Source organism: Streptococcus mitis (genome assembly GCF_946190065.1).
Classification (GTDB): domain Bacteria; phylum Bacillota; class Bacilli; order Lactobacillales; family Streptococcaceae; genus Streptococcus; species Streptococcus mitis_DE.
Genome location: NZ_CAMHZD010000009.1, coordinates 1 through 57,671, shown reverse-complemented (window position 1 = coordinate 57,671; position 57,671 = coordinate 1). Strand labels below are relative to the sequence as shown.

The window sequence follows — 57,671 nt, the reverse complement described above, 5'->3', positions numbered from 1 at the left end:
CAAATCGTAGAAAAAGTACCAGCCCCAACGGGTGATGTGACGGCGCCACTTAAGGCCTTGATTTTCGACTCAGTTTATGATGCTTACCGTGGGGTTATTCTTCAAGTGCGTGTCATGGATGGGGTGGTCAAACCTGGCGATAAGATTCAGCTTATGAGCAATGGCAAGACCTTTGATGTGACCGAAGTCGGTATATTTACACCAAAAGCAGTTGGTCGTGATTTCCTTGCGACTGGTGACGTTGGATATATTGCAGCTTCTATCAAGACGGTTCAGGACACTCGTGTGGGTGATACTGTTACTTTGGCAACCAATCCTGCTGCTGAGCCATTACATGGTTACAAGCAGATGAATCCTATGGTTTTTGCAGGTCTCTACCCAATTGAGTCAAACAAGTATAACGACCTACGTGAAGCCCTTGAAAAATTGCAACTGAATGATGCTAGTCTCCAATTTGAACCAGAAACATCTCAGGCACTTGGATTTGGTTTCCGTTGTGGTTTCCTTGGACTTCTCCATATGGATGTTATCCAAGAACGTTTGGAACGCGAGTTCAACATCGACCTCATCATGACAGCGCCATCTGTTATTTATAAAGTTAATTTGACCGATGGTGAATCAATGGATGTGTCTAACCCATCTGAGTTTCCAGACCCAACTAAGATTGCGACCATTGAAGAGCCTTATGTTAAGGCGCAAATCATGGTACCGCAAGAGTTTGTTGGAGCAGTGATGGAATTGGCTCAGCGCAAGCGTGGAGACTTCGTGACTATGGATTATATCGATGATAACCGTGTCAATGTTATCTATCAAATTCCGCTTGCTGAAATTGTCTTTGATTTCTTTGATAAGCTTAAGTCTTCGACACGTGGTTATGCAAGCTTTGACTACGAATTGTCAGAGTACCGTCCATCTAAGCTGGTCAAAATGGACATCCTTCTCAATGGAGACAAGGTTGATGCCCTTAGCTTTATCGTTCATAAGGATTTTGCTTACGAACGTGGGAAACTTATCGTTGATAAGCTCAAGAAAATTATCCCTCGCCAACAATTTGAAGTTCCAATCCAAGCAGCTATTGGACACAAAATTGTGGCTCGTACTGATATCAAGGCCCTTCGTAAGAACGTACTTGCTAAGTGTTATGGTGGTGACGTTTCTCGTAAACGTAAACTCCTTGAAAAACAAAAAGCTGGTAAGAAACGTATGAAAGCCATCGGATCAGTAGAAGTTCCACAAGAAGCCTTTCTTAGCGTCTTGAGCATGGATGAGGAATAAGTTATCATAATTGTTTTTCTTGTTCACAGGAAATTTACATAAGAATCAATAGTAAAACAGGCTTAAATAGGCCTGTTTTTTGCATTTATAATAGGATTAAATCGTTTAAAGTGTTTGTTTACATGTTCGTTTTTATATAACAAACTATAAAAACAACAAAAATATAAAAAAAGAGACAAAAAACAACAGAAAAACGTTGACAACGGTTTCATATAGTGTTATACTTATAGCATAAAGTTAATGGAAAGAAGGGAAAACCTTATGGGATTAGATCATTTCTTTGACAAAAACCTTGTGTTTTGCTTAGAAGCGGATAATCAAGAACATCTCTTTGATCAGGTTGCAACTTTATTGGAAGAACGAGAAATCGTAACTCCGACTTATCGTGAAGCCCTGATCACGCGTGAAAAGTCATTTCCAACTGGCTTAGATATGGAATTTTTGGGTAAGGATTTGCCGAATGTGGCTATTCCTCACACAGATATTGTTCATAATCTAGCTGAAAAAGTTGTGGTCGTTCGATTAGATAAGCCGGTGACTTTCCACAATATGATTGCACCAGATAAGGAAGTAGAGGTATCCTTGCTCTTCTTTATCATTAATAACTCAAGTTCAAGTCAAACAAACATTCTTGCTCAGTTGATGGACTTCTTTACTGGAAATGGTCATCTTGAAGACCTATCCAAAATTTCTGAACCAGAAGCCCTCTATGCTTATATAGCTGAAGCAATCGCTTAATCTTGTCTATTAAAAATATTAAATCGGAGGAAATCCATATGATTAAAATTCTTGCTGCCTGCGGTGCAGGTGTTAACTCAAGCCACCAAATTAAAAGTGCTCTTGAAGAAGAACTTTCAAACCGTGGTTTTGATGTTCACTGTGATGCAGTCATGGTAAAAGACGTTAACGAAGATCTTATCAAAGGTTATGACATCTTCACACCAATTGCTGCAACAGATCTTGGTTTTGACCCAGGTATTCCAGTTATCGAAGCTGGACCAATCTTATTCCGTATCCCAGCAATGAGCGCTCCAGTATTTGACAATATTGAAGCAGCTATTAAAGAACACGGGTTAAGCTAATTCAAATTTGTTAACATTCATATAGCATAAAAAGGGAGGAACTGTTATGGATGCAATCTTTGGCCTAATCAAAGAATTTTTCACACCTATCTTAGATATGGGTGGACCTGTCATCATGTTAATCATTTTGACAGTATTGGCTTTACTTTTTGGAGTTAAATTCTCCAAAGCGCTTGAAGGTGGTATCAAACTTGCCATCGCTCTTACTGGTATCGGAGCTATCATCGGTATGCTAAATGGTGCTTTCTCAGCATCACTTGCAAAATTCGTTGAAAACACTGGTATCCAATTGAGTATCACTGACGTTGGTTGGGCACCACTTGCAACAATCACTTGGGGATCTGCTTGGACACTTTACTTCTTGCTTATCATGTTGATTGTCAACGTAGTAATGCTTGCTATGAAGAAAACTGATACACTTGACGTCGATATCTTCGATATCTGGCACTTGTCTATCACAGGTCTTTTGATTAAATGGTATGCAGACAACAACGGTGTGAGCCAAGGGGTTTCACTCTTGATTGCTACAGCAGCTATCGTCCTTGTTGGTGTGTTGAAAATTATCAACTCTGACTTGATGAAACCTACATTTGATGACCTTCTTAACGCACCAAGTTCATCACCAATGACATCAACTCACATGAACTACATGATGAACCCAGTTATCATGGTTTTGGATAAGATTTTTGAAAAATTCTTCCCAGGTCTTGATAAATATGACTTTGATGCTGCTAAATTGAACAAAAAAATCGGTTTCTGGGGATCTAAATTCTTTATCGGTTTCATTCTTGGTATTGTTATCGGTATTATGGGAACTCCACATCCAATTGCAGGGGTTGCAGATGCAGATAAATGGCGTCTTGTTATCAGAGGATGGTTGTCTCTTGGTTTGACTGCCGGTGTATCTTTGGAACTCTTCTCACTTATCGGTTCATGGTTCATCGCAGCCGTAGAACCACTATCACAAGGTATTACAAACGTTGCTACTAAACGTCTTCAAGGACGTAAATTCAACATCGGTCTTGACTGGCCATTCATCGCTGGTCGTGCTGAAATCTGGGCTTGTGCTAACGTACTTGCACCAATCATGTTGATTGAAGCTGTGCTTCTTTCAAAAGTTGGAAATGGTATCTTGCCACTTGCAGGTATCATCGCAATGGGTGTTACTCCAGCTCTCTTGGTTGTAACACGTGGTAAATTGCTCCGTATGATTATTTTCGGAACACTCTTGTTACCACTCTTCCTTCTTTCAGGTACACTTATCGCACCATTTGCAACAGAACTTGCTAAAGGTGTAGGTGCCTTCCCAGCAGGTGTGAGCGAAACTCAATTGATCACTCACTCAACTCTTGAAGGACCAATCGAAAAACTTCTTGGTTGGACAATTGGTAACACTACAACAGGTGATATCAAAGCAATCCTTGGTGCTGTAGTCTTCCTTGTATTCTATATCGGTATCTTTGCATGGTACAGAAAACAAATGATTAAACGTAACGAAGAGTACGCAGCAAAAGCAAAATAATGCGCTCCTATAACGCTCCTATAAAATGTAAGCTCAATGAAAATCAAAGAGCAAACTAGGAAGCTAGCTGCAGGCTGTACTAAAGTACAGCAAGGCGACGCTGACGAAGTTTGAATTGGATTTTCGCAGAGTGTAAATTGTTGAAACTAGGTTGTCATACCATTAGGAGTGACAGCCTAGTTTTTTATAAACTATCAAGAAATCGGAGAAAATAATGGTAATTGAATTAAAATCAGAACAATTAAGAGTACAATTTAACAGTTTTGGTGGGGCTCTTTCTTCTATAAAAGATGCTGAGGGACTGGAGTATTTGTGGCAAGGGGATCCTACTTATTGGAGTGGACAAGCTCCTGTTCTGTTTCCCATTTGTGGTTCATTGAGAGAGGATACAGCACTTTATATAGATGAGAAGGGACAAGAAAGCAAAGGAAAGATTCCTCGTCATGGTTTGGTTCGCAAGAAAGAATTTGAATTAGTTGAACAGACAGATAATAGTGTAACTTTTGCAATCGAAGACGATGAGAATAGCTATCAAAACTATCCTTATCATTTCCGCCTAGAAATCACTTATAGCCTTTCTGGCAAAACAGTACGAACTCAATACAAGCTTTTCAATAAAGAAACTAGCAAGGTCATGCCTTACTTTATTGGTGGACATCCAGGCTTTAATTGTCCTCTACTTGATGATGAAGTCTACGAAGATTACTATATAGAGTTTGAAAAAGAAGAGACTTGCTCTGTTCCACGTCCTTTCCCAGAAACGGGTATGCTGGATTTTCAAGATAGAAGTCCATGGCTAGAAGGTCAAAAAGAATTAGACCTCAGCTATGATCTTTTCAGTACAGATGCAGTTACTTTAGATGAATTGCAATCTAGAACAATTGCTCTTCGTTCTCGTAAACATGATAAGGGATTGAAAGTGCACTTTGCAGAGTTTTCAAATCTCATTATCTGGTCAACTTTGAATAAAGGACCTTTCATTGCTTTTGAACCATGGTCTGGCTTGTCAACATCCCTTGAAGAAGGAGATCATCTAGAAGATAAGAAAAACGTTCGCCTACTAGAACCTGGTCAAGTGGATCAAATTGGTTTTGATATCGAAATTTTTTAGTTAAAAAACACAAAAACAAACATCAACTGTTGACTTTTTTAAGAAATAGGAGTATATTATGTTTGTAAGCAACAAATGATGTTTGCAACAAACAAATAATCACTTGTTATATTCTCTTTCGTGGAGAAAGATTATTTCTAGGAAACTGATTTCCTAAACTTGAATAAGGTGCAATTCATCTCATTCAATCCAATTTGTCAATAAACTGCTAGAAATCCTTTTGTAGGTAAACTGCTAACTATAAAAGTCTTTACTAGCCTAGAAAAATAAAAGGAGTATACAATATGTCTATTGTTATCGGTGCAGATGCTGCAGGTTTGAGATTGAAAGAAGTTGTGAAAGACTTCTTGGAAAAAGAAAACTTCCACGTTGTGGATGTTACAGCTGAAGGTCAAGACTTTGTTGATGTGACTCTCGCTGTTGCTGCAGAAGTAAACAAAGAAGAACAAAACCTTGGTATCGTGATTGATGCTTATGGAGCTGGTCCATTTATGGTCGCAACTAAGATCAAAGGAATGGTTGCTGCAGAAGTATCTGACGAACGTTCAGCTTATATGACTCGTGGCCACAACAACTCACGTATGATCACTATGGGTGCACAACTTGTTGGTGATGAATTGGCTAAAAACATCGCTAAAGGATTTGTTAACGGTAAATACGATGGTGGACGTCACCAAATTCGTGTCGACATGTTGAACAAAATGTGCTAATACTCTTCAAAAATCAAGATAATCTGTCGTCAGCTCACTTTAGCTAACCACAGTTATGCTTGCAGCTAGCTTCCTAAGCTAATCTTGATTTTTCTTGAGTAAGGATAAATGATATTAGATTTATATAATTAATCGGAGGGAATAACTAATGAGAATTGCAATTGGATGTGACCACATCGTAACAGATGAAAAAATGGCGGTTTCAGAATTTTTGAAATCAAAAGGATATGAAGTCATTGACTTTGGTACATATGACCATACACGTACTCACTACCCAATCTTTGGAAAAAAAGTAGGTGAAGCTGTAACTAGCGGTCAAGCTGATCTTGGGGTATGTATCTGTGGTACTGGTGTTGGTATCAACAACGCTGTAAATAAAGTCCCAGGTGTTCGTTCTGCCTTGGTTCGTGATATGACAACAGCCCTTTATGCTAAAGAGCAATTGAACGCCAACGTTATTGGTTTTGGTGGTAAGATTACTGGTGAATTACTCATGTGTGATATCATTGAAGCTTTCATCCATGCTGAATACAAACCATCTGAAGAAAACAAAAAATTGATTGCGAAAATTGAACACCTTGAAAGTCATAACGCACATCAAGCAGACGCAAACTTCTTCACTGAATTCCTTGAAAAATGGGATCGCGGAGAATACCACGACTAAGAGGTAACCTATGATTTTAACAGTCACAATGAACCCATCCATTGATATTTCCTATCCCTTGGATGAGTTGAAGATTGATACTGTCAATCGTGTGGTGGATGTAACCAAAACGGCTGGTGGTAAGGGACTCAATGTTACTCGCGTACTTTCAGAGTTTGGAGATTCTGTCCTTGCTACTGGCTTAGTTGGTGGTAAACTTGGTGAGTTTTTGGTTGAACATATCGATGATCAAGTAAAGAAAGATTTCTTCTCAATTCAGGGGGAAACTCGTAACTGTATCGCTATTCTCCATGGAGACAACCAAACAGAAGTTCTTGAAAAAGGTCCTGAAGTATTGAAACAGGAAGGTCAAGACTTTTTGGAACATTTCAAAAATCTTCTGGAGTCAGTTGAAGTAGTAGCTATCTCAGGTAGTCTGCCAGCTGGTCTTCCAGTTGATTACTATGCGAGCTTGGTAAAACTTGCTAATCAAGCTGGCAAGCCTGTTGTCTTGGATTGCTCTGGTGCAGCACTTCAGGCGGTTCTTGAATCACCACATAAACCAACAGTCATCAAACCAAATAATGAGGAATTATCCCAGCTTCTTGGAAAAGAAGTTTCTGAGGATTTGGATGAATTAAAAGAAGTACTTCAAGAACCTTTGTTTGCAGGGATTGAATGGATTATTGTTTCACTTGGTGCCAACGGTGCCTTTGCCAAACATGGTGACACTTTCTACAAGGTAGATATTCCTAGAATTCAGGTGGTAAATCCTGTCGGATCTGGAGATTCTACTGTAGCAGGAATTTCTTCAGGACTTCTTCATAAAGAATCGGATGCAGAATTACTCATCAAGGCAAATGTCCTTGGTATGCTCAATGCTCAAGAAAAAATGACTGGTCATGTCAATATGGCCAACTATCAAGCTCTATATGATCAATTAATAGTAAAAGAGGTATAAAATGGCTTTAACAGAACAAAAACGTGCACGCTTAGAAAAACTTTCTGATGAAAATGGTATCATCTCAGCTCTTGCATTTGACCAACGTGGTGCTTTGAAACGCCTCATGGCACAACACCAAACAGAAGAACCAACTGTGGCTCAAATGGAAGAACTTAAAGTCTTGGTAGCAGATGAATTGACTAAATACGCTTCATCTATGCTTCTTGACCCTGAGTATGGACTTCCAGCAACTAAAGCTCTTGATGAAAAAGCTGGTCTTCTCCTTGCTTATGAAAAAACAGGTTATGATACAACAAGTACAAAACGCTTGCCAGACTGCTTGGATGTTTGGTCTGCAAAACGTATTAAAGAAGAGGGTGCAGATGCAGTTAAATTCTTGCTTTACTATGATGTAGATAGCTCAGACGAACTCAACCAAGAAAAACAAGCCTACATCGAACGCATCGGTTCTGAGTGTGTGGCTGAAGATATCCCATTCTTCCTTGAAATTCTTGCTTACGATGAAAAAATTGCGGACGCAGGTTCTGTAGAATACGCTAAAGTAAAACCACACAAAGTTATTGGTGCTATGAAAGTCTTCTCAGACCCACGCTTTAACATTGATGTCTTGAAAGTAGAAGTTCCTGTTAACATTAAATATGTTGAAGGTTTCGCTGAAGGTGAAGTAGTTTATACACGTGAAGAAGCAGCAGCCTTCTTCAAAGCTCAAGATGAAGCAACTAACTTGCCATACATCTACTTGAGTGCTGGTGTATCAGCTAAACTTTTCCAAGATACTCTTGTATTTGCCCACGAATCAGGTGCAAACTTTAACGGAGTTCTTTGTGGCCGTGCTACATGGGCTGGATCAGTTGAAGCTTACATCAAAGATGGTGAAGCAGCAGCTCGCGAATGGCTTCGTACAACTGGCTTTGAAAACATTGACGAACTCAACAAAGTTCTTCAAACAACAGCGACTTCATGGAAAGAACGCGTGTAAGAAAGTCCTCCTAGGTTAGGAACATGAATCTAAAAAAATTTTAAAAAAAGTTTTATGTAAAGGTTTACAAAATAACTTACTTGTGCTATACTTAAATCACAAGTTAATACAAGGTGAGTGTTACTAAGTAATATTAGGCATGATCACAGGTGAATTAGAAATCGGCTGATTTTCTAGTTCATTTGTGGTCATTTTTTATACTCATATACCTTTAAGATATAAAAGGAGGTTGACATGTATCGAATTCTAAATCCAATAAATCACAATGTCTCGCTTGTCAGAAATGATAAAGGAGAAGAAGTGATTGTGATTGGTAAAGGGATTGCATTTGGAAAGAAGAAGGGAGATTTTATTGCTGAACAGCAGGTTGAGAAAATCTTTCGGATGAAGACCGAAGAGTCCAGAGAAAACTTTATGGCTCTCCTCAAAGATGTTCCGCTTGATTTTATCACGGTGACCTATGAGATCATTGATAAGCTATCAAAGAAATATCATTATCCGGTTCAAGAATATCTCTACGTGACCTTGACAGACCATATTTACTGTTCTTACCAAGCTCTAGCACAAGGAAGGTACAAGGATAGTAATCTGCCAGATATTTCCACTAAGTATCCTGTCGCTTTTCAAATCGCAAATGAAGCATTTGAAATTTACCGTCAGAAGCTAGCAGATCATTTTCCTGAGGACGAAATTATTCGGATTGCTTATCATTTCATTAATGCCGAAGGTGAAAATGAAGTGGAACTTGTGGAGTCGATTGATAAGAGGAAAGAAATTCTCAGGAATGTTGAAGAAGTTTTAACGGACTATGCAATTCAACGAACCAAAGAGAATAACCATTTCTATGATCGTTTTATGATTCATTTGAATTATTTCTTGGATTATTTAGACAGGTCTAGAGATGATAACCAATCACTTCTGGATATGGAAGACCATATCAAACAATCCTATCCAAAAGCGTTCGAGATTGGTTCCAAGATCTATGATGTGATCACGCAACATACGGGTCTTGATTTGTATAAAAGTGAACGAGTTTATCTAGTTCTACATATCCAACGTTTATTGTCATAAAAATTTATTTAAACTATATAAGGAGAATTCTATCATGAATAGAGAAGAAGTAACATTGTTAGGTTTTGAAATCGTAGCCTATGCTGGCGATGCTCGTTCAAAACTATTGGAAGCCTTGAAAGCTGCTGAAGCTGGTGATTTTGCAAAAGCGGATAGTCTGGTAGAGGAAGCTGGTAGCTGTATTGCAGAGGCTCACCACGCGCAAACAAGTCTATTGACTAAGGAAGCTTCAGGTGAGGACTTAGCCTATAGTGTAACCATGATGCATGGCCAAGACCACTTGATGACAACTATTTTGTTAAAAGATTTGATGCACCATTTAATTGAACTGTACAAGAGAGGAATTAAATAATGAACAAACTAATTGCATTTATCGAGAAAGGAAAGCCTTTCTTTGAGAAATTATCTCGTAATATCTATCTTCGTGCTATTCGTGATGGTTTCATTGCAGGTATGCCTGTTATTCTCTTCTCAAGTATTTTTATCTTGATTGCCTTTGTACCAAACTCATGGGGCTTTAAATGGTCTGATGAAGTTGTAGCCTTTCTCATGAAACCTTACAGCTATTCAATGGGGATTCTAGCTCTCTTGGTAGCTGGTACAACAGCTAAATCTTTGACCGACTCAGTAAACCGTAGCATGGAGAAAACTAATCAAATCAACTATATGTCAACACTGTTGGCAGCGATTGTTGGTTTGTTGATGTTGGCAGCTGATCCTATCGAAAATGGTCTAGCTACTGGATTCTTGGGGACAAAAGGTTTGCTTTCAGCCTTCCTTTCAGCCTTTGTTACCGTAGCAATCTATAAGGTTTGTGTTAAGAACAACGTCACTATTCGTATGCCTGACGAAGTTCCACCAAATATCTCACAAGTCTTTAAAGATGTGATTCCATTCACTCTCTCAGTTGTTTCTCTTTATGCTCTTGATTTACTAGCTCGTCATTTTGTTGGTGCTAGTGTAGCAGAATCAATCGGTAAATTCTTTGCACCACTCTTCTCTGCAGCTGATGGCTATCTAGGTATTACCATTATCTTTGGTGCCTTTGCCTTCTTCTGGTTTGTTGGCATTCATGGTCCATCTATCGTTGAACCTGCTATCGCAGCTATTACCTATGCCAATGCCGAAGTCAACTTGAATCTTCTCCAACAAGGTATGCACGCTGACAAGATTCTTACTTCTGGTACACAAATGTTTATCGTTACCATGGGTGGTACTGGTGCGACACTGGTTGTTCCATTCATGTTCATGTGGTTAACAAAATCTAAACGTAACCGTGCAATCGGTCGTGCTTCAGTAGTTCCAACATTCTTTGGTGTAAATGAACCAATCTTGTTTGGTGCACCACTTGTATTAAACCCAATCTTCTTCATTCCATTTATCTTTGCTCCAATCGCAAACGTTTGGATATTCAAATTCTTTATTGAAACACTTGGAATGAACTCATTTACTGCTAATCTACCATGGACAACTCCAGCTCCACTAGGTCTAGTTCTTGGTACGAACTTCCAAGTTCTATCATTCATTCTTGCTGCCCTTCTAATCGTGGTTGACGTAGTCATTTACTATCCATTCCTTAAAGTATATGATGAACAAATTCTTGAAGAAGAGCGTTCAGGTAAATCTAATGATGAATTGAAAGAAAAAGTTGCCGCAAACTTCAACACTGCAAAAGCAGATGCTATTCTTGAAAAAGCTGGTGTAGAAGCAGCACAAAATACAATCACTGAAGAAACAAATGTCCTCGTTCTCTGTGCAGGTGGAGGGACAAGTGGACTTCTTGCGAATGCTTTGAATAAGGCAGCTGCAGAATACAATGTTCCTGTGAAAGCAGCAGCAGGTGGCTATGGTGCTCACCGTGAAATGTTGCCAGAGTTTGATCTTGTTATCCTTGCCCCTCAAGTTGCTTCAAACTTTGAAGACATGAAAGCAGAAACAGATAAGCTCGGTATTAAACTAGCGAAAACAGAAGGCGCTCAATACATCAAATTAACTCGTGATGGAAAAGGTGCTCTTGCATTCGTACAAGCTCAATTCGATTAACGATAGGGACTGTGAAACAGTCTCCTATCGTTACGGCAATCGCTATGGCGAATTTCCTAATCGCCTTGTTAATTCGTCGGTAAAAAGCTATCGTTTTTACCTCCTCATGTCACAATTCGATTAATAATAGGGACTATGAAATAGTCTCCTATCGTTACGGCAATCGCTATGGCGAATTTCCTAATCGCCTTATTAATTCGTCGGTAAAAAGATATCGTTTTTACCTTCTCATGTCACAATTCGATTAACGATAGGGACTATGAAATAGTCTCCTATCGTTACGGCAATCGCTATGGCAAATTTCCTAATCGCCTTATTAATTCGTCGGTAAAAAGCTATCGTTTTTACCTCCTCATGTTACAATTCGGTGACTTGGTACAAGAAGTGAGATGGAGAAGGATGGCTCACTGACTCCTCTCCTCTCACTTTTACTTTATTTAAATCAAGAAATAGGTGAAAAAATGACAAAATCATTACCAAAAGACTTTATTTTCGGTGGCGCAACAGCTGCCTATCAAGCAGAAGGCGCTACGCATACTGATGGAAAAGGACCAGTTGCTTGGGATAAATATCTTGAAGATAACTACTGGTACACTGCCGAACCAGCCAGTGATTTTTACAATCGATACCCAGTTGACCTCAAGCTAGCAGAAGAGTATGGTGTCAATGGTATTCGAATTTCTATTGCCTGGTCACGTATTTTCCCGACTGGTTACGATCAAGTAAATGCTAAAGGTGTTGAATTTTATCATAATCTATTTGCAGAGTGTCACAAACGTCATGTTGAGCCTTTTGTAACTCTTCATCACTTTGATACGCCAGAAGCTCTCCACTCAAATGGAGACTTCTTAAACCGTGAAAATATTGAACACTTTGTAGACTACGCTGCCTTCTGTTTTGAAGAATTCCCAGAAGTAAACTATTGGACAACCTTTAATGAAATTGGGCCAATTGGTGATGGTCAATACTTGGTTGGAAAATTCCCTCCAGGTATTCAGTACGACCTTGCCAAAGTTTTCCAATCGCACCACAATATGATGGTTTCTCATGCGCGTGCAGTTAAGCTATATAAAGATAAAGGTTATAAAGGTGAAATTGGTGTTGTTCACGCACTGCCAACCAAGTATCCTTTAGATCCTAAAAATCCAGCAGATGTTCGTGCAGCTGAGTTGGAAGATATCATCCACAATAAATTTATCTTGGATGCAACTTATCTAGGTCACTATTCAGCTGAAACGATGGAAGGCGTCAACCATATCTTATCAGTCAATGGTGGTAGCTTGGATCTTCGTGAAGAAGATTTCACAGCATTAGAAGCTGCGAAAGACTTGAATGATTTTCTAGGCATCAACTATTATATGAGTGACTGGATGGAAGCCTTTGATGGAGAAACTGAAATTATCCATAATGGTAAGGGTGAGAAAGGAAGCTCTAAATACCAAATCAAAGGTGTTGGTCGTCGTGTAGCTCCTGACTATGTACCACGTACGGATTGGGATTGGATTATCTACCCTCAAGGTTTGTATGACCAAATCATGCGCGTGAAGAAAGATTATCCGAACTATAAGAAGATTTACATCACTGAAAATGGACTTGGTTATAAAGATGAGTTTGTAGACAATACTGTTTATGATGATGGCCGTATTGATTATGTCAAACAACACTTAGAGGTCTTATCTGATGCGATTGCTGATGGTGCAAACGTCAAAGGATACTTCATCTGGTCATTGATGGACGTCTTCTCATGGTCAAACGGTTATGAAAAACGTTACGGTCTCTTCTATGTAGACTTTGAAACTCAAGAACGTTATCCTAAGAAATCAGCTCACTGGTACAAGAAAGTAGCAGAAAGTCAGATTATAGACTAGTAGAATGAGTAATTAGATATAGAATTCTAGTGAGGCAAAAGATGTTCAAAGATTTTATCCAATCTATTTATGAAAAAGTTTATATTATCAATTTTGATAAATGTTTTCAAATACCTTGTTTGACTAATGAGGAGCTGAAAAATTTTGGGAAATGGTATGTCTCTACCGGTAAAGAATGGATTTGCCATTCAGACTATGAGCTGGAAGAATTTAAAAATATCTTTTTAAATTTTATCAGTCCTGAAGAACGGGATAATATCTCCTTTGATTCAGATTTTATGCCGTTTCAACAATCATAAATAATCTAGGAAACTCCTTGTAAAAATCTTCATCCAAAAATGCGTCATATCAAGATTCTTATTTTCTTGATATGACGCATTTTATTTTTTATCAATCCTCAGTTTTATGGTTTAGAAAGAATAATTTTTGTTTGTTTTGAAAGTTGTTCAAACGTTTCTTTGCTCAGTTTAGAATCTGAAACGATGATATCAATATCAGAGATATTGTAGAAGGTATAGAAATCAAATTTATTGAACTTACTATGGTCAGCTAGTAAGTATTTTTTATTGGAATTATTGAGGGCGATGCGTTGAGATTCACCTTCCTCTTCACTAAAGGTCGCAATCGCATTGTCCTGAATACCATTACAGCTAACGAAAGCTTTAGAAAATTGAAGATTGGCTAAGTTTTGCAAGGTTAGTGTTCCCACAAAGGCTCCAGTGATAGAGCGGTAGTTTCCACCGATTAAAATCAAATCTGTTAGTTTTCGTTCGTTTAAGATGAGAAAGACTGGTAAACTGTTTGTTACAACACGAATATTATCAATTGGAAGTTCACGGGCAAAAGATTCTAAGGTCGTACCAGGGCCGATAAAAATAGTTTCACCCTCATCAATCAAATGGCCTGCAAAACGGCTAATTTCTTGTTTTTCTGCGATTTGTAAGCTTTGTTTTTCAATATTGGAACGTTCATTATTTAAAATAGAACCTGTGCGAATTTTTTCAGCTCCCCCGTGCACCCGAACAAGTAAATCCTTGTCTGCTAACTCTTGTAAGTAGCGTCTAGCAGTCATATCCGACACATCCAAGCGAGTCATGATTTCTTTGACAGTAATAGTTCCCTTTGTATTTACCGTTTCTAGAATATTATCTAGTTTTTCCTGCTTTAACATCGTTATCACCTCTATTTCTATTACTATTTTATCATAAAGTATTCAATCAATCAATTTAAAAAACAAAAGAAAACAAAAACAAAAATATCATGGTTGTTTTAAACAAGCCATGATATTTGTTATCAGTTCTGGGATAATTGAATTAGTCCAAACCGTAGTTGTAGTCATCGTCTTGCATAGCTTCAACTTCACCAAGAAGGTAACCATTTCCGACTTGAGAGAAGAAGTCGTGGTTAGAAGTTCCTGTTGAAATACCGTTCATAACGATTGGGTTGACATCATCAGCTGAATCTGGGAAGAGTGGATCTTGTCCCAGGTTCATGAGTGCCTTGTTAGCATTGTAGCGAAGGAAGGTTTTGACTTCTTCAGTCCAACCAACACCGTCATAGAGGCTCTCTGTATAACCTTCTTCATTCTCGTAGAGAGTGTATAGCAGATCGTACATCCATTCTTTGAGTTTTTCTTGCTCTTCTTCAGGTAATTCATTGAAACCAAGTTGGAATTTATAACCAATGTAGGTTCCGTGAACAGATTCATCACGAATAATCAATTTAATGATTTCAGCGACGTTGGCCAGTTTGTTGTTACCGAGATAGTAGAGGGGAGTGAAGAAACCTGAGTAGAAGAGGAAGGTTTCAAGGAAGACACTAGCAACTTTCTTTTCAAGTGGGCTACCGTTTAGGTAGATTTCGTTGACAATCTCAGCCTTCTTTTGTAGGTAAGGATTGGTATTGGTCCATTCGAAAATTTCTTCAATCTCAGCTTTGGTATTCAAGGTAGAAAAGATTGATGAGTAAGATTTAGCGTGAACAGATTCCATAAATTGGATGTTATTGAAAACAGCTTCCTCATGTGGTGTACGGATGTCCGCGCGAAGGGCTTGAACCCCAGTTTCAGATTGCATAGTATCGAGAAGTGTTAAACCACCAAAGACTTTCCCAACCAAGTCTTTTTCTACATTTGATAGCTTTCTCCAGTCATCCAAGTCATTTGACAAAGGAATACGTGTATCGAGCCAGAATTGCTCCGTCAGTTTTTCCCAAGTTGATTTGTCGATGACATCTTCGATGGCATTCCAGTTAATGGCTTTGTAGTAAGTTTCCATTTTGAAATCTCTTTCTGTGTTTAGTATTGCGAACTCACAATTACTTCTATTTTATCATAATCCTAGAGTAGTTTCGCACAAAAAGTCGGAAGTCCGACTTTTGTGTTTTTCCATAGTATAGGTGCTTATTCCAGTTTAGTTTAGCAGGGTGAATGAATCACTAATTTGAGAAAAAGTAGTTTCCTCAAGCAAAGATTAAATCACACAGCTTTCACATTGGTTGGCACCGACTTCTCCACCATCATCTGTAAAGGTACGGACGTAGTAGATAGACTTGATACCCTTGTTAAAGGCATAGTTACGAAGGATTGACAAGTCACGTGTCGTTTGTTTGTTTTCTTTCTTCCATTCGTAAAGTCCTTTTGGAATGTCACTACGCATGAAGAGTGTGAGTGAAAGTCCTTGGTCCACGTGCTCAGTTGCAGCAGCATAGACATCAATCACTTTACGCATATCCATGTCGTAAGCAGAAGTGTAGTAAGGAATGGTTTCTGTTGACAAGCCAGCAGCAGGGTAGTAGATTTTACCGATTTTCTTTTCTTGACGTTCTTCGATACGTTGCGTAATCGGGTGGATAGAAGCAGAAACATCATTGATGTAACTGATAGAACCATTTGGCGCTACAGCAAGCCGGTTTTGGTGGTAAAGACCATCTGCTTGAACCTTGTCACGAAGTTCAGCCCAGTCAGCAGCACTTGGGATAAAGACATCTTTGAAGAGTTCTTTAACACGGTCTGATTTTGGAACAAATTCGCCAGTTACATACTTGTCGAAGTAGCTTCCGTTAGCATAGTCTGATTTTTCAAAGTTGTGGAAGGTGATACCACGTTCACGCGCAATATTGTTTGACTCAACCAAAGTCCAGTAGTTCATAAGCATGAAGTAGATGCTTGTAAATTCAACAGACTCAGGCGATCCATATTCAATCAATTGTTGGGCAAGGTAGCTGTGAAGTCCCATGGCACCAAGACCAAAGGTATGAGCTTGGCTATTTCCATGATCAATCGTAGGAACAGCTACGATGTGTGAACTATCTGTAACGAAAGTAAGGGCACGAACCATAGCACGGATAGAACGACCAAAGTCAGGTGAAGTCATCATGTTGACTACGTTGGTTGAACCAAGGTTACATGAAACGTCCGTCCCCATTTGAAGGAATTCTTGAGCATCGTTGATTAAGCTTGGTTCTTGGACTTGAAGAATCTCAGAACACAAGTTACTCATGATGATTTTTCCATCAACAGGGTTTGCACGGTTAGCTGTATCAATGTTGACGACATAAGGGTAGCCAGACTCTTGTTGCAATTTAGAGATTTCAGTTTCCAAATCACGCGCCTTGATTTTTGTCTTGCGGATATTTGGATTTGCGACTAATTCATCGTATTTTTCAGTGATGTCGATGTAGTTAAATGGCACACCGTATTCAAGCTCTACAGAGTATGGGCTGAAGAGATACATTTCTTCATTTTTACGAGCCAATTCATAGAATTTATCTGGTACTACAACACCAAGTGATAGAGTCTTGACACGAACTTTTTCATCAGCGTTTTCTTTCTTAGTTGAAAGGAAGGCGATGATATCTGGGTGGAAGACGTTGAGGTAGACAACACCGGCACCTTGACGTTGACCCAATTGGTTTGAGTAAGAGAAGCTATCTTCGAAAAGTTTCATAACTGGAACGACCCCAGAAGCTGCTCCTTCATAGCCTTTGATAGGTGCACCAGCTTCACGAAGGTTGCTGAGGGTAATTCCCACACCACCACCGATACGTGAAAGTTGAAGAGCTGAGTTGATAGAACGTCCGATAGAGTTCATATCATCAGTTACTTGGATCAGGAAACATGATACTAATTCTCCACGACGAGCACGTCCAGCATTCAAGAAGGAAGGAGTAGCTGGTTGGTAGCGTTGGTGGATGATTTCATTGGCAATATCGATGGCAATAGCTTCATTCCCATCAGCGAAATAAAGGGCGTTAAAGAAGACGCGGTCTTCCATGCTTTCAAGATAATATTCACCGTCGTTAGTTTTCAAAGCATATTGATTGTAAAATTTATAAGCTGCCATGAAAGACTTGAATTGGAAGTTTTGGTCTTTGATAAATTGAGACAATTCTTCCAAAAACTCTGGACGGTATTTCTTGATAAAGGCTGTTTCGATGTAGTTGTGTTCAATGAGGTAGTTGATTTTATCTTTGATTGAATCAAAAACCATAGTGTTTGGAACTACATTTTCTTTAAAGAAGGCATCCAAGGCTTCCTTATCTTTATGAAGCATGATTTGTCCATTGACAGGACGGTTGATTTCGTTATTGAGACGGAAGTAAGTCACGTCTTCAAGATGTTTTAATCCCATAAAATTTCCCTTATCTAATTACAAAAGAAAGGCTTCTAAGTTAGCCCTAGAAGCAGTTTCTTCTGGATGATGTACTAAGATTATGCTAATTGTTTCAGTTTTCCTGGTTGGAAACCTGAAAAGACTTCAGTTGGTGTTTGGATAACAGGAGCTGCGCTGAAACCGAGCTCTTTAACTTGATCGATGTACTCAGGTTGCTCATCAAGATTGATTTCACGATAAGCGACATTATTACTGTCCAAGAAACGTTTAGTCATCTTACATTGGACACAGTTGTTTTTAGAATAAACGGTTACCATTGTGTAACTCCTCTTTCAAAATAGATTACTTTCTTAGTATATCAGAAAATAAATTTTTGTCAATGATTTGAAACTAAATATAGTGGTCTATTTTTCTACTAAAGGTTGCAAAACACAATATGTAGTGTTTGTTTTATGAAATAGTGATAATTATCCTAGAAGTAGTTTTTTGGAAAACTATATCCTGTGTTTTGTTATCTAGAATAGAAGATTTTCAGCAAGTTATCTGAAAGGAAATCGAATAAATCCCATAAAATGCTTGAAAAAAATCCTAGAAGATGGTATAATACCAAATTGTAAGGGTTATCACATATAACTCAAAAAAGAAAGAACAAAAGGAGAGTCAAACTATGGCTTCTAAAGATTTCCACGTAGTGGCAGAAACAGGTATTCACGCACGTCCAGCAACATTGTTGGTACAAACTGCAAGCAAATTTGCTTCAGATATCACTCTTGAGTACAAAGGTAAATCAGTTAACCTTAAATCAATCATGGGTGTTATGAGTCTTGGTGTTGGCCAAGGTGCTGATGTAACTATCTCAGCTGAAGGTGCAGATGCAGATGACGCTATCGCTGCAATCTCAGAAACAATGGAAAAAGAAGGATTGGCATAAGGAAAATGACAGAAATGCTTAAAGGAATCGCAGCATCTGATGGTGTTGCAGTTGCAAAAGCATATCTACTCGTTCAACCGGATTTGTCATTCGAGACTGTTTCAGTCGAAGATACAAACGCAGAAGAGGCTCGTTTGGATGTAGCTCTTGAAGCTTCTCAAAACGAGCTTTCTCTTATCCGTGAGAAAGCTGTAGGTACGCTTGGTGAAGAAGCGGCTCAAGTTTTTGACGCTCATTTGATGGTTCTTGCTGACCCAGAATTGATTGGTCAGATTAAAGAAACAATCCGTGCTAAGAAAGTCAATGCTGAAGCAGGTCTTAAAGAAGTGACTGACATGTTCATCACTATCTTTGAAGGCATGGAAGACAACCCATATATGCAAGAACGTGCAGCGGATATCCGCGACGTGACAAAACGTGTATTGGCAAATCTTCTTGGTAAGAAATTGCCAAACCCAGCTTCTATCAATGAAGAAGTAATCGTCATTGCGCATGACTTGACACCATCTGATACAGCTCAATTGGACAAAAACTTTGTAAAAGCTTTTGTAACAAACATCGGTGGACGTACAAGCCACTCAGCTATCATGGCACGTACACTTGAAATTGCAGCTGTATTGGGAACAAACAACATCACTGAAGTAGTGAAAGACGGTGATATCCTTGCCGTTAACGGAATTACTGGTGAAGTGATTATCAACCCAACAGATGAACAAGCGGCAGAATTTAAAGCATCTGGTGAAGCTTATGCAAAACAAAAAGCTGAATGGGCACTTTTGAAAGATGCTCAAACAGTGACTGCTGACGGTAAACACTTCGAGTTGGCTGCTAACATCGGTACTCCAAAAGACGTTGAAGGTGTTAATAACAACGGTGCAGAAGCTGTTGGACTTTACCGTACAGAGTTCTTATACATGGATTCTCAAGACTTCCCAACTGAAGATGAGCAGTATGAAGCATACAAGGCTGTACTCGAGGGAATGAATGGTAAACCAGTGGTTGTTCGTACAATGGATATCGGTGGAGATAAGGAACTTCCTTACTTCGATATGCCACATGAAATGAACCCATTCCTTGGATTCCGTGCCCTTCGTATCTCTATTTCTGAAACTGGAGATGCAATGTTCCGTACACAAATCCGTGCTCTTCTTCGTGCTTCTGTTCATGGTCAATTGCGTATCATGTTCCCAATGGTTGCCCTTTTGAAAGAATTCCGTGCAGCTAAAGCAGTTTATGAAGAAGAAAAAGCAAATCTTCTTGCTGAAGGTGTTGCAGTTGCGGATGACATCCAAGTTGGTATCATGATTGAAATCCCTGCAGCAGCGATGCTTGCAGACCAATTTGCAAAAGAAGTGGACTTCATGTCAATTGGTACAAACGACTTGATCCAATACTCAATGGCAGCAGACCGTATGAACGAGCAAGTTTCATACCTTTACCAACCATATAACCCATCAATCCTTCGCTTGATCAACAACGTTATCAAGGCAGCTCACGCTGAAGGTAAATGGGCTGGTATGTGTGGTGAGATGGCTGGTGACCAAAAAGCTGTTCCACTTCTTGTCGGAATGGGCTTGGATGAGTTCTCTATGTCAGCAACATCAGTACTTCGTACACGTAGCTTGATGAAGAAATTGGATACTGCTAAGATGGAAGAGTACGCTAACCGTGCCCTTACAGAGTGTTCAACAATGGAAGAAGTTCTTGAACTTCAAAAAGAATACGTTAACTTCGATTAATGTCATTAACCTTGTAACCTAGTTGCAAGGTTTTTTGATACATTCGGGAATAGTATAGTCTTGTAAAGTCCACTTTTCAATGGTTCAGAGGCATGGTATAATAGGGGAAAGTAATTAGAATAAGAGAGAAAACATGTCTAAAGAAATTGATATTGAGTACTACCACCAGCTAGCCTTACAAAAGCAGAAGGAGCATCGAAAAGTTTTAGCCAATTTAAAGAAAAAGCCACCAAAAAATCTAGATAAGATAGCCCAGCAGATACACCAAGAAGTCTTTGCAGAGATTGATTGTACGGCCTGTGCTAACTGTTGCAAGACATTGGGACCTGACTTCAAGGAAGCAGACATCACTCGTATTGCTAAGTACTTTAAGATGAAATTACCAGCTTTTGAAGCGGAGTTTCTGCAGGTAGATGAAGATGGTGATAAGGTTTTTAAATCCATGCCTTGTCCCTTTCTAGGAGGAGATAATCTCTGTTCCATCTATGAAGTTCGTCCAAAGGCTTGTCGGGAATTTCCCCATACAGATCGCAAAAAGATCCATCAAATCAACCATTTAACGATTAAGAATACTTTGACCTGTCCAGCAGCCTATCTCTTTGTTGAGAAATTAAAGGATAAGTTATAGAGATTTAAAGGAGAAAAAATTCTCATAATAACTAGCAATATGAAGGGAAAAACTCTGTGCCTAGACCAAAAACAAAAGAGGAGCTAATGCAGGTCTCTAAGGAAAATTATGAAAAGCTTAACCTCTTCATCTCTCAATTAAGTGAAGATGAGCTACAGACTCCATTTGATTTTTCAAGAGACCCAAAGAAAAAAGAAGCTCACTGGAAAAGGGATAAAAATCTACGGGATGTCTTGATCCATCTTTATGAATGGCAGCAGTTACTTTTGACTTGGGTACATTCTAATCAAGAAGATCAAGAAAGACCTTTTCTCCCTGAATCTTATAATTGGAAAACTTATGGAGAAATGAATGTCGCTTTTTGGAAGAAGCACCAGAAAACCTCCTTAGAAGAAGCGACTAGACTCCTAGAACAATCACATAGAGAGGTTTTAGAGTTGATAGAAGTTTTTAGCAATGACGAACTCTTTAGCAAAGGTGTCTATAAGTGGACCGGCGGAACAAGTCTAGGTTCTTACTTTGTTAGTAGCACGTCAAGCCACTATGATTGGGCTATGAAAAAACTCAAAGCTCATCAGAAGAATTGTAGGGATAGATGGACTTCTTGAAATAGAAAGAATGAATTCTTTTAAACATGAGATAAGATTAAAAGGGCTATCAAGTGATGTAGCCCTTTTGAGTTATACAAGAGAATTACCATGCAAAAGCTGTCGTTGGAGCATTGAGCGCTTCTAACCATTGCTTATTCTTTACAGGGCAAAGAGTTACGGATATACCTGCCATATCTAGACTGGTCATAAATGTTCCTGATTTTATAAAGGTAATAGTGATTCCTTCAATTTCTAGGAGTTGAAGGAGATCGTTGATAAATATGCCCATTTCTAGGTTGCTAGTAGTGCCTAGATTATTTACAAGCAATATAAATTGATCACCCTTTTTCCAATGATAGTGTAATCTTAATTTACTTATAATTTCATTTGCAAGGATTTCTGAAGATTGGAATGGGACCACACGATAGCCCTCTTCGCCATGTATCCCAATACCATAGGAAATATTTCCTTCTTCCAAGTTAAATAGTGGAAGGATGGCTTGGGGGAGACTAGCAGCTTTCGTTGCAAAGCCAATTGTTGCGATTTCGGGAGCAAGTTCATGACCTAAATCAGTTAGTTGCTCTATTTCGGCACCATTTTGAGCTGCATATCCTAGAATTTTATGAAGTAAAATAGTCCCTGCGAGCCCTCTTCCTCTAATTTGAAATCTATTGTGAGGTTCAATGGAAATATCGTCGTGTGCTAGACTATAGCCGACTTTAATCCCTTCTTTTCTAGCAGTATTAATGGCCGAGCTAAATTCTTTGATATCTGCTTCGAAATTTTTTACAATGATGAAGACACCGTGACCATTGTTTAAAAAACGAATGGACTCTAAGATTTCAGTTCTTGTAGGAGGAGTAAATAATTGGCCATAGATAGCAGCAGTAAGCATTCCTTCTCCCACATATCCAATATGAGCAGGTTCGTGTCCTGAACCTCCACCCGACAATATTGGAACCTGATGAGGATTGCGATTTTTTTGATAGACTAAAGGTAAGGTAGGGTGTTTTTCTAATTCAGGATGACTGCTAACAGTTGCTGAAATGTAACTTGAAATAATTTTTTGTTTATGATTTGAAATAAATGTCATTGTGGTCTCTTTCCAATAATTGTCATGATTAGAAAGTCTGGTTGTGGAACTGGACTTTTTTTATTGACGTAAGCCTTCACGATCTCTGCTAGAGCATGTGAATGATAGTCTAACAAAAAGCAAGTATAAGCAGATGAATCGATATCAATCTGACCGTATTCTCTTAAAATTTTTGATACAAGCAAGCGACAGTAGCTGATAAATTGGTCATAGAAGTTATTTTGCCCTTGAATATCAAAAAGTTGAATATAAAAGTCACGCTCTTGTTCGAAATAAAAAAATAATTCTTGTAATAGTTTTTGGCCTGAAATGAAGTCCAAGTTATTGGTGATATACTCGGTTAAGTCATTTTCAAATATCCAGTCTAGCAGTTCATATTTGTCAAGAAAGTGATTGTAAAAGGTCTGTCTACGAATGCCAGCTGATTCCATGATATCTACAATAGAGATTTTATCAAATTCTCTAGTAGCTAATAGGTCTCTAAATGCCTTGGCAATCCGTTTTTTTGTAATAAGTGATGATGCCATAGGAAGCCTTTCTGTTACTTCCTTCATTTTACCAAAAAAATGTTTTAAATGGGTTTAAAAGGGGACAAATAATAGAATCTGTCCCTTATCATCTAGCAATAAAAAATATATAATGAAAGCGAAAACAAAGATACATGCCGAAAGGAGTTTCTCATGAAAAAAATTATAAATGAACCGACACAAGTTGTTGATGAAATGTTGCAGGGGTTGTCATTCATGCATGATGACTTGGTAGAACGCTTAGATGGTTTTGATGTCATTGTTAGAAAGGCGGAAAAGACAGGAAAAGTTGGACTCATTTCAGGTGGAGGTTCAGGACATGAACCAAGTCATGCTGGATTTGTAGGAGATGGAATGTTGTCTGCTGCCATTTGTGGAGCAGTCTTCACTTCACCTACTCCGGACCAAATTTTAGAAGCCATAAAGGCGGCTGATGAAGGTGCTGGAGTTTTCATGGTCATCAAGAACTATTCTGGGGACATCATGAACTTTGAAATTGCACAAGAACTTGCTGAAATGGAAGGTATTGATGTAGCAAGCGTTGTGGTTGATGATGATATCGCTGTTGAAAATAGTCTCTATACCCAAGGTCGTCGAGGTGTCGCAGGTACTATATTAGTCCATAAAATTTTGGGTGATGCGGCTCGTTCTGGTAAAACATTATCTGAAATGAAGGACTTGGCCGACAAACTTGTCTTAGAAATTAAAACAATTGGCTTAGCTCTATCTGGCGCTACTGTTCCAGAAGTTGGCAAACCAGGTTTTGTTCTAGAAGATGATGAATTTGAATACGGAGTTGGTATCCACGGTGAACCGGGATATAAGAAAGAGAAGATGCAACCCTCAGCACAATTGGCCTCAGAATTGGTTGAAAAGTTATCTGAAGGTTTCCAACTTAAAGCTGGAGAACGCTATGGCCTTCTCATCAATGGTTTAGGAAGCACTCCTCTTATGGAGCAATACGTATTTGCAAATGATGTGGCTAAATTACTCCATGAAAAAAGTGTTGACTTGGCATTTAAGAAAATTGGAAACTATATGACATCAATCGATATGGCTGGATTATCATTAACATTGATTCGATTGGCAGATGATGAGTGGTTGGATGCTCTAAATACACCTGTTACTACCCCAGCTTGGTAAAACTCAAGGAGGATATGTCGCATGAATGTTGAACAAGCTCTTGAATGGATGAAGCTTTTTAATGAAAAGATTCAAGAACAGAAAGATTACCTTAGTGAGCTAGACACCCCTATAGGAGATGGAGACCACGGTGGAAATATGGCGCGTGGAATGGCTGCAGTTATGGAAAACTTAGAAGGAAAGCAATTTGAAACAAGCAGTGATGTGTTTAAACTTGTCTCAATGCAATTACTGAGCAAGGTAGGCGGTGCTTCTGGTCCCTTGTATGGCTCTGCTTTTATGGGCATGGCCAAGGCTGATTCAAATTCGAAAATAGAGGAAATCTTACAAAGCGGTTTGGATATGATTGTCAAACGTGGGAAAGCAGAAGTTGGAGAAAAGACAATGGTTGATGTTTGGACTCCTGTTATTGCTGCTTTGTCTGCAGGCCAATTGACTCAAGAGGTTATTGATAAGCTAGTGAATGCTACCAAAGATTTACTTGCAACTAAAGGAAGGGCATCTTATGTAGGAGAACGTTCTCTTGGACATATTGATCCTGGATCATTTTCATCAGGATTACTCTTTACTGCTCTTTTAGAAACTGGGGTGGTTTAATGGGAAGTATTGGTCTTGTTATCGTTTCACATTCTAAACACATTGCACAAGGTGTCGTTGAACTGATTAGTGAAGTAGCTAAAGATATTCCGATTACTTATGTAGGAGGAACCGAAGATGGAGGAATTGGAACGAGTTTTGATCAAGTAGATAGGGTTGTTTCCGAAAATCCAGCAGATACTTTATTAGCTTTTTTTGACCTAGGTTCTGCTAAAATGAACTTAGAAATGGTGGCTGATTTCAGTGATAAAAGTATCATCATCAATAGGGTTCCAATTGTAGAAGGTGCCTATACTGCAGCTGCTCTTCTTCAGGCTGGTGCAGAACTGTCAGTTATTCAAACACAGTTGTCGGAGCTTGAAATCAATAAATAAGAAATTTTACTATAACTCTTTTTATAGGTGAGCTATTGATTATCTCAACTATCAAAGTTTAATACTCAATGAAAATTAAAGAGCAAACTAGGAAGCTAGCCGCAGGCTGTACTTGAGTACGGCAAGGTGAAGCTGACGTGGTTTGAATTTGATTTTCGAAGAGTATAAGTAAATGATTTCAAAATCAGAAAAGGATTGCTTTATGCAGTCCCTTTTTGTTTAAAAGGAGTAGAATCATAGAGTTTCTAAATTGTGAATCAATCAAAACTGATTGGGATGGGACTATTCTAGCTTTAGAATTCTTTAAAAATTAAAATTTAAAGCAATCAATGGCTTAGAATAGTGCGAAAACATTTAGTTTATAGAATTCTAGGTTTAGGATTGCATGGATATTTATGAGGTTGAGGTATTCGATAGTTAGGATTGTTCTATTCTGAAAGATTTGGGCTGTCAATTGTATAGGATAGTAGTTTGCCAATGAATTTTGAAAATTAGAGGGGATAAAAAGAATCTTGACATTATTAGTTTCTTGCATTATAATGAGATTACATACCGTTAGTATGTTGAAAAGGAGTTATAATGGCAAGGAATAGAAACTCACATGAAACTAGAAAAAAAATATTAGAAGTTTCGAAAGATTTATTTTTAGAAAAAGGATTCGATAATACCTCAATACAAGATATAATCGATGGGTTAGGTGGATTGACGAAAGGTGTTATTTATCATCATTTTGAGTCTAAAGATGAAATATTGCAATCAATCATTAGTGAAAATAATCAAGAAATTCTAAATTATAATTGGAGAGGAGATACTGCATTAGAAAAAATACAAAATTCTTTGATGGATGCGTTCTCTAATTTAGAACAACAAAGATTAGTGTACTCTGTCTCAATTATGTTAAGAAGTCCACGTTTGTTAGGAGAGCAGTATTTAAGTTTATTTTCTGATTTTTTACCAGGGATTAGAGAAAAAGTTTTCGAAGGTGTTAAAGATAAATCAATTAAAACAGAATATCCTGAAGAGCTAGCTGATTTGATTGTGTTAACTTTGAATATTTGGATTGGATTCCAAATTTCTGTTTTTTCAGTAGAAGAATTAAAACGAAAAATGAATTTCATTAAACTTACTTTTGAAGGTTTGGGAGTGCAGTTGATTACTGATGAAATGATGGAAGTAATTTTCCAATTATTTGATCATTTAAAAGGTGTTAAATAAATTTTAAGTTTTGATATTTTAAAAAATACCATACTCTAGATATGGTATTAAAAATTTCATTATACATACCTTTAGTATGTTTATTTTTAAAATTTTAACATACCAGAAGTATGTAAGGTACTTTTTGAATAGCGTCATTAATATTAACAAAATTTTTTGGAGGAAAAATCTATGTTGTCGCTTATTAAAATTGAATTAAATAAAGTTTCTAAATCTAAATTATTTTTAGCCTGGTCGTGTACTATATTGATAGTGTTAGGTATTACAGGAATTATAATCATGGGGTTAGGGACTGATAATAAACTAGGAGAGTTTGTTGGACAAAATACTAAAGATTTTAGAATTACTAGTAAATGGGAAGGTTGGGCAATTGTAGCTTCATTGTTTTCATCTTTATTTACAAAAGCAGCATTTTTGATTTTTGAATCTTATTTATTGTCTACGATTATTATTGATGAATTTAAACGAAGAACAATTTTTCAGTTGTTTTCGTACCCTGTTTCTAAAATAAAATTATTATGGGGAAAAGTGCTTACAGTAATTCTGATATCATTTATTGCTCATTTTACTGCACATTTAGTTATTCAATTATTAATTAAATTAGTAGCAGTTTTAACCGAATCAAATTATATCCCAGTAGCGAATCAAATGATTAACTTAGCTGGAATTACGGTTGGAACAGTATTAATCGGAATACTACCTTTTGTTTTAGGTATGATTAGGCATTCAATAGCTATAACAATGCTTTCAGGACTTGGTTTAGCAGCGTTACTTTCGAATGTAAGTCCAGGAGGTTTATCTAATAATATTGCTGATAACTTATTCTTTTTGATATTTGCAAGTTTCATAAGTTTAATGATTACTTCATTTTCAATTTATACTATTTCAAGAAAAGATATTAATATCAAGTAGTATAGCTAAATTTAATGGAAGGAAAGTGCTAATTTTGTGATGATTTATTTAAACGAAGAGACTGTATAAGTTAGTATTTATGCTCCTGAAGAAAAATTCTTGCATTTAAAGCTAGATATAGAAAGAGAGATAGAAATGAAAAATATTGTTGAAGTAAAAGAAGTTTTTAAAACAATTGATAAAGAAGAAATTTTAAGTGGTATCAACCTTCAAATTGCTGAAGGAGAAATCTATGGATTTTTAGGACCAAATGGCGCAGGGAAAACAACTTTAATGAAATGCATGTTATCCTTATCAACTGTTACATCTGGTAGTATTGAAATCTTTGGAAAAAATTTACAAGATCACAGAGAGGAGATTCTAAGTCAAGTTGGAAGTGTTATTGAAACACCAATTTTTTATGAAAACCTCACAGCAAAAGAAATTTTGGAAATTCACGCGCAATATATGAGGAAAAATATTACCGAATCAGATATAATAAGAGCCTTAAGGATGGTCGGATTAAAAAATACGACTAAAAAAGTAAAAGATTTTTCGTTAGGAATGAGGCAAAGGCTTGGTTTAGCTCGTGCGTTTCTAACAAAACCTAAATTGTTAATTTTAGATGAGCCAATCAATGGTTTAGATCCAATAGGAATTCAAGAAATTCGAAATCTTTTGTTGTCGCTTTCAAAGGAACATGGAATTACAATACTAATATCGAGTCATATATTATCGGAAATTTCACAGATAGCAGATAAAATTGGTTTTATCAAAAATGGAGAAATGCTAGAACAAGTCTCTATGAAAGAGATTAGGAGAGAGGATATTGACTTAGAAGAATATTTTATGTCACATTTTCTAAATGAAATTTAAGAATTATGAGGTAGATTAGGAATGAAACAATTGACAAAGTACCATAAGAAGTCTTTTTATACTTTCATGATTTTTAATATACTAGTTCCTTTAACTAATATTGCTTTTGCTTATTCTATTAAAATTATAATTGATAGTGGAATGTCCCAAAATAGGGAAGCTCTAACCCAAGCGATACTAATAGGTGCTATCGTAATATTTATCTATGCCAGTCTTAATTTTATATCCCTTCGATTAAGAAATAAACTTGTTAGGCAGATTATGTCAAGATACAAAAATAAGGTGTTTAAATCTATTTTAGATAGCGATTATAGAGAATTTTCTAAGGAAAAATCAGGGAAATTTATTTCAATATTAACTGAGAACATGAAGAAAATTGAGCAGGATTATTTGCACCAGTATTTTAATATTTCAAAAAATATTTCCTTAATGATTTTCTCACTAGTAGCCATGTTTATAGGTAATTGGTTTTTGACCTTATTAGTTATCATTGCTAGCATTATTCCTATGATGATTTCAGGATTTATTGGACAAAAATCAGCCTCTCTACAAAATATTTCTATAATATCCGATCAGAAATATTTAGCTAAGGTTAAAGATATTTTAGCAGGGTTTCTAGTTATAAAGAGTTTTAATGTGAAAGAGGCTATCCGTCAAGATTACAAAAACGAAAGCGAAAAATTGGATGAGATATATTTCATCAAAGGAAAATTTGATGTTTTATCTAATGTTATTTCTCAACTTTCAGGGATGATTGTTTTTTTAGTAGCCTTTGGTGGAGGAATGTATCTGGTCTTCGGTGGGCATACCACAATCGGGAGTGTTACAGCTATTGTTCAACTAGTCAATTTTGTAGTAATGCCACTAAATGAAATTGGTATGGGAATGAGTAAATTCCGCGAAGGTCAGGCTACACTGAATTCATTTGAGGTAAAAGATGTAATCGAACTTCAAACTGGTAAAACGAAAGAATATTTTGATGATGTCATTTCTTTTTCAAACGTAGATTTTTTCTACCCTAATGCTGAGAAAAAGATTTTTAATAATTTATCTTTGCAGATCAAAAAGGGGGAAAAATTGCAATAGTAGGTATGTCAGGTAGTGGAAAATCAACTTTACTCAATCTATTACTGCGTTTCTATGATGTAACAAGTGGGTATATCTCAATTGATAATCAAGATTTGCAAGCTATTTCAGCAGAGAGCCTTTATAACTTAATGACTATTGTTCAGCAAGATATTTATATCTTTGATGATACTTTAAGAGCAAATATTACTCTTAATCAATTCTTCACTGATGAGGAAATTAGGCAAGCTGTCCAGCAGTCAGGTTTAGAAAGTTATGTTTTAGATAATGAATCTGGTTTACAAGCTTTATGTGGAGAGAATGGATCAAATTTATCTGGCGGACAAAAACAAAGAGTTAGTATTGCGCGTGCCTTGATTCGAAAAACACCAATCTTATTATTGGATGAGGCTACTTCGTCTTTGGATAATCAAGTAACTACTGAAATTGAAAGTTCAATCTTGGATATTCAAAATTTGACTGCACTTGTAGTAACCCACAAGTTGAATGAAAACATTTTGAAAAGATACGATAGAATTCTCTTTATGAAAGCAGGCGTCATTGTTGAAGATGGTTCTTTTTGTGACTTGATGGATAGGAGAGGTGAGTTTTATAAGTTGTTTGAGTTGAGTGTGTAGTGCTACCAGAATAAAAAGAGGATGAAAATCTTTAATCTTAAGTTGTTTTTCAATAATATTATGGTTGTATAAACAAAGGGAATTTGAGAATTAAAAAGTGACTAAAAAGAATGCTAAATAATATTAATCTGTAAAATACAACTCATCGAATATGATTAAATGGTAAATATCAATTAAATTGAAAATTTTATAGTGTTATAATATAATTAAACCATAAGAGCAAGAAGGTTGTGCTTAAAAAATAATCTTAGTATAGCTTATCTCTGACAAATATTTAGATTTTAGAGCTGTTTAATTTTAAGCAGTCATTATTTTTAATCATTAGGGGCTTCAAAGGAGAATATTTAAAATGAAACATTTTTTTGCAGGAATTGGTGAGATAAGATTTAGTAGTTATCTATTGTCTCTATGTGTAGGACTAGCCCCTCTTTTTCATATCTATGTAATAGGCTCTGAAATGAGTTTTGTGAAAATAGTATTATCTATTTTGGGAGTCATATTTGTAGCTATTTTAACTATTGCTCGAATTTATAGAAGATTTTTTTATAATTCACCAGAATAGTATGTGTTAGTTAATCAATTGAAACTATTATTTTTGTTATACTTTACCACTTTTAAGTTTTTACATTAAACAACTGGCTGAAGTGAAAGTTGTTTATCTTAGAAAGGAAAACTCTCAAATTGTCCTACAAATTTCTACTTTTCGACCTCGACCACACTCTTCTTGATTTTGATGCTGCTGAGGATGTGGCTTTGACCCAACTTCTAAAAGAAGAAGGGGTTGCAGATATTCAGGCCTATAAAGACTATTACGTTCCTATGAACAAGGCTCTCTGGAAGGACTTGGAGCAAAAGAAAATCAGTAAACAAGAGCTGGTTAACACGCGCTTTTCTCGTTTATTTGCTCACTTTGGACAGGAAAAAGACGGTAGTTTTCTAGCCCAGCGTTACCAATTTTACCTCGCTCAACAGGGACAAATTTTTTTAGGCGCTCATGAACTCTTAGACAGCCTTATCGAGCGAGATTATGAGCTGTATGCTGCGACAAATGGCATTACTGCCATTCAGACGGGGCGTTTGGCTCAATCGGGTCTAGCACCTTATTTCAATCAAGTCTTTATCTCAGAACAGCTACAAACACAAAAGCCTGATGCCCTCTTTTATGAAAAAATCGGTCAGCAGATTGAAGGTTTTAGCAAAGAAGAGACGCTGATGATTGGAGATTCCCTAACAGCCGACATTCAAGGTGGCAAAAATGCTGGAATTGACACGATCTGGTACAATCCTCATCACCTCGAAAATCACACACAAGCCCAGCCGACTTATGAAGTCCATTCTTATCAAGACTTGCTGGATTGTTTAGATAAACTGTAAAAAGTGGTTTAGATAGCCACTTTTTGCTATAATAGAGGCAGTAAAAACGAAGGAGTCGGCTATGGAACACTCGTCTTGGCATGCTTTGATTAAGGAGCAATTACCTGAAGGTTATTTCGGGAAAATCAATCAGTTTATGAATCAGGTCTATGCACAGGGGACTGTTTATCCGCCCAAAGAAAAGGTTTTTCAGGCTCTCTTGACAACACCGCTTGAAGAAGTTAAGGTGGTGATTCTAGGCCAAGACCCCTATCACGGGCCAGGTCAAGCGCAGGGCTTGAGTTTTTCTGTACCGGACTCTATCCCAGCTCCACCATCCTTGCAAAATATCTTGAAAGAATTGTCAGATGATATCGGGGTTAAGAAATCTCATGATTTGACAGCTTGGGCTGAGCAAGGAGTCTTACTTCTTAATGCTTGTTTGACAGTTCCGGCTGGACGGGCTAATGGTCATGCTGGGCAGATATGGGAGCCTTTTACGGATGCTGTGATTCAGGTGGTCAATCATCTAGATAGACAAGTCGTTTTTGTACTCTGGGGAGCTTATGCACGCAAGAAGAAGGCCTTAGTTACCAATCCTCATCACTTGATTATCGAATCAGCCCATCCCAGTCCTTTGTCAGTTTATAGAGGATTTTGGGGTTCCAAGCCTTTTTCCAAGGCCAATGCATTCTTAAAAGAAACAGGACAAGAGCCAATCGATTGGCTTAGATAAGGAGAAAATATGCCTCAGTTAGCGACAATTTGCTACATTGATAACGGGAAAGAACTGCTTATGCTCCACCGTAATAAGAAGCCAAATGATGTTCATGAAGGAAAATGGATTGGTGTGGGTGGTAAGCTAGAGCGAGGTGAGACCCCTCAGGAATGCGCGGCGCGTGAAATCCTCGAAGAGACGGGACTGAAAGCCAAGCCAGTTCTAAAAGGTGTTATCACTTTTCCTGAATTCACACCAGATTTAGACTGGTACACTTATGTTTTTAAGGTGACGGAGTTCGAGGGGGACTTGATTGACTGCAACGAGGGGACGCTAGAATGGGTTCCCTATGACGAGGTTTTGAGTAAGCCGACTTGGGAAGGGGATCATACCTTTGTTGAGTGGCTTTTAGAGGATAAACCCTTCTTTTCAGCCAAGTTTGTCTATGATGGGGATAAATTGTTGGATACCCAAGTTGATTTCTATGAATAAAGGAGAAAGAAGATGCTACTAATTAAAAATGGTCGTGTAATGGATCCCAAGTCTGGTTTGGATCAAGTGTGCGATGTCTTAGTCCAAGATGGGAAAATTGTCAAAATTGCGCCTGAGATTAAAGAAGAAGGAGCAGAGATAATTGATGCTACTGGTCTTGTAGTTGCTCCTGGCTTGGTCGATATTCATGTTCATTTCCGTGAACCTGGTCAAACACATAAAGAAGACATTCATACCGGTGCCCTAGCAGCCGCTGCAGGTGGTTTTACAACTGTTGTCATGATGGCTAATACTAGTCCAACCATTTCAGACGTTGAGACTTTGAAAGAAGTTCTTCAATCTGCTGCCAAGGAAAAAATCAATGTTAAGACGGTTGCGACCATTACTAAGAATTTTAATGGGCAAGATTTGACTGACTTTAAAGCACTTTTAGAAGCTGGAGCTGTTGGTTTCTCAGACGACGGTATCCCACTTGAAAGTAGTAAAGTTGTCAAGGAAGCCATGGAAGAAGCCAAAAAAATCAATACCTTTATTAGTCTCCATGAGGAAGATCCAGGATTGAACGGTGTTCTTGGCTTTAACGAAAATATTGCTAAAGAACATTTCCATATCTGTGGTGCAACTGGGGTGGCTGAGTATGCTATGATGGCGCGTGATGTCATGATTGCCTATGCAACCAAGGCCCATGTTCATATTCAGCATTTGTCTAAGGAAGAAAGTGTTAAAGTAGTGGAGTTTGCTCAAGGATTGGGAGCGCAAGTAACAGCAGAAGTAGCGCCACAGCATTTCTCTAAGACAGAAGCACTTCTTTTGACTCAAGGTAGCAATGCTAAGATGAATCCGCCGCTTCGTTTGGAATCAGACCGTCGTGCTGTTATCGAAGGTCTTAAATCAGGCGTCATCACAGTTATCGCGACTGACCACGCGCCTCATCATGCAGATGAGAAAAACGTTGAGGATATTACCAAAGCGCCATCTGGTATGACTGGTTTGGAAACATCTCTTTCTCTCGGTTTAACTTATTTGGTGGAAGCTGGGGAGTTGAGTTTGATGGAATTACTCGAAAAAATGACATACAACCCATCCAAGCTTTATAACTTTGAAGCAGGTTACTTGGCTGAGAATGGTCCAGCGGACATCACTATTTTTGATGCTAAGGCTGACCGACTTGTGGACTCCCATTTTGCTTCGAAAGCAGCTAATTCACCATTCATCGGTGAAACCTTAAAAGGGCAGGTTAAATATACCATCTGTAAGGGACAAATCGTCTATCAAAACTAGGTGGGAGTCTGCTCTGTAAACAAAAAGAATAGAGAGCTTATATGTACCAAACCCATCATTTTAAAGACAAGTTTATCTTATTTTTAAAGATATTTTTCCCTATCCTTATTTATCAATTTGCCAATTATTCTGCCTCCTTTGTTGATACGACTATGACTGGCCAATACAATACCTTGGACTTGGCTGGTGTGTCTATGGCAACCAGTATCTGGAATCCTTTCTTTACATTCCTGACAGGGATTGTTTCAGCCTTGGTGCCCATCATTGGTCACCATCTTGGTAGAGGTAAAAGGGAAGAAGTTGCGTCTGATTTTTACCAATTTATCTATTTAGCCTTGGGTCTATCCGTGGTCTTGCTAGGGATGGTATTTTACTTGGCACCACCAATCTTGAATCATATTGGGTTAGAAGTACCAGTGGCGGCAGTAGCGGTTCGCTATCTCTGGTTTTTATCTATCGGGATTATCCCCTTGTTGCTCTTTAGTGTCATTCGTTCCTTGCTGGATTCGCTGGGGTTGACCAAACTGTCTATGTATCTCATGCTTTTGTTACTCCCTCTCAATAGCGGATTTAACTATCTCTTGATTTACGGTGCCTTTGGTGTTCCAGAACTGGGAGGTGCTGGTGCTGGTTTAGGAACATCCTTGGCCTACTGGGTCTTGCTTGGGATTTCTGTTCTAGTTTTATTTAAACAGGAGAAGCTCAAAGCCTTACACCTTGAGAAACGAATTCCTCTTAATATGGATAAAATTAAGGAAGGAGTTCGCTTAGGTCTGCCTATTGGGGGAACTGTCTTTGCCGAAGTGGCTATCTTTTCTGTGGTTGGTTTGATTATGGCGAAGTTCTCATCCTTGATTATTGCTAGTCACCAGTCAGCTATGAATTTTTCAAGTCTTATGTACGCCTTTCCTATGAGTATCTCATCGGCTATGGCTATTGTTGTTTCCTATGAAGTGGGAGCCAAGCGATTTGATGATGCTAAAACCTATATTGGTCTAGGAAGATGGACTGCCCTCATTTTTGCAGGATTCACCTTATCCTTCCTTTACATTTTTAGGGGAAATGTGGCTAGTCTTTATGGTAACGACCCAGAATTTATCGATTTGACAGCGCGCTTTTTGACTTATAGTCTTTTCTTCCAGTTAGCAGATACCTTTGCAGCACCGCTCCAGGGAATTTTACGGGGGTATAAGGATACCGTTATTCCTTTTTACCTTGGTTTGGTTGGTTACTGGGGGGTGACACTCCCAGTAGCTATGGTATTTGATTCCCTAACAGATTTTGGAGCTTATTCTTACTGGATCGGCTTGATTATTAGTTTGATTGTGAGTGGGGTTCTCTACCGTTGGCGTTTAACTGTGATTATGAAGAGATTTGAATCTTTAGAAAAATCTAAACGCTAAAAAGTTTGTGAAAAAATATTCTTGATAAGAAAATCCCTTATTCCTATGGGGTTTTCTTTTTTAATTTGTGAAATTTTCTTTAGAAAAACTTTGACAGTATTTGCCAAAAACGGTAAAATAGTAAGGTAAGAAGAAAGTTAGAAAGGCAAGAAGATGTCAATTTTAGATAAAAATCTTTTGCTAGAGATGTTCCGTAAGATGGAAGAAATCCGTCGTATGGACTTAAAAATTGCGCAATTAGTAAAGAAAGGGAAAGTGCCAGGAATGACGCACTTTTCTGTTGGAGAAGAGGCGGCTAACGTGGGTGCTATGTTGGCTCTCAATCCAGATGATCTGATCACATCAAACCACCGTGGTCATGGACAAGCCATTGCCAAAGGAATTGACCTCAACGGAATGATGGCTGAAATCCTTGGTAAATACACTGGAACCTGTAAAGGTAAAGGTGGATCTATGCATATCGCCGATCTTGATGCTGGTAACCTTGGTGCCAATGGTATCGTAGGTGGTGGTATGGGAATCGCTGTTGGTGCAGCCCTCAGTCAACAAATGCAAAATACTGGAAAAATCGTCGTTTGCTTCTTTGGAGATGGTGCGACCAACGAAGGTGTTTTCCACGAAGCAGTGAACATGGCTTCTATCTGGAACCTGCCAGTCATTTTCTATTGCATTAACAACGGTTACGGTATCTCTGCGGATATCAAGAAAATGACCAATGTAGAACATATCCATCAACGTAGCGCCGCTTATGGAATTCCTGGAATGTTCATCGAAGATGGAAACAATGTCATCGACGTCTACGAAGGGTTCAAGAAAGCCGTAGATCATGTTCGTGGTGGTAATGGTCCAGTCTTGATTGAAAGTGTAACTTACCGCTGGCTTGGTCACTCATCATCTGATCCTGGTAAATATCGTACGCGTGAAGAAGTGGAGTTGTGGAAACAAAAAGACCCGATCGAAAACCATCGCAAGTACCTCATTGAAAACACTATTGCAAGTGCCGAAGAATTGGAAGAAATCCAAGCGCAAGTCAAGGAAGCAGTAGAAGCTTCTGTTAAATTTGCTGAAGAAAGTCCATTCCCACCGCTTGAATCAGCATTTGAAGATATTTACGCAGACTAAGGAGAAAGAGATAAAATGGAAACAAAAACAATGTCCTTCCGTGACACCATTATCCTTGCTATGTCTGAGGAAATGCGTCGCGATGAAAATGTATTCTTGATGGGAGAAGATGTCGGTGTCTTTGGAGGAGACTTCGGTACTTCTGTTGGAATGCTTGAAGAATTTGGTCCAGAACGTGTTCGTGACTGTCCGATTTCTGAGGCTGCCATCTCGGGAGCAGCAGCAGGAGCAGCCATGACAGGACTTCGTCCAATCGTCGATATGACCTTTATGGACTTCTCGGTTATTGCCATGGACAATATCGTCAACCAAGCCGCTAAAACACGTTACATGTTTGGTGGTAAAGGTCAGGTTCCAATGACTGTACGTTGTGCAGCTGGTAATGGAGTTGGATCTGCAGCCCAGCACTCGCAATCACTGGAGTCTTGGTTTACTCACATTCCTGGACTAAAGGTTGTAGCTCCAGGCACGCCTGCAGACATGAAAGGCCTTCTCAAGTCTTCTATCCGTGATAACAACCCAGTTATCATACTTGAGTACAAGTCAGAATTTAACCAAAAAGGGGAAGTCCCAGTTGATCCAGACTACACGATTCCACTTGGAGTTGGAGAAATCAAACGCGAAGGAACGGATGTAACAGTTGTTACTTATGGAAAAATGCTACGCCGTGTGGTTCAAGCTGCTGAAGAATTAGCAGAAGAAGGAATTTCTGTTGAGATTGTTGATCCACGCACCCTTGTTCCGCTTGATAAGGAGATCATCATTAACTCAGTTAAGAAGACTGGTAAGGTTGTTCTGGTAAACGATGCCCACAAAACAAGCGGCTATATCGGAGAGATTTCAGCTATTATTTCAGAATCGGAAGCATTTGACTATCTAGATGCACCAATCCGCCGTTGTGCAGGAGAAGATGTGCCAATGCCTTATGCACAAAACCTAGAAAATGCAATGATTCCAACAGTTGAAAGCATCAAAGATGCAATCCGTAAGACTTATAACAAAGAATAGAATTACATAAGATAAGTTATGTAAAATAACGGTTGTTTTTAACTTTAGTAACTTGAGATATGTATTGTACCCAAGTTATTTGCAAATTTGCGACAGGAGAGAGTCGAATCGATGCTATTCGACGAACGACTTAGTAAGTCTACTAGGTTGACCGCCTAATAGCGGCAACAGTAGCAACTTGAGATACGTGTTGTATCCAAGTTGCTTGTAGAGTTGAACTCGGGCTAAAGTCTGTGTGAAAAAGATAAACTTTCCTAGAAACTAAAGTTTCTTCGTCAAGTTTCCTATTTTCACTTTGACTTTTAACGCCCTTTGTATCATAAATAGAATTGGAGAGGTCATGGCTGATGACAAGCTAAGAGCGACTCCTGCGGCTAGAAAGTTAGCGGATGATCTAGGGATCAACCTTTACGACGTTTCTGGCTCAGGTGCAAACGGTCGTGTCCACAAAGAAGATGTGGAAACTTATAAAGACACAAACGTGGTTCGCATTTCGCCACTTGCAAAACGAATTGCCCTCGAACATAACATTGCTTGGCAGGAAATCCAAGGAACGGGTCATCGTGGTAAAATCATGAAGAAAGACGTTTTGGCCTTGCTTCCTGAAAATATCGAAAACGATACTATTAAGTCTCCTGCTCAGATTGAAAAAGTGGAAGAAGTTCCTGATAATGTAACACCATACGGTGAAATTGAGCGTATCCCAATGACACCAATGCGTAAGGTTATTGCTCAACGTATGGTTGAATCTTACCTAACTGCCCCAACCTTCACGCTCAACTATGAAGTTGATATGACTGAAATGTTGGCTCTTCGTAAGAAGGTTCTTGAACCAATCATGGAAGCAACTGGGAAGAAGACTACTGTAACAGACCTTCTTTCACTTGCAGTTGTGAAAACCTTGATGAAGCATCCTTATATCAACGCTTCATTGACAGAAGACGGCAAGACCATTATCACTCACAACTATGTCAATCTTGCGATGGCAGTTGGGATGGATAATGGATTGATGACACCTGTTGTTTATAATGCGGAGAAGATGAGTCTTTCAGAACTGGTTGTAGCCTTCAAGGATGTCATTGGCCGTACCTTGGATGGTAAATTAGCTCCAAGCGAACTGCAAAATTCAACTTTCACAATCAGTAATTTGGGAATGTTTGGTGTTCAGTCCTTTGGTCCCATCATCAACCAACCAAACTCAGCTATTCTTGGTGTCAGCTCGACAATCGAGAAGCCAGTTGTCGTCAATGGTGAAATTGTGATTCGCCCAATCATGAGTCTTGGTTTAACAATTGACCACCGTGTCGTAGATGGTATGGCTGGTGCTAAGTTTATGAAAGACTTGAAAGAATTGATTGAAAATCCAATCTCAATGTTGATTTAAGAACAAGAGTATTCATTTTTAAGATATAGATAAAGGAAGGAAGACATGGCCTTAGAAGTAATTATGCCAAAAGCCGGCGTGGATATGACAGAAGGACAAATCGTCCAATGGAATAAAAAAGTCGGAGAATTTGTAAAAGAAGGAGAAATCCTTTTGGAAATCATGACTGACAAAGTCAGCATGGAATTGGAAGCTGAAGAAGATGGGTACTTGATTGCTATCCTTAAAGGGGACGGTGAAACAGTCCCTGTAACGGAAGTTATCGGTTACCTTGGTGAAGAAGGGGAAAATATCCCAACAGCTGGAGCCGCAGCGCCAGAAGCGAGCCCAGCACCTGCAGCAAGTGCCTCAAACGATGATGGTAAGAGCAATGATGCTTTTGATATCGTTGTGATTGGTGGAGGTCCTGCTGGTTATGTTGCAGCCATTAAAGCTGCCCAACTCGGCGGTAAGGTTGCCCTTGTTGAGAAATCTGAACTCGGCGGAACCTGCTTGAACCGTGGCTGTATCCCAACTAAGACCTATCTTCACAACGCTGAAATTATCGAAAACATCGGTCATGCCGCAAACCGTGGTATCGTGATTGAAAATCCTAACTTTACTGTTGATATGGAAAAACTTTTAGAAACTAAAGCTAAAGTTGTTAATACTCTTGTTGGTGGTGTTGCAGGACTTCTTCGTAGCTACGGAGTTACTGTTCATAAGGGTATCGGTACTATTACTAAAGACAAGAATGTCTTGGTAAATGGTTCTGAATTGCTTGAAACCAAGAAAATCATCCTTGCTGGTGGTTCAAAAGTCAGCAAGATCAACGTCCCTGGTATGGAATCTCCACTTGTCATGACTAGTGACGACATTCTTGAAATGAACGAAGTTCCAGAAAGTCTTGTTATCATCGGTGGTGGCGTTGTCGGTATCGAACTCGGTCAAGCCTTCATGACATTTGGTTCAAAAGTGACTGTTATCGAAATGATGGACCGTATCGTGCCGGCTATGGATACGGAAGTTTCTAAGAACCTTCGCTTGATCCTTGAACGTAAAGGAATGACCATCTTGACTGGTACTAAACTGCAAGAAATCATCGAGGAAAATGGTCAACTTCGTATCAAGGTTGAAGGAAAAGACGATATCATCGCAAGCAAAGCTCTTCTTTCAATTGGTCGTGTGCCAGACCTTGAAGGTATCGGAGAGGTTGAGTTTGAATTGGATCGTGGTCGTATCAAGGTTAACGAATACATGGAAACTTCTGTTCCAGGCATTTATGCACCAGGTGACATCAACGGTACTAAGATGTTGGCTCACGCAGCCTTCCGTATGGGTGAAGTTGCCGCTGAAAATGCTCTAAAAGGAAATCATGCTGTTGCCAAATTGAACTTGACTCCTGCAGCTATCTACACTCTTCCTGAAGTAGCAGCAGTAGGTTTGACAGAAGAACAAGCCCGTGAAAAATACGATGTAGCCATTGGTAAGTTCAACTTTGCTGCTAACGGTCGTGCCATTGCATCAGATGCAGCTCAAGGTTTCGTAAAAGTCATCGCTGATAAGAAATACGGAGAAATCCTTGGTGTTCATATTATCGGTCCTGCAGCTGCAGAATTGATTAACGAGGCATCAAGCATTATCGAAATGGAAATTACTGTTGAAGAAATGCTGAAGACTATTCATGGACATCCTACCTACTCTGAAGTCATGTACGAAGCATTTGCGGATGTTCTAGGAATGGCCATTCATTCACCTAAGAAAAAATAAAAGAAAGATAGATTAGACTGGAAAGGTATTTTCCAGTCTCTATCGTATAAAGGGATATCATGAAATACATTATCAATCATTCAAACGACACTGCTTTTAATATTGCCTTGGAAGAATATGCCTTTAAACACCTTTTGGATGAGGATCAAATCTTCCTACTTTGGATTAACAAACCATCGATCATTGTCGGGCGTCACCAGAACACTATCGAAGAAATCAACCGTGATTATGTTCGAGAAAATGGCATTGAGGTGGTCCGCCGTATCAGCGGTGGTGGAGCTGTTTATCACGATCTAAACAACCTCAACTACACGATTATCTCAAAAGAAGATGAAAACAAGGCTTTTGACTTTAAGAGCTTCTCCACCCCAGTTATCAATACACTAGCTCAACTCGGTGTTAAAGCTGAGTTCACAGGTCGTAACGACCTTGAAATTGATGGAAAGAAATTCTGTGGCAATGCCCAAGCCTATATCAATGGCCGTATCATGCACCACGGTTGCTTGCTCTTTGACGTTGATTTGTCAGTCCTTGCTAACGCCCTTAAGGTTTCAAAGGACAAATTTGAATCAAAAGGTGTGAAATCCGTCCGCGCCCGTGTGACCAATATTGTCAATGAATTACCAGAAAAAATCACAGTTGAAGAATTCCGTGATTTACTCTTGGAATACATGAAAAAAGAGTACCCTGAAATGACAGAATACGTTTTTTCTGAGGAAGAATTGGCTGAAATCAATCGCATCAAGGATACTAAGTTTGGAACTTGGGACTGGAACTATGGTAAATCACCTGAATTTAACGTCCGTCGTGGAACCAAATTCACCAGTGGTAAAGTGGAAGTCTTTGCTAATGTTCTCGAATCAAAAATCCAAGATATCAAGATTTATGGTGACTTCTTTGGAATCGAAGACGTTGCTGCAGTAGAAGATGTCCTGCGTGGAGTGAAATACGAACGTGAAGATGTCCTTAATGCGCTAGAAGGTATCGATATTACGCGTTACTTCGCTGGTATTAGTCGTGAAGAAATCGCTGAAGCGGTAGTAGGATAAATCAAAAAGAAGTTGGTTAGTTGGCCGACTTCTTTTTTAAAAATCATATATTACATAATTTATTTTATGTATTTCATAAACTATCTAGAGCATTCTTTTGTTCATCATTAACGATATGGGTATAGAGGTCAGTGACTTGTGTGCTGGCATGTCCTAGCTGATGGCTGACCAAAACTTGAGATTTAGTGGCATCATAGAGCCTAGTTGCTAGGGTATGTCGTAGTTTATGGGGTGTTACACGCACTTTGAAGTCCTCAGAGTACTTAGCAACCATCTTTTCAACACTGGAAGCATCGATACGATTAGGAACCCCTCTGTAGAGAGTCAAAAAAAGGGCTGTATCTGTTTTTTCTATCTTATAGCGTTGATTACGAATGGCTAGATAATTCTCTAGATAAGGTTTTGCAAAGGCAGCAACATTGACCGAGTCACGTTTCCCCCCTTTTCTAGTGACATCGATAACCATCATTTTGAGATTGAGATCCCTTAAATCCAGATTAACAGCTTCAGATAAGCGGACACCAGAAGCCAATAGAAGGGCGATAATTGCCAAATCACGTTCCTTGTTCTTATTAAATGAAGATAGGGCGCGATTTGAAAGCTGTTGTGGGTACTCTTGGTCGATATAAGTTAGAAAACCTTCTGTTTCATCACCCAGAAAGAGTTTTTGCTTGATGTTCTCAGCTCTGGCAGCAAGTGTTTCCTTCTTTTTCTTGGTTGAAACTTTCTTCATTACATTGCGATAGAAATAAGGTTCTCCTTGGTCGTTCTCAACCTCCTCGGTCAGATACTTGTAAAGACTAGAAAGTGCTGACAAGGTTCGATTGATGGTTGTCTGCGAAACACCCTGTTTTGTTGTATTAGCATTCAGTAGGGGACGTTCTCGTAGATAAAGGATAAAAGATTCCATGTCTTTCTTAGACATATTTTCCAAGACAGATAAAGGAATATCAGCCATTTTATCAGCATTTGAAATGCCAGACTCCAAAACCCAGCTGAAAAATCGATCGTATTCCTTGAGGTATTCGTACAAGGTTGTAAAACTATATGGGACAGCAAGCTTGGATTGGTAGTATTCCAGAACATACCAGGGCATGATTTGTTTTAGTTTGTCGATTCGTTCCAGTAAAATCTCACGTTTCATGTATTTTCTCCATAAATAAGTCTCTACTAGTAGTATAGCATAGACTTATTTATTTTTCAAGAAAATTATAGTTTTTCGGAAAGATGTTATAGGGCTTTTTAATAGAATAACCAAAAATGATTTCATTTTTAATAACTAAAAAATTTTTTCGACAAAAATTGTCTATAATGTACTTTATTCCTGAGAAACTAACACAAAGACTTGGTTCTTTTTTCATAAGAACCAAGTCTTTGTGTCTGATATGAATCTACTAGAAATTTTTCAAAGTCATTCTTATAATTCAATTTCTCTAAAAAATTTCAATTGCCATTTTTGTGTTGATTGAGCCGTTGTATTTAAATTTGTGCACCAAGGCGGATAAAATCGCATGGACATTTTTCCTTTGCTGTTTTTTGTTGAGAGAATTTTCTTACAAGTAGCAACTTCGTTTGGAATAATAAATAGCCCCTTTTTATCATTATCGATGACAACGATAACAAGTTCAGTTCCCAAATCTTCATTGGTATAAGGAATGTTCATGTTATTTTTGTCTTTTTTCCAAAAAACTGTAAAATATCCTTCTTTTTTCGGTGTTCTTTTTGCTAAGCGGCATCTTTTATATCCTTGCTCATCCTTTATTTTGATAAGAATACCTTCGTATTTTTCATTCCACTTTTCTTTAATGAATTCAAAATCACCATAAAACTCATATAGAACATCTAGTATTTTCATTATGATGTATGTCCTCCCTTATCAAAATCAACAAAATATTCTTGATATATTTATTACATAATAAAAATTATGTAATAATATTTTTGATCTACAACAACAAATCTTTGACTTTCCCAATTTCACTTTTTGGAATCACCAGGTGGATCATATCCCCCAGATACATTCTGGTTGAGCCGTTAACTGTTTGGCTCTTGCCATTATGGACTTGGGTGGTGATGAGTACGTTATGTGGTAAGTTGAGTTCGTGTACTTGTTTTCCTGCTATTTTATCTGAAACAGGGATTTCAATGAGAGTGACTTCTCCTTCATCTGTCGCTTCTTCTGGCAGCATTTTTTCCAACATAGCCTCATAGACCGGTGCACCCTTGAGTAGATCCATGATGATGTAGGCGACCAAGGTCACTAAACCAAGTGGCATGAGGTTGCGAATATCTCCTACCATCTCAGTTACGAGTATCATAGCGGTTAAGGGAGCCTTGGATATTGCTCCAAAATAGCCACTCATTCCCAGAATGACAAATATAGGGAATTGCCCTTGATTTACAAGTCCAAGATTGACACAAATAACACCAACTAGCGCACCAAGTAAGGACCCAAGCGCCAAAATTGGTAGGAAAATACCTCCTGGAAGGCCACTTCCATAACTAATCATGCTCCAAACAAAGCGAATCAAAAAGTAAGCTAATAGAACTTGAAAACTAAAATCTTGCTCAGTCAGGGAAAGAACTAGCTGATTTCCACCACCAAGGATTTGGGGTAAGAAGATTCCGACTGGTATGATGAGAATAAAAGCCATAATTGGATAATAAGCTTTATCCAAACGTATTTTTTGGCCAATCCAATCATAAACTCTACCGACGTTGAGTACAGCTTTCTCATAGAGAAAACCAGATAGTCCAAGAAAAACTCCCATGAGGAGGTAAATCCAATACTGGTCTAGGGTCATGAGTGGGATGTTGTCTGGCATATCCAGTACGGGTGTTAGGCCAAATATGAGCAGAGAAACAAAGTTTGCTACGAGACTAGCAGCGAGAGTAGATACCCAGAAAAAGCGTGAAAAATGGTGATAAACTTCTTCTACCACAAAGAGAAGTCCTGCAATCGGCGCATTAAAGGCTGCAGCTAGACCAGCGGCAGCTCCACTAGCAATCAAGGAGCGTTCCTCTACTGGACTGGATTTGAGCCATTTGGCAATTCCTTTACCACCAACCGCTCCAAGTTGAATACTTGGTCCTTCGCGCCCCAGCATAAGACCGCTAGCAATAGCCAAAATTCCTAGAATATATTTTTTCCAAAGAACTCCCCACCAGTTGAGAGTAATCAATCCCTTTAATTCTGCTTCGACTTGAGGAATTCCTGAGCCTTTGATATCTTTTTCTGATCGAGTTAATTTCGCACTGAGCCAACAAACTATTAAATAAAATAGACCAATGATAAAAAGATTGCGCACTAGATGCGCTTGATCTTGATAAAGTCCTTGTATCAGGTGGAAGCCTTTTTCAATTAAGAAACGAAAGGATCCAACGATAATTCCAACAACGAGACCAACAATGATTCCTCGTCCAACTTGGGATAATATGGTGCTTGAGGCAAAGGCAAATTCTTTCTTGGAGCTGAGTATTTCTGACTGTTCCTCCATAATCCTTCCTTCTAACTTAACTTTCTTTTTCTCTTGAAACCAGCGATTTAATAGGTTCAAAGCTGGTTCGATGAATTGGGGTAACTCCTAGTTTTGTGAGGCCTTCTAGGTGTTTAGCAGTTCCATATCCTGCATTAGCAGCGAAATCATAGCCGGGAAATTGCTGGTCGAATTCCTTCATCAATTCATCACGTGTCACCTTGGCTACTATAGAAGCCGCTGCAATTGAAAGGGAATTCGCATCACCTTTGATGATAGATGTTTGTAAAATTGGTAAATCCAGTTTCATGGCATCTATCAAAAGGTGCTCAGGTTGAGGACTGAGCTGGGAGATTGCTTCTTTCATGGCCAGTTTGGTTGCTTCATAGATATTGACTTGGTCGATGACCTGATTATCCATGATACCAATGCCGATTGACAAGGCTTGCTCCTGAACGGCTTGAAAAATCTCCAGATGTTTCTTTTTAGGAATTTTCTTGCTGTCATTGAGGCCTCTAATTTTACAATTTTTAGGCAAGATAACGGCTGCAGCAACTACTGGCCCAGCCAGAGGACCTCGGCCGACCTCATCAACACCAGCAATTAAGGTCAATCCTTGTTTGTAAAGTTCTTTTTCATAGGAAAGCATGGATTCCAAACGAAGATCCTCATCCAATTCTGCCTGAATGGCTTTTTTACGCTTGCTGATTTCCTTTTGAACTCCTGAACGACTATCCTTTTCCAGCTCTAAAAAAATAGGGCTATCAAGGTCATTGACAGTAGCAAGGAGTTCTTTGATTTCTTTAATCGTCGCCATCGAGGTCTTCCAATGTATCTAAGGTATAGTTACCAAGTTTGCCGTCGCGGACTTCCTTCACGAAGAGACTGTAGAAACGGTCATAGTCGTCACGGAAACCGAGGGCGCGGGTCATATCCATAATAATAACAGGTGCTTCTTCCTCAATTTTCATTTGTTTGAAGCGTTCAGCCAGCTTTTCTGGATAATGTTCTTTGAAATAATTGAGACCAAAAATGGTCACCTCATCCATAGGAAGCAACTGGTCTTTGATAGCTCCAGTCAAGGCCAACTTAAGCGCAACAGTTTCATCTTCAAACTTAGGCCAAAGAATTCCTGGCGTGTCTAGGATTTCAAGATCTTTATTGGTTTTGAGCCATTGTTGCCCCTTGGTAACCCCTGGTTTATTACCGACAACGGCAATTTTTTTACCAGCCAAACGGTTCATGAGAGTTGATTTACCAGCGTTTGGAATTCCGATAATCATGGTACGCAAGGTTTCAATCTTGATGCCACGTTCTTTTTGGCGAGCAATCTTATCCGCCATGAGCTTTTTGGCCGCATCTGTTACAACTTTTACAGTCACTTGCTCTTTGGAGTTGATAGCTAGCGTCTGAATTCCTTGTGATTCAAAATACTGGCGCCATTCCTTGGTCATTGCTGGATCAGCCAAATCCGCCTTGTTTAAAATCAAGAGTTTTGGTTTGTCACCAACAATCTTTGTCAACATAAGATTTTGACTAGATAAAGGTAAGCGTGCATCCACCAAAATCGTCACAAAATCAACAAATTTTAAATTCTCCTGCACTTGTCGACGCGCTTTAGACATGTGACCAGGAAACCATTGAATAGTAGCCATTGATTTTTTTCCTTTCATAGCAAGGGTTTAGAGCCCCTATTTTATTTTACTATTGTTTGAACGTAGAGAGTTTTCAAATGAAGGATGTTCAAACAGTTTTTGTTTAATTACATAGAAATCTACCTTATATTATATCATGCCTTCTCTATTTTGTCTGATGATAGCCTTTTAAGCTCCCTGTATAGAAAAAAGCCATCAAATGATGACTTTTCATAGGGAGCAAAAAACTGCCTCCTTTATATTTTAAACATTTAAATGTCTTTTTTAAACAATTGATTAAAGAAACCGTCTGTGTTTTTAAGAAGAGCTTTAAAGACTTTTTCTTTGAGTGCAACAGTGTGTGAGAAATCACCTGATTTCTTTAAATCTTCCTCAACCGCTTTAACAAAGATATCCTTCAATTGTGTATAGTTGGTAATTTGTTTACCGTCAATTTCAATAGTAGTAAATCCTTGCTCTGCTTTAGCTTTAACGTCGTGATACCAATGTTTCTTCCAATCTTCAAGGTTTAAGAATTGGTTGTTTGAAACTTTTTTGATAATGAAATCATCACCCAATCTACCCTGGTTTTGTTTATTAGCTTCACCTTGGTATTTGCTAGATACATATCCGATAAATCCATTTTCATAGCCAAAGTAACCCCACATACGGAAGGCATTATGCTTGAATGATAATGAACCTGGAGCACCTTTGCTTGTATTACCACCATAAATACCAGCCATCATTTGAACATTAACATATGCTGAATTAGGCGTGAAGTCCTCTGGTCGGAACACACCATTACCCGGATTGTTATGTTTGGTCATTAAATTATTATCAACCAAATCATCAATACTTGCCAATGGTTTAGTTTTCTCTCCGTCATTTAGGTCACGAACTTTATCCCATTGGTGTGGAGCAGTTAAATTATTTAAGCCATCAACATGTCTATCGACTCTGTCAATTTTCTTGAACCACTTGCTATTATCACCATTTAATTTTGGAATTACAGCATCTGCTTCAACATAATCCAACATCATTAACGCTTCATTGTAGTTCTTCATGTAGCGATCAATATCTTCACGAGTTTGAAGCTTATCAGGGTTATAATTGTACCATTGATTACCATCATTTTCACGATGATAAGCCATATTCAAACCTAAAGCGCCATATTCACCGTTTCCTGTCGATTTATCAGGTGTCTGTAACATACCTTGCGCATAGGCTTCGACGTCTGTACCTTGACGGTGTCTATGACCACCGAAGTAAAGCATTCTATCATTAACGTGTGTTGTTTCGTGAGTAAAGGCTGAAATACCAAACGGACTAATCATATTTGTTCCCATGAAATAAACTTGGTCATTATTATTAGGATCTGGGAAAATAGATGCCATAGCTCCCATATTCCAGTTGGTATTATGGAATTTCCAAGTTGGTCCATATAATTCACGAATAGGTGCAATTGGTTTATTGTTCTTATCATAACCCATACGATTTACACCTTCAACGTTATGATAGTTTTGGTTATCCCAAACAGGTGTCGGAACCCTATTTTGACTCTTGAGTAATTGGTCACGTACACTTGGCAATGCTAAACGTGACCAGAAATCAAGGTAAGTTTGTTGACCTTTCGCAACATTATCAATCTCTTTCTTAAATTCGTTTCTAGCTTCTTCTGTATACTTACCATATTTCTCAAAAGAGCTATAAGCCATTGTATTGTAAGTTGAAATCAAGAACATATGTGCATTCTTAAGCGTTAATAGAGGTAGGATCATACGATTATGAACACCATTGTTCAAACCATCAAATGCACGATGACGTTTGTTAGCAAAATCAGGATTCGTTGTTTGAGGTTCTGATACATATACATTCTTAGCCGCATGGATAAACCAATCATTTAAATCAGTATCGTTAGTAAAGAGACGCATGTTGTAATCTAAGAAGCCATGTAATTCAGCTTTACCAATAGTTCCACCAATCATATCACGATAAGCATCCAAAGTTCTGTCGCCCTTGATATTTCGCTCGCTTGATCCAATTCGAATCAAGAAATCAAGAAGGTCAACTGACTTACCATAGAAGTCAGGTTTAAACATCATCAAGTTCTTGATAGTCATATCCCCATACTTGATATCATAGTAACGATTAAGGTAAGTAAGAGCCATCACGATTTTAGCTTTATTTTCATCCACCTTCTTAACAAGTGCTTTCATAGCCGCTTCGTCACTATTTAATTGATGGTCAGCATTTTCAATCAAAGATTTGACCAATTTATCAAGATTAGCTTTCGTTTCAGCAAAACTTTCTTCGAGATAAAGGTCTCGGATATAACCGTTTTTACGTTCCTCTGTATTTTCTTCAGCTCTATCCCGATTACCCATCAAGGCACGTACTTCAGGAGAAATTAATTCAACAGTCGCTAACCTACCTTTAATGTTTTGAATCAATTGATTACGATTTTTATCAACCATGTTTGGTGTATAAACAATGTCACCCAATCCATCGATACTATACTCACGAACTTGCGCTACTTTAGACTCTTTTTGATGAACAGCTTTGATTTCTTTAGTCTTATCTGCATAGTGAATCATCACATGATCAATATCTGATAAATCCGTTACAAATTGTCCGTCTTTCATTCCTGTAACTGATAACACTTCTTTTGTCAACAAGTTTGAATCTTCAGTTAGTTTATTACCTTGGTTAACAATCCACTCTTTGTTGTAGAACGGTTGAAGCTTTTCAATGTTACGATATGCTAAATCACGTTCTGTTTTGTAGTCTTGAGTTGTCTTATACTCATTTTCACGAGAAGTCAACACATTCAATTTGTTTACAACAGGATTTTTAATCTCAAAGGTGTTAGCCGTAATACCGTATCCTTCAATTTTCTTATTCGCTTCTTCTGTTTTAATAGTCTTAACGTTCTTAGAACGTTTAAAGCTTGAAGTACCTGTGCTTACACCTTCAACAACGAAATCTCTATTCAATCGATTTCCTGAAAAATAACCGTCTTCTTCGTCAATGTTCTTAGAACCATAGAAGATTTCACCTTTGGTAACTTTCATCATAGAAACGTTGTCTTCTAGTAAACCTAGAACCCAGTTCGAACTGATAAATCCACCAACTTCAACAGGATTTTGAATATCAATCGTACCTTTTGCCACAGAATGGCGAATTGAACCTTCTTTACCAACAGTGTTGTTATCCATGCCGTTATCGGTTGTTGCTGCAATACCACCAGCTTTAGCTTTATTACCTGTAATATCGGCTTCAACATAGGCTTTATCTACGTTACCTTTCCAGATTTCACCAACAATACCAGCTACTTTCCAACCTTTGTCACCGAATGAATGTATTTTACCAATGAAGGCAACGTCATTCAATTTACCACCTTTGTCGAGTTTGTTAATAATACCAGCAACATTGTTATTGCCAACAACAGAACCTGTAACTTTAACTTTTTCAACAGTAGCATTCTTAACCATATTAGCAAGAGGTGCTACATTATCAGCCCAAGGCATATTGACATCAACATTACCTAGATTAATGTTTTTAATTGAACCATTTTCAACACGATCAAATAACGGTCGAGCGATGTTATGAATCGTGTATTGCTTACCATCGACACTTGATAAATGACCTTGGAATGTCCCAGGTACATATTGTTTACCAGCAGCAGGAACATTCGTAGCATTCAAATCGGCACCGATTTTAAACGTACCTTTCATGTCCGCTCTCATCGCCTCAACCAACTCTTTAAAGTTGTAGTAAACATTATCCGTTTTTGGTACAGGTTTTTCGAGGTAGTGAATATACTGATTACGAACCTTAGTTGGGTCTGTATGTTGAATCAAATCTTGAGCAGTTGCTGTAATTTTAAAAAGTTCTTTTTCTTTTTCAGTCACCAACTCAATCTTATCAACTGCTAAACGTGTTACTTTATTATCACGACTAGTGATTTTCAAGTACATCTTCTTCACATCTTCATCTGAAGGTTTTTCAGTCATGAAATCATTAGGTGTTTCAGTACCATCGTCATTTACCTTCACTAAATTAGTAGATGCGATATTTTTAATTTCAACTTTTTTCAAATCCAAGCGAAGTGGTTTCTCTTCTAATGTTGCAGTTTCTTCTCCCTTACCACGGTCATAGGTCATAGTGGTTTCTATCTTATAGTCCTTGTAGAATTTTAAATCTTCTACCTGCTTATCTAATTGCTCTGAAGTTAAATCTACTGTTTTGACAATTTCATTTCCATCTTTAATTGTCGCAGTAATTTTATTGATCTTGACTCCATCTGTATTAACCAAATGATAAGAAAGATTTGCGGAGCGGTCTAATACATTTGTATCTGTTCGCTCCAAAGTCAAAACAGGAGCCGTTTTTTCTTTAGGCTTTTCTTTTGTACCTTTTACAAGAATTTCAGGCTTCATTTCTTTCAAAATAGTTACTGTTTCAACTGGTTCACTAATTTTTTTGCCATGTAACTCTTCATAGCTAGTAACAATTTGACGTTCGCCATCCTCACCAACTTGTTTAATAGAATCATCGCCTATAAATTTGGTAGAATCAGATTCTTCTACAGTCGTTTTAGGAATAGTCTCTGTCCGGATATCGGTATGTAGAGAAGGCAATTCTTCTCTTTCTGGTGCAACTTCTGAAACTGTAGATATTGGTTCAGTATACTCTGGAATGTTGATAACAGGTGGCTCAATCAAGTTGCCATTTTCATCTACTCCTGTTGTACCTACAGGTTCAGTATATTCTGGTTTCTCAGCATTAGGAGCATCGTCTGGAACTGTGCCTACCGGTTCAGTGTATGCTGGTTTTTCATGAACTTCCGGTTCCCCTTTATCAGTTACAATAGCTTCAGGTAATGCTGGCTGAACTTCTGGTTCTCCTTTATCAGTCACAACAGCTTCAGGTAATGATGGTTGAATTTCTGGTTCCCCTTTGTCAGTCACAACCGCTTCTGGTAACGCTGGCTGAACTTCTGGTTCCCCTTTGTCAGTCACAACCGCTTCTGGTAACGCTGGCTGAACTTCAGGTTCGCCTTTGTCAGTCACAACAGCTTCTGGTAATGCTGGCTGAACTTCAGGTTCGCCTTTTTCAATTACAACAGCCTCTGGCAATTCAGGTTGAACCTCAGGTTCTACCAAATTACCATCAACTGGTGCTGTATACTCTGGTTTTTTATAAACTTCTGGTTCAACTAAATTACCGCCAATTGGAGCTGTATGTTTAGGCTTATCTGCTTTAGGCGCCTCGTCAGGAACTGTGCCTATCGGTTCAGTATATTCTGGTTTTTCATGAACTTCAGGCTCAACCAGATTACCACCAACTGGTGCTGTATGTTCTGGATTTTCAGCCTTAGGCGCCTCGTCAGGAACCATACCCACAGGATCAGTGTACTCAGGTTTTTCAGCCTTAGGCGCTTCATTATGAACACTTTGAATTTCAGATACTGGAACATTTTTTGTCCCCTCAGATTTATGTTGAATTTCTGAGATTACATCATCATCAAGAGGTAAGTATCCAATATAACGATATCCAGCAATTTGAACTACACCTTCATTACTTGAAGCTTTCAAAGGATTGCTTATATCAAGTGCTTGCATACTAGAAAGACTAATCAGTCCGATAGTAGTAACTAAGAACACACTACTAACTTTTTTCTTTTTATGAACCAAAAGAACTAAACTACCAATAGCTAATAGACCTAAAACTGTAAGCACAGAAGTCGAGGAACCTGTTGCAGGAAGAGCTTCCTGCTGATAAATAAGAGCATAGGTTGCTTCATTATCAGTAGGAATTCCTGCTTGAATCTTAGTTTGTTCTTCTTGTGTAAGAGCGCTTTTTTCAATGTAATGATAGGTAGAAGCATGAATGATTGACGGTGCAACCAAGACACTTCCGAGTAACACCGAACCAACAATCCCACAGATTTTTCGGATCGAAAATCGCTCTTTTTTAAATAATGACAAGTGTAATCACCTTCTTTAATTTTATTTTTTTAATAGTAAACACTATTTTTTATTCTCAAAAATTGAACTTCTAAAATCATTAGTTTGATCTAGATAAGCTTTAAAGATTGCTCTCTTCAATTTATGAACTGCACTATCAGTCTCTGGATTATAGTTATCCCAATGAGTACCTTCTGCATCTTTACGGACAGCTTCATTCATTAGTTTCTGCAACTCATCTATACTACTTGTGGTTTTTGTTGCAAAGCTTGTCCACGATTTACTTGTATCCTTAAAGGTAACTTTGTTCAATTTATTGAACTTAGTTTGACGCTCTGCATACATAGCCTTTTTAAAATCACTCCAAGTGTGGTATTGACCATTAAATAATTTCTGAAGTACTAATGTATCTGTTACTAATCCTTTGGTCTTACCATATGAGGTAATCGTTTTATTATTTTCCCTAGCATCGGGTTCAAATTGATTTGAAATATATGGTACCATACCATCTTTAAAGCCTTTTGCAGCCAATAGTTCATAAGCCATACGACGTCCCATTAGGTCACCTGGCGTTCCGTCATCATTACTTAATGCTGCATAAATCGGCGCAAATAGTTTTATAGTAAAATAGCCATTTCTTTCGTATGTTTTTGACGCATATTCCCTAGACGAAATAATATTATTATCAATCAAATCATTGAATGAACGTAGTTTTTTAGCTTCTTCTACTGTTAGATCTCTGACAACATTTGTTGCATATACGTTATTTCCATCTGGATCCTTGACGAATACATTCTCAATTTTTCTCAGTGCAGTCATTTTCTCTGAATTAGATAAATGTTGAATGATTGATTGTCCTTCAAGATATTCCAACATATAGACAACATCAAACATATTGTGGACATATTGCTTCAAATCATCTGCACTATTAAATCTCGTAGTTGGATCGAGTATTTGTAATCGTTCTCCTTCTTTGCTATCCGATTTTAAATGTTTCAAGATCGAGTTGATGGTGATGGTTGCGTCATTTGGATGGTCTGGTGCTTGCAATAAGCCTTTTGCGAAGAACTCTGGTCCCAAGCCACTTCTTCGACCATAGCCACCAAGATAAATTTCTCTATCTGAGTTATGCGTCATTTCATGCGTATATGTTACCGCACCAGATTTATCAAGCATACGATAAGCCATATAGTAGAATGCGTCCCCTGTTGCATATGCACCATTAGCATTGTGAACTACATTATTACCTGCTGGACCAAAGAAATGTTTTATTGCTGGATGATTAGTTTCAAAGTTAGCTTCTTGTAACTTATTATCTTCATCATTTCCAAATCTAAATGCATCATATACTGGGATACTTCTAAATAATTTTTCTTTATTTTCATTATCTAGAATTTTATACCAATAATCATAATGGTCTCTAAATCGTTTAGCCGCTGCTTGTGCATTCTCTTCAACAAATTTATTTAATTTTTCTCCCTTAGGATATTCTTTACTTCTATATCTATCATATGCACCAAATCCAATAGTAGAGATATTCGCTATCATAAACACAGATTTTTCAGGTAGTGTTAATAACGGCAACACCATACTTTGATATTTCCATGATGGGCTAGTTAATCTATCATATACACCAATAGAATATGGACTACCTGCTATTGATTGTTTATCACTTACCTCTTTAATCGTAGATTTTTCTTCTACTATATAAGCTTTTGTTTGTTTTTTAAACCACTCGTTGTTAGAAGTTTTTGGTAAAAATACTTTTCTATATCCTTCTAATGCTTTAAATAAACTTTCAGTTCCATAATTTTTCGCTAATAATACATTATAAGTAATTACATTATTTTTCGCTAATAAATTGTTAAAGCCAGACTTACCTAGTTCAATAACATTATCTAAGGCTGAACTATTTGATTTACCGAAGAAATCCAAGTGATACATAACTAAATCTTTAGCACTTGCATTATCATATTTAAAATTATACCAACGTTCTAGATAAGTTAAACCTAGAAGTAACGCTTCTTTATTATTCTTAATTTTTTCTATTACATAATTATCAATTATTGAATTACTATTTTCAGCTATTGCCGCGTCAGCAGAAAGAAGTTTTGATAAACTATCTTCAATGTTTGCTTTTGTTTTGTCGAATTGTTCATCTAGATATAACTCTGTTAAACTAATACCTTTAGAAATATCTAATACTTTTCTAATTGCATCTGATTTATATTCTACTTTATTTAATTCTGGTAATACTTCATCTAAAATATTTTTATAATTTCGAAGTAATGTATTTGGTGTGTAAATTAATTTTGTACCATTCAAACTATACTCTGCTACATTTGAAAAATCACTTTGATATTGTATATTTATCGTTTCTGATGTATTGTCCGTGTAATATAGTAATAGTTTATTTATACTTGATTTACTTCCGTTAACATCACTAATTATTTCTTTATCTTTCATAGGAACTACTGATAATAATTCTTTTTTGTAAAGATTACTACTAGTCTCTACTAAATTCCCGTACTTAACTATTGTTTCTCTATTATAGAATGGTAATAATTTTTCAATATTTTTATAAACTTGTTCTTTTGATGAATCGGCATTTTCAAGATTTCTATAGTCAGTTACATATCTAGAAGAGAAATTGAAGTCTTCTACTTTAGTACTTTGTTTAGAAACTAACTCAACTTTTTTAGCATTCACTTTGTCAGATTCTAATATCGTACCTCTTTGTACATCTGAATCTTTAGTTACAAGTTCATCGTCCACTTGAACTACATTTACTACTTTATTATTTTTATTACTATATGTCTTAAATGCTTTAATACCATTAAAATCATAACCAACTATAGCGTTCCCATTAGTAACATTAACATCACTTAGCACATCAGATAGTCGACCTGAATTTTCAACTTCTCCTGAATTATCCCAAAGATTACCAACGACTCCACCAACTTTACCAAAATGTTTCACATTATTAACATTACCTTCAACATAGCTATTACTGATTGTCGCTCTATCATCAACAACTCCCGCTATACCACCAACAATTTGGTCTCCTTGATTAGCATTTGTCGCCATATCAATAGACGAAACTGATCTATCAATTGAAGCTCTAGCTCCTGAAAGTTTACCAACTAAACCACCTATTTGATAAGTAGCCTTTGTGTCATAAGTATTAGTTATTCTACCAGTATAACTACTATTCAAGATTTTAGAATCTGTAACTTGTGAAACTAAACCACCAATGCCACGTTCACCAGCAATTACACCAGATGAGTGAACATTAGTAATGTTAGTACCATTTTTCGCTTCTTTCGCTATTGTAGCAGCATCTTCTTTAGAAGAAACATTTGCTTCTTTTATTGAAAGATCTCGAATATTAGCATGATTTAAAACGTTAAATAACGGTTTTTTCAGGTTATATACAGCATAGTTCTTATCCTTGTTTGAACCTATTAATGTACCACTAAATTCGTGATTAATATAACTTTCTTGACCTTCCAAAAGTTCTACTTCACGAGCATCCATAGTCGCCCCTAGACGAAATGTACCATGTGGGTTACTATTCATATCATCTACAAGATTTTTAAATGATGTATAAACACCATTTTCACTACTTACCGTCTTAGGTAGGTAGTATGTATAATTATCTAATACTCTATCATTTTCATGTTGTATCAAATTATTTACGCGAGCCACTATTTTATAGACTTCTCTATTATCTTTATTATCATTAGTAATACTTTCAACTGGAAGCATTACATCCTTAAAATTCTCTGACTTAACTTTCATAAAGTAATTTGAAGAGATGTTTGGCACACTTGAAAGTGAAGTTACATGACGATACTTATCTCCTTCTTTCGAATATAGTTCAACAGAAGAAATATTTCTAAGTTCTAATTTTTTAACAATTTCTTTCTCTTCTTTAGTGTCATCTTTTTTCTCATCTTTATGACGTTCAAGAGCATCATATTTAGGTGTAATTTCTTTACCGTTTATAATACTTCTAATCCAAGCTAATTGTGTTGGAGATAAAATCAATCCTCCTGAACGATTTTCAGCTCCATTTTGGTGTATACCAATGACTTCTCCTTTAGAGTTAAAGATTCCTCCACCACTCATACCAGCTTTTCCACCTTGGTATTGGACACCATAAGTATTATTAGCGTATTTTTGTTCCATTTCTACAGTAGTATCTTTTAAGTGAGTATACTGCCCAGCAGGATATCCATGAACATTTAGTTTGTCATTAACATTTACTTTCGAGTAATTTTCTACTAAGTTGGCATACTGTCTTCTAGTAGATTCAGGTAATTTAATAACTGCTAAATCGTAGATAAAGCCTTTTGGATAATCTTTTTGATTATAGAAGTGAATATCATCTGAAGTGAATGAACCTTTTTGTCCATCAGGTGACTGCCATTCATATGTGTTTTTAGCTTTATCTCCCCTAAACTCACCAGTAGTGTTATCTGAAGAATTATTAATAAAATTATGCGCTACTGTCAACAATACGTTAGGAGCTATAAAAGTAGCTGAACCCGTTCCTGATAATGCTTTGTTATCTTTAACAAAATTCATTCGAAGAAGTGCACTAGCATTTTTTTCTACATTATTGTTTTCTGTTGTATTGTTTAACTCTACTGCAGGTTTAGGCTTCTCTGTTTTCGGTGATTCAATTTTCCCTGTGTATTCTTTCGGTGGTTCCACTTTTTCTGGTTCGACTATCGCTCCAGCTTGAACCCCTGTATACTCTTTCGGTGGTTCTACTTTTTCTGGTTCGACTATCGCCCCAGCTTGTACTCCTGTATATTCTTTCGGTGCTTCTACTTTTTCTGG

48 protein-coding genes and 1 pseudogene (1 of these 49 running past the window's edge) are annotated in these 57,671 nt (G+C 37.8%); 36 read left to right on the top strand and 13 right to left on the bottom strand.

What is annotated here, in order from left to right; translation table 11 throughout:
• The 14 genes from lepA to OCF96_RS05515 all read left to right on the top strand — a co-directional run.
• Nucleotides 1-1,275: the 3' portion of a translation elongation factor 4 gene (gene lepA / locus OCF96_RS05580; protein WP_001047207.1), read on the top strand. 549 nt of this gene lie to the left of the window's left edge; 1,275 of the gene's 1,824 nt are visible here — the last part of the coding sequence; its start codon lies off the left edge, out of view; the stop codon is at nt 1,273-1,275.
• 261 nt (nt 1,276-1,536) lie between these two features.
• Nucleotides 1,537-2,013: a PTS sugar transporter subunit IIA gene (locus OCF96_RS05575; protein ID WP_000521972.1), complete on the top strand. Its 477-nt coding sequence runs from the start codon at nt 1,537-1,539 to the stop codon at nt 2,011-2,013.
• A gap of 38 nt (nt 2,014-2,051) precedes the next feature.
• Nucleotides 2,052-2,357: a PTS sugar transporter subunit IIB gene (locus OCF96_RS05570; protein WP_000590547.1), complete on the top strand. Its 306-nt coding sequence runs from the start codon at nt 2,052-2,054 to the stop codon at nt 2,355-2,357.
• 46 nt (nt 2,358-2,403) lie between these two features.
• A complete protein-coding gene (locus tag OCF96_RS05565; RefSeq protein ID WP_000338737.1) occupies nt 2,404-3,879 on the top strand; it encodes a PTS galactitol transporter subunit IIC in 1,476 nt (491 codons plus the stop codon).
• 214 nt (nt 3,880-4,093) lie between these two features.
• A complete protein-coding gene (locus OCF96_RS05560; RefSeq protein ID WP_261446645.1) occupies nt 4,094-4,990 on the top strand; it encodes an aldose 1-epimerase family protein in 897 nt (298 codons plus the stop codon).
• A 284-nt stretch (nt 4,991-5,274) separates the two neighbouring features.
• Nucleotides 5,275-5,700 (top strand): galactose-6-phosphate isomerase subunit LacA, encoded by a 426-nt coding sequence (gene lacA, locus OCF96_RS05555; RefSeq protein WP_000029277.1) that lies wholly within the window; start codon nt 5,275-5,277, stop codon nt 5,698-5,700.
• 148 nt (nt 5,701-5,848) lie between these two features.
• Nucleotides 5,849-6,364 (top strand): galactose-6-phosphate isomerase subunit LacB, encoded by a 516-nt coding sequence (gene lacB, locus OCF96_RS05550; protein ID WP_050390022.1) that lies wholly within the window; start codon nt 5,849-5,851, stop codon nt 6,362-6,364.
• Nucleotides 6,365-6,374: 10 nt separating this feature from the next.
• Entirely contained in the window at nt 6,375-7,304 is a 930-nt protein-coding gene (locus tag OCF96_RS05545; protein ID WP_261446644.1) for a tagatose-6-phosphate kinase, read from the top strand.
• Nucleotide 7,305: 1 nt separating this feature from the next.
• The gene (lacD, locus tag OCF96_RS05540; RefSeq protein ID WP_001229114.1) at nt 7,306-8,286 is read left to right on the top strand and encodes a tagatose-bisphosphate aldolase; all 981 of its coding nucleotides are present in this window, start codon (nt 7,306-7,308) and stop codon (nt 8,284-8,286) included.
• A 234-nt stretch (nt 8,287-8,520) separates the two neighbouring features.
• A complete protein-coding gene (locus tag OCF96_RS05535) occupies nt 8,521-9,357 on the top strand; it encodes a transcription antiterminator (protein ID WP_261446643.1) in 837 nt (278 codons plus the stop codon).
• 34 nt (nt 9,358-9,391) lie between these two features.
• Nucleotides 9,392-9,709, top strand: a complete 318-nt coding sequence (locus OCF96_RS05530; RefSeq protein WP_261446642.1) for a PTS lactose/cellobiose transporter subunit IIA — start codon at nt 9,392-9,394, stop codon at nt 9,707-9,709.
• Nucleotides 9,709-11,400, top strand: coding sequence for a lactose-specific PTS transporter subunit EIIC (locus OCF96_RS05525; protein ID WP_201059063.1), 1,692 nt, complete (start codon nt 9,709-9,711; stop codon nt 11,398-11,400). The genes OCF96_RS05530 and OCF96_RS05525 overlap by 1 nt, the downstream gene beginning before the upstream one ends.
• A 461-nt stretch (nt 11,401-11,861) precedes the next feature.
• Nucleotides 11,862-13,268: a 6-phospho-beta-galactosidase gene (gene lacG, locus OCF96_RS05520; RefSeq protein WP_141230867.1), complete on the top strand. Its 1,407-nt coding sequence runs from the start codon at nt 11,862-11,864 to the stop codon at nt 13,266-13,268.
• Between the two features lie 41 nt (nt 13,269-13,309).
• Nucleotides 13,310-13,567, top strand: coding sequence for a DUF3884 family protein (locus OCF96_RS05515; RefSeq protein WP_000471575.1), 258 nt, complete (start codon nt 13,310-13,312; stop codon nt 13,565-13,567).
• A gap of 104 nt (nt 13,568-13,671) precedes the next feature.
• On the opposite strand, the gene OCF96_RS05510 is transcribed toward OCF96_RS05515, so the two are convergent.
• The 4 genes from OCF96_RS05510 to nrdH form a co-directional block, all read right to left on the bottom strand.
• On the bottom strand, nt 13,672-14,439 hold the full coding sequence (locus OCF96_RS05510; RefSeq protein ID WP_049516646.1) for a DeoR/GlpR family DNA-binding transcription regulator: 768 nt from the start codon (nt 14,437-14,439) through the stop codon (nt 13,672-13,674).
• Between the two features lie 142 nt (nt 14,440-14,581).
• Complete coding sequence (gene nrdF / locus OCF96_RS05505; protein WP_000451386.1) at nt 14,582-15,544, bottom strand: class 1b ribonucleoside-diphosphate reductase subunit beta; 963 nt, start codon at nt 15,542-15,544, stop codon at nt 14,582-14,584.
• 195 nt (nt 15,545-15,739) lie between these two features.
• On the bottom strand, nt 15,740-17,899 hold the full coding sequence (gene nrdE, locus OCF96_RS05500; protein ID WP_004254513.1) for a class 1b ribonucleoside-diphosphate reductase subunit alpha: 2,160 nt from the start codon (nt 17,897-17,899) through the stop codon (nt 15,740-15,742).
• Nucleotides 17,900-17,979: 80 nt separating this feature from the next.
• Complete coding sequence (nrdH, locus tag OCF96_RS05495) at nt 17,980-18,198, bottom strand: glutaredoxin-like protein NrdH (protein WP_000259240.1); 219 nt, start codon at nt 18,196-18,198, stop codon at nt 17,980-17,982.
• A 350-nt stretch (nt 18,199-18,548) separates the two neighbouring features.
• Here nrdH and OCF96_RS05490 point away from each other — a divergent pair, with 350 nt between their 5' ends.
• The 4 genes from OCF96_RS05490 to OCF96_RS05475 all read left to right on the top strand — a co-directional run bounded on the left by OCF96_RS05490 (nt 18,549) and on the right by OCF96_RS05475 (nt 21,787).
• On the top strand, nt 18,549-18,812 hold the full coding sequence (locus OCF96_RS05490) for a phosphocarrier protein HPr (RefSeq protein ID WP_000146947.1): 264 nt from the start codon (nt 18,549-18,551) through the stop codon (nt 18,810-18,812).
• A 5-nt stretch (nt 18,813-18,817) separates the two neighbouring features.
• Nucleotides 18,818-20,551, top strand: coding sequence for a phosphoenolpyruvate--protein phosphotransferase (gene ptsP, locus OCF96_RS05485; RefSeq protein ID WP_261446641.1), 1,734 nt, complete (start codon nt 18,818-18,820; stop codon nt 20,549-20,551).
• A gap of 133 nt (nt 20,552-20,684) precedes the next feature.
• Nucleotides 20,685-21,179, top strand: a complete 495-nt coding sequence (locus OCF96_RS05480; protein ID WP_000031478.1) for a YkgJ family cysteine cluster protein — start codon at nt 20,685-20,687, stop codon at nt 21,177-21,179.
• Nucleotides 21,180-21,235: 56 nt separating this feature from the next.
• Nucleotides 21,236-21,787 carry a ClbS/DfsB family four-helix bundle protein gene (locus OCF96_RS05475; protein WP_261446640.1) on the top strand — a complete coding sequence of 184 codons (552 nt, stop codon included), beginning with the start codon at nt 21,236-21,238 and terminating at the stop codon, nt 21,785-21,787.
• A gap of 85 nt (nt 21,788-21,872) precedes the next feature.
• Here the strand turns inward: OCF96_RS05475 and dhaQ are convergent, their stop codons facing one another.
• Nucleotides 21,873-22,862 carry a DhaKLM operon coactivator DhaQ gene (gene dhaQ / locus OCF96_RS05470; protein WP_261446639.1) on the bottom strand — a complete coding sequence of 330 codons (990 nt, stop codon included), beginning with the start codon at nt 22,860-22,862 and terminating at the stop codon, nt 21,873-21,875.
• Nucleotides 22,859-23,389, bottom strand: a complete 531-nt coding sequence (gene dhaS, locus OCF96_RS05465; RefSeq protein WP_070527476.1) for a dihydroxyacetone kinase transcriptional activator DhaS — start codon at nt 23,387-23,389, stop codon at nt 22,859-22,861. Before dhaS ends, dhaQ begins: the two co-directional genes overlap by 4 nt.
• Nucleotides 23,390-23,542: 153 nt before the next feature.
• Between dhaS and dhaK the strand changes: the two genes are divergently transcribed.
• From dhaK to OCF96_RS05375, 18 genes and pseudogenes are all read left to right on the top strand, one after another.
• Complete coding sequence (dhaK, locus tag OCF96_RS05460) at nt 23,543-24,532, top strand: dihydroxyacetone kinase subunit DhaK (protein ID WP_261446638.1); 990 nt, start codon at nt 23,543-23,545, stop codon at nt 24,530-24,532.
• A gap of 21 nt (nt 24,533-24,553) precedes the next feature.
• Nucleotides 24,554-25,129, top strand: a complete 576-nt coding sequence (gene dhaL / locus OCF96_RS05455) for a dihydroxyacetone kinase subunit DhaL (RefSeq protein ID WP_001100267.1) — start codon at nt 24,554-24,556, stop codon at nt 25,127-25,129.
• Nucleotides 25,129-25,503, top strand: a complete 375-nt coding sequence (gene dhaM / locus OCF96_RS05450) for a dihydroxyacetone kinase phosphoryl donor subunit DhaM (RefSeq protein ID WP_261446637.1) — start codon at nt 25,129-25,131, stop codon at nt 25,501-25,503. The genes dhaL and dhaM overlap by 1 nt, the downstream gene beginning before the upstream one ends.
• 579 nt (nt 25,504-26,082) lie before the next feature.
• The gene (locus tag OCF96_RS05445) at nt 26,083-26,718 is read left to right on the top strand and encodes a TetR/AcrR family transcriptional regulator (protein WP_261446636.1); all 636 of its coding nucleotides are present in this window, start codon (nt 26,083-26,085) and stop codon (nt 26,716-26,718) included.
• 171 nt (nt 26,719-26,889) lie between these two features.
• Nucleotides 26,890-27,630, top strand: coding sequence for an ABC transporter permease (locus OCF96_RS05440; protein ID WP_261446635.1), 741 nt, complete (start codon nt 26,890-26,892; stop codon nt 27,628-27,630).
• Between the two features lie 135 nt (nt 27,631-27,765).
• Complete coding sequence (locus tag OCF96_RS05435; RefSeq protein ID WP_115904356.1) at nt 27,766-28,485, top strand: ABC transporter ATP-binding protein; 720 nt, start codon at nt 27,766-27,768, stop codon at nt 28,483-28,485.
• A gap of 21 nt (nt 28,486-28,506) precedes the next feature.
• Nucleotides 28,507-30,188, top strand: a pseudogene (locus OCF96_RS05430) (ABC transporter ATP-binding protein).
• Nucleotides 30,189-30,537: 349 nt separating this feature from the next.
• Nucleotides 30,538-30,750 carry a hypothetical protein gene (locus OCF96_RS05425; RefSeq protein ID WP_261446634.1) on the top strand — a complete coding sequence of 71 codons (213 nt, stop codon included), beginning with the start codon at nt 30,538-30,540 and terminating at the stop codon, nt 30,748-30,750.
• Between the two features lie 119 nt (nt 30,751-30,869).
• Nucleotides 30,870-31,562 carry a pyrimidine 5'-nucleotidase PynA gene (pynA, locus tag OCF96_RS05420; RefSeq protein WP_261072040.1) on the top strand — a complete coding sequence of 231 codons (693 nt, stop codon included), beginning with the start codon at nt 30,870-30,872 and terminating at the stop codon, nt 31,560-31,562.
• 61 nt (nt 31,563-31,623) lie between these two features.
• Nucleotides 31,624-32,277 carry a uracil-DNA glycosylase gene (locus OCF96_RS05415; RefSeq protein ID WP_261446633.1) on the top strand — a complete coding sequence of 218 codons (654 nt, stop codon included), beginning with the start codon at nt 31,624-31,626 and terminating at the stop codon, nt 32,275-32,277.
• A 9-nt stretch (nt 32,278-32,286) separates the two neighbouring features.
• On the top strand, nt 32,287-32,751 hold the full coding sequence (locus tag OCF96_RS05410; RefSeq protein WP_001135768.1) for an NUDIX hydrolase: 465 nt from the start codon (nt 32,287-32,289) through the stop codon (nt 32,749-32,751).
• 12 nt (nt 32,752-32,763) lie between these two features.
• The gene (locus OCF96_RS05405; protein WP_261446632.1) at nt 32,764-34,032 is read left to right on the top strand and encodes a dihydroorotase; all 1,269 of its coding nucleotides are present in this window, start codon (nt 32,764-32,766) and stop codon (nt 34,030-34,032) included.
• Between the two features lie 41 nt (nt 34,033-34,073).
• A complete protein-coding gene (locus OCF96_RS05400) occupies nt 34,074-35,435 on the top strand; it encodes an MATE family efflux transporter (RefSeq protein WP_261446631.1) in 1,362 nt (453 codons plus the stop codon).
• 153 nt (nt 35,436-35,588) lie between these two features.
• Entirely contained in the window at nt 35,589-36,557 is a 969-nt protein-coding gene (locus tag OCF96_RS05395; protein WP_261080785.1) for a thiamine pyrophosphate-dependent dehydrogenase E1 component subunit alpha, read from the top strand.
• 15 nt (nt 36,558-36,572) lie between these two features.
• Nucleotides 36,573-37,565: an alpha-ketoacid dehydrogenase subunit beta gene (locus OCF96_RS05390; protein WP_000448715.1), complete on the top strand. Its 993-nt coding sequence runs from the start codon at nt 36,573-36,575 to the stop codon at nt 37,563-37,565.
• Nucleotides 37,566-37,905: 340 nt separating this feature from the next.
• On the top strand, nt 37,906-38,949 hold the full coding sequence (locus OCF96_RS05385) for a dihydrolipoamide acetyltransferase (RefSeq protein WP_000752716.1): 1,044 nt from the start codon (nt 37,906-37,908) through the stop codon (nt 38,947-38,949).
• A gap of 45 nt (nt 38,950-38,994) precedes the next feature.
• Entirely contained in the window at nt 38,995-40,698 is a 1,704-nt protein-coding gene (gene lpdA, locus OCF96_RS05380) for a dihydrolipoyl dehydrogenase (protein ID WP_261446630.1), read from the top strand.
• 59 nt (nt 40,699-40,757) lie between these two features.
• Entirely contained in the window at nt 40,758-41,747 is a 990-nt protein-coding gene (locus OCF96_RS05375) for a lipoate--protein ligase (RefSeq protein WP_261446629.1), read from the top strand.
• A 73-nt stretch (nt 41,748-41,820) separates the two neighbouring features.
• Here OCF96_RS05375 and xerS read toward each other — a convergent pair whose 3' ends face one another.
• The 7 genes from xerS to OCF96_RS05340 all read right to left on the bottom strand — a co-directional run.
• Nucleotides 41,821-42,891 (bottom strand): tyrosine recombinase XerS, encoded by a 1,071-nt coding sequence (gene xerS / locus OCF96_RS05370; protein ID WP_261446628.1) that lies wholly within the window; start codon nt 42,889-42,891, stop codon nt 41,821-41,823.
• Between the two features lie 273 nt (nt 42,892-43,164).
• Entirely contained in the window at nt 43,165-43,602 is a 438-nt protein-coding gene (locus OCF96_RS05365) for a MepB family protein (protein ID WP_061424846.1), read from the bottom strand.
• 88 nt (nt 43,603-43,690) lie between these two features.
• Nucleotides 43,691-45,241 carry a ClC family H(+)/Cl(-) exchange transporter gene (locus tag OCF96_RS05360; protein ID WP_261446627.1) on the bottom strand — a complete coding sequence of 517 codons (1,551 nt, stop codon included), beginning with the start codon at nt 45,239-45,241 and terminating at the stop codon, nt 43,691-43,693.
• Between the two features lie 16 nt (nt 45,242-45,257).
• Nucleotides 45,258-46,037, bottom strand: coding sequence for a ribonuclease HII (locus OCF96_RS05355; protein ID WP_261446626.1), 780 nt, complete (start codon nt 46,035-46,037; stop codon nt 45,258-45,260).
• On the bottom strand, nt 46,024-46,875 hold the full coding sequence (gene ylqF, locus OCF96_RS05350; protein WP_261446625.1) for a ribosome biogenesis GTPase YlqF: 852 nt from the start codon (nt 46,873-46,875) through the stop codon (nt 46,024-46,026). The genes OCF96_RS05355 and ylqF overlap by 14 nt, the downstream gene beginning before the upstream one ends.
• Before the next feature lie 251 nt (nt 46,876-47,126).
• On the bottom strand, nt 47,127-52,844 hold the full coding sequence (locus tag OCF96_RS05345) for an SIALI-17 repeat-containing surface protein (protein WP_261039661.1): 5,718 nt from the start codon (nt 52,842-52,844) through the stop codon (nt 47,127-47,129).
• 42 nt (nt 52,845-52,886) lie between these two features.
• On the bottom strand, nt 52,887-57,671 hold a 4,785-nt coding region (locus OCF96_RS05340), incomplete at its 5' end, for a ZmpA/ZmpB/ZmpC family metallo-endopeptidase (protein ID WP_261446624.1).

Excerpts from the sequence above, each read along its gene's own strand:
- OCF96_RS05575 (WP_000521972.1), top strand. The coding sequence starts at position 1,537 with ATGGGATTAGATCATTTCTTTGACAAAAACCTTGTGTTTTGCTTAGAA.
- OCF96_RS05570 (WP_000590547.1), top strand. The coding sequence starts at position 2,052 with ATGATTAAAATTCTTGCTGCCTGCGGTGCAGGTGTTAACTCAAGCCAC.
- OCF96_RS05565 (WP_000338737.1), top strand. The coding sequence starts at position 2,404 with ATGGATGCAATCTTTGGCCTAATCAAAGAATTTTTCACACCTATCTTA.
- OCF96_RS05560 (WP_261446645.1), top strand. The coding sequence starts at position 4,094 with ATGGTAATTGAATTAAAATCAGAACAATTAAGAGTACAATTTAACAGT.
- lacA (WP_000029277.1), top strand. The coding sequence starts at position 5,275 with ATGTCTATTGTTATCGGTGCAGATGCTGCAGGTTTGAGATTGAAAGAA.
- lacB (WP_050390022.1), top strand. The coding sequence starts at position 5,849 with ATGAGAATTGCAATTGGATGTGACCACATCGTAACAGATGAAAAAATG.
- OCF96_RS05545 (WP_261446644.1), top strand. The coding sequence starts at position 6,375 with ATGATTTTAACAGTCACAATGAACCCATCCATTGATATTTCCTATCCC.
- lacD (WP_001229114.1), top strand. The coding sequence starts at position 7,306 with ATGGCTTTAACAGAACAAAAACGTGCACGCTTAGAAAAACTTTCTGAT.
- OCF96_RS05535 (WP_261446643.1), top strand. The coding sequence starts at position 8,521 with ATGTATCGAATTCTAAATCCAATAAATCACAATGTCTCGCTTGTCAGA.
- OCF96_RS05530 (WP_261446642.1), top strand. The coding sequence starts at position 9,392 with ATGAATAGAGAAGAAGTAACATTGTTAGGTTTTGAAATCGTAGCCTAT.
- OCF96_RS05525 (WP_201059063.1), top strand. The coding sequence starts at position 9,709 with ATGAACAAACTAATTGCATTTATCGAGAAAGGAAAGCCTTTCTTTGAG.
- lacG (WP_141230867.1), top strand. The coding sequence starts at position 11,862 with ATGACAAAATCATTACCAAAAGACTTTATTTTCGGTGGCGCAACAGCT.
- OCF96_RS05515 (WP_000471575.1), top strand. The coding sequence starts at position 13,310 with ATGTTCAAAGATTTTATCCAATCTATTTATGAAAAAGTTTATATTATC.
- OCF96_RS05510 (WP_049516646.1), bottom strand. The coding sequence starts at position 14,439 with ATGTTAAAGCAGGAAAAACTAGATAATATTCTAGAAACGGTAAATACA.
- nrdF (WP_000451386.1), bottom strand. The coding sequence starts at position 15,544 with ATGGAAACTTACTACAAAGCCATTAACTGGAATGCCATCGAAGATGTC.
- nrdE (WP_004254513.1), bottom strand. The coding sequence starts at position 17,899 with ATGGGATTAAAACATCTTGAAGACGTGACTTACTTCCGTCTCAATAAC.
- nrdH (WP_000259240.1), bottom strand. The coding sequence starts at position 18,198 with ATGGTAACCGTTTATTCTAAAAACAACTGTGTCCAATGTAAGATGACT.
- OCF96_RS05490 (WP_000146947.1), top strand. The coding sequence starts at position 18,549 with ATGGCTTCTAAAGATTTCCACGTAGTGGCAGAAACAGGTATTCACGCA.
- ptsP (WP_261446641.1), top strand. The coding sequence starts at position 18,818 with ATGACAGAAATGCTTAAAGGAATCGCAGCATCTGATGGTGTTGCAGTT.
- OCF96_RS05480 (WP_000031478.1), top strand. The coding sequence starts at position 20,685 with ATGTCTAAAGAAATTGATATTGAGTACTACCACCAGCTAGCCTTACAA.
- dhaQ (WP_261446639.1), bottom strand. The coding sequence starts at position 22,862 with ATGACATTTATTTCAAATCATAAACAAAAAATTATTTCAAGTTACATT.
- dhaS (WP_070527476.1), bottom strand. The coding sequence starts at position 23,389 with ATGGCATCATCACTTATTACAAAAAAACGGATTGCCAAGGCATTTAGA.
- dhaK (WP_261446638.1), top strand. The coding sequence starts at position 23,543 with ATGAAAAAAATTATAAATGAACCGACACAAGTTGTTGATGAAATGTTG.
- dhaL (WP_001100267.1), top strand. The coding sequence starts at position 24,554 with ATGAATGTTGAACAAGCTCTTGAATGGATGAAGCTTTTTAATGAAAAG.
- dhaM (WP_261446637.1), top strand. The coding sequence starts at position 25,129 with ATGGGAAGTATTGGTCTTGTTATCGTTTCACATTCTAAACACATTGCA.
- OCF96_RS05445 (WP_261446636.1), top strand. The coding sequence starts at position 26,083 with ATGGCAAGGAATAGAAACTCACATGAAACTAGAAAAAAAATATTAGAA.
- OCF96_RS05440 (WP_261446635.1), top strand. The coding sequence starts at position 26,890 with ATGTTGTCGCTTATTAAAATTGAATTAAATAAAGTTTCTAAATCTAAA.
- OCF96_RS05435 (WP_115904356.1), top strand. The coding sequence starts at position 27,766 with ATGAAAAATATTGTTGAAGTAAAAGAAGTTTTTAAAACAATTGATAAA.
- OCF96_RS05425 (WP_261446634.1), top strand. The coding sequence starts at position 30,538 with ATGAAACATTTTTTTGCAGGAATTGGTGAGATAAGATTTAGTAGTTAT.
- OCF96_RS05415 (WP_261446633.1), top strand. The coding sequence starts at position 31,624 with ATGGAACACTCGTCTTGGCATGCTTTGATTAAGGAGCAATTACCTGAA.
- OCF96_RS05410 (WP_001135768.1), top strand. The coding sequence starts at position 32,287 with ATGCCTCAGTTAGCGACAATTTGCTACATTGATAACGGGAAAGAACTG.
- OCF96_RS05405 (WP_261446632.1), top strand. The coding sequence starts at position 32,764 with ATGCTACTAATTAAAAATGGTCGTGTAATGGATCCCAAGTCTGGTTTG.
- OCF96_RS05400 (WP_261446631.1), top strand. The coding sequence starts at position 34,074 with ATGTACCAAACCCATCATTTTAAAGACAAGTTTATCTTATTTTTAAAG.
- OCF96_RS05395 (WP_261080785.1), top strand. The coding sequence starts at position 35,589 with ATGTCAATTTTAGATAAAAATCTTTTGCTAGAGATGTTCCGTAAGATG.
- OCF96_RS05390 (WP_000448715.1), top strand. The coding sequence starts at position 36,573 with ATGGAAACAAAAACAATGTCCTTCCGTGACACCATTATCCTTGCTATG.
- OCF96_RS05385 (WP_000752716.1), top strand. The coding sequence starts at position 37,906 with ATGGCTGATGACAAGCTAAGAGCGACTCCTGCGGCTAGAAAGTTAGCG.
- lpdA (WP_261446630.1), top strand. The coding sequence starts at position 38,995 with ATGGCCTTAGAAGTAATTATGCCAAAAGCCGGCGTGGATATGACAGAA.
- OCF96_RS05375 (WP_261446629.1), top strand. The coding sequence starts at position 40,758 with ATGAAATACATTATCAATCATTCAAACGACACTGCTTTTAATATTGCC.
- xerS (WP_261446628.1), bottom strand. The coding sequence starts at position 42,891 with ATGAAACGTGAGATTTTACTGGAACGAATCGACAAACTAAAACAAATC.
- OCF96_RS05365 (WP_061424846.1), bottom strand. The coding sequence starts at position 43,602 with ATGAAAATACTAGATGTTCTATATGAGTTTTATGGTGATTTTGAATTC.
- OCF96_RS05360 (WP_261446627.1), bottom strand. The coding sequence starts at position 45,241 with ATGGAGGAACAGTCAGAAATACTCAGCTCCAAGAAAGAATTTGCCTTT.
- OCF96_RS05355 (WP_261446626.1), bottom strand. The coding sequence starts at position 46,037 with ATGGCGACGATTAAAGAAATCAAAGAACTCCTTGCTACTGTCAATGAC.
- ylqF (WP_261446625.1), bottom strand. The coding sequence starts at position 46,875 with ATGGCTACTATTCAATGGTTTCCTGGTCACATGTCTAAAGCGCGTCGA.